We start from the raw sequence: 57,671 nt of genomic DNA, 5'->3' as shown, positions 1-57,671 counted from the left end.
TTTGCAACCGGCGATCCCGGACTCTTCAACGGCAAGTCCATGACCTATTACGGCCGCTGGACGTACAAGTTCGAGGAAGCAGCGCGTCAGGGCGCAACCGCTGCCATCGTCATCCATGAAACCGAGCCCGCTTCCTATGGCTGGGATGTTGTCGCCAATTCCTGGACCGGCGCTCAGTCCGACCTCGTGCGTCCCGATGGCGGCGCCGAACGGGCAATGATGGAAGGCTGGGTCCAGCGCGACATCGCCGTGGACATGTTCGCCAGGGCAGGTCTGGATTTCGAGGCTATGAAGACGGCCGCCAGGACGCCGGGCTTCAAGCCGGTGGCACTTGAAGGCGTGAAAGCCCGCGGCGAAATCCATCAGACGATTGACCCCCTGACCAGCCGCAACGTCATCGGCATCCTGCCGGGCACAAAGACCCCCGGCGAATACGTTCTGTATACCGCTCACTGGGACCATCTTGGCATGAAGAAGGGCGCGCCCGGCGAAGACTTCTACGAAGACCAGATCTTCAACGGCGCTGTGGACAATGCCACCGGATCTGCAGGCATCCTCGAGATCGCCGAAGCGATGAAGGCGCAGACGCTCGACCGGTCGATGATGTTCCTGTTCGTGACGCTGGAGGAGTCCGGGCTGCTCGGCTCTGAATACTACGCCAACAATCCGACGGTTCCCCACAACAAGGTAGTTGCCGGCATGAACATCGACGGCGCCCTGCCAATGGGCCGCACGAAGGACATGACGGTCGTGGGATATGGCGCCTCCGAGCTTGAGGACATCCTCAAAGACGTGCTGGTCGCCTATGACCGCGTCATCACCCCGGATGGCCGCCCGGAAGCTGGCTACTTCTACCGCTCCGACCATATCTCGCTCGCCAAGAAAGGCGTGCCGATGCTGTATGCCGGCGAAGGGGAGGACAAGCGCGAAGGCGGCGTCGCCGCCGGGCGGGCTGCGGCGGCAGCATACACGGCCGAGCGCTATCACAAGCCGATGGACGAATATTCCGACGACTGGGACCTGACAGGTTTCCAGGAGGACCTGCAGGCGCTGTATGAAGTGGGCCTTCGCATTGCCAATTCCGACAGCTGGCCGACCTGGTATCCGGGCAACGAGTTTGAAGCCACCCGAAAGGCAAGTCTCGCCGGGCAGTAGCCTGGCGGGGCCTGCCCCCTACTCAGACATACAGAGGCCGCATGCTCTCCTATCAGCATGGCTTTCATGCCGGAAACCGCGCCGATGTGCTCAAACATGGCGTGCTCGACACGCTGCTGAAAGCGGCGGCAGCCGGGCCGCGGCCTCTGTTCTATGTGGAAACCCATTCCGGACGCGGACGGTATGACCTTACCAATGCACAGGCCCGCAAACGGGGCGAGTCTGATGATGGCGTGATTGCCCTGATGAAGGGCAAGGCGCCGTCGCCGCTTTCCGGCTGGATGGACCTCGTCAATGCGCGCGGCATGAAGGATTATCCCGGGTCCCCGGCACTGGCGCAGGCGCTACTGCCGAAATCGGCGCGGATGGTCCTGTTCGAGCTGCACCCGCAGGAGAACGCCGCCCTTACCGAAGCAATGAGGGGCGACGACCGCATCCGCATCCAGAAAGCTGACGGTTATACCGGCGCGCTGAAGCTTGCGCCCCGTGGCGGCGAGCAACTGGTTGTGCTGGTTGACCCGAGCTATGAAACCCAACGGGACATCGAGGCGCTTGCGCTGTGGACACCCAAGGCACTGAAGCGCTGGCCGGGCGCCTTGCTGATCCTCTGGCTCCCCCTTTTCCGGGATGGTCGGGAGGCGGAGTTCGGCGAATACCTCGCCACGCTCGGCGACGCGATGATTTTCGGCGCGCGCTGGCCTGTGGCAACTGGAACGGAAAGCTCGATTGAGGGATCGGCCATGGTCGCCTTTGGCGCGCCCCCCGAAGCCCGCGCCCCGTGTGAGGCGATTGCGACCAGCCTTGAAAACTACTGGGCGCAGAAAGCCTAGGCCGACCCTTTTTTCCGTCCGTATTCCTCATAGCTCTTGCCGAGCGCAAAGGAAATCATGCCGAGCCCCCGGCTGACGGTGTAGGCGCGCGCCAGGATCGCGCGCCTGTTCTGACCCAGTGTAGCCAGGACCGTAAGGGTCGTCAGGAAACTGCCGGCGACGACGCGGGCCACCCCGTTGACGCCGCCTTTGACGCGCGCCATGCCCGGCTTCATGTGCCGCCCGGCAATCATCGCATCGGTGAGACCGGTGCGATACCAGCGGCGCAAGAGCCAGTTGGCCCGCGCCCGGTCTTCCGGAACATGCTCATACACCAGCGCATCCTTCGCCTGGGTGAGCCGGTGACCGCGATCCAGCAGCTGCGTGAAAAACAGGGTATCCTCTGCGCCTGTCAGCGACATGCGCGGGTCGAAAAGCAGGCCCTCCCGGCGCACGACGGTCATGTCGATCAGACAGTTGCAGGTAGCGCCAGGCTTGGTCTGGTCACGGTCCTGCATGATCTGTGTTCCGTGTACGCCCCAATCCTTCATCCATTGCGGCGCCGATTGCGGATAGACCGACTGGACGGGCCCGAAGACACTTGCTGCGCCGGTTTCGCGATATCGACGAACGAGTGCGGCAAGCCATTGAGGATGGGCAAACTCGTCGTCGTCAATGAAGGCGAGAAGGTCTGCCTCACCTGCGAGCTTCAGTGCGCGATTGCGAACATGCGTGACGCCGGGTTCTTCCTCAAGTTCATAACTAAGCGGCGCGGAGAAAGCAGGCTGCCATTTCTCGACCACGGGGCGGGCATTTCCCGCCCCGTCATTGTCGATGATCACGAAACGGACATCCGCATTCTCCGGCAAGGTCAGCGCCGACAGGCTTTTCAGGAGGCCGTCCAGCATATCGTTGCGCCGATAGGTCGACGCCGCGACGAGGATCTGCAAGTTCCGCGATGTATCGCCTGGAGGGATCAAGGCAGCGCTCCTTCAAATCTGGCCGGTAGTCGAATATAACGCCGCCAGGACGATGATCCGTTAACGCCCCGCAGACCTGCAAATTCCGGGCCGGGCAAGGCCCGATGCAAACGGGGCGGCCCTTCCGGAGCCGCCCCGCTATCGTCTGGTTAATGACCGGCAGGCCTTATTCAGCTGCGACGGCCATGTCCGTTGCCGACAGCTCGGTATAGCGCTTCAGGTGATGGTCGACATTGCCGAACTCGGAATCGATCATCGTCAGACGCTTGAAGTAATGGCCGATGGCAAGTTCGTCGGTCATGCCCATGCCGCCATGGATCTGGATCGACTGCTGGCCGACAAACCGGCCGGCCTGGCCAATGCGGACCTTCGCAGCAGACGCTGCCTTCTTGCGGGTCACGTCATCTTCGTCGAGTTTCAGCGTCGCCATGTAGGTCATGGAGATAGACTGTTCATGCTCGATGAACATGTCGGCCATGCGGTGCTGAAGGACCTGGAACTTGCCGATCGGCGTACCGAATTGTTTCCTTGTCTTGGAATAGTCGACCGTCTGGGCATTGGCCACTTTCATGGCGCCGCAGGCTTCCGCGCAGAGGGCTGCAATGGCCTGATCCGTGACGTTCTCAACCAGCCCGAGGCTGTCGGAGGGATCCCCGATAACGGCATCGGCGCCGACGGTGACGTTGTCAAAATAGACTTCCGAGGCGCGGCGGCCATCAACCGTGGGGTAGTCGCGCGTGGTGACGCCCTTGGCATCTTTCGGGACGATGAACACGCCCACGCCTTTTGCATCGCGGCGGCCACCGGAGGTCCGTGCCGTGACGATCAGGTGAGACGCCCAGGGCGCGCCGATCACGACGGCCTTGTGACCGGAAATCTTCCAGCCGCTGCCATCTTTCGATGCGGTCGTTTCCAGATCGGCGAGGTTGTAGCGGCCTTTGGGTTCAGCATAGGCGAAAGCGAACACGCGCTCGCCGGAAACCAGGGCGGCAATGTGCTCCTGCTTCTGCGCGTCGGTGCCAGCCTTCAGGAAACCACCCGCAATAACAACGGTTTGCAGGAACGGCTCGACCACGAGGCCCTTGCCGAATTCTTCCATGACGACCATCGCGTCGATCGGTCCGCCGCCAAGGCCGCCGTCTTCTTCCGAGAACGGCGCAGCCAGGAGGCCAAGCTCAGCGAACTGGGCCCACATTTCCGGACGCCAGCCATCTTTCGAGGCGACGACCTTGCGGCGGGTGTCGAAATCATACTGGTCCTTGATCAGCCTGGCGAGGCTGTCGCGGATCATCGTCTGTTCTTCGGTGAAATTGAAATCCATGGATGTAATCTCCTCCCTGCCCCGGTGCCTTAGAGGCCGAGGATCATCTTGCTGATAATGTTGCGCTGGATCTCGTTGGATCCGCCATAAATCGAGGTCTTGCGCATATTGAAGTAATTGTCAGCGCTGAAATTGGAGTAGTCCGGGCCGACGCCCACTTCGTTGACGCCGAAATTGTCCATGCCGCGGGCATAGGGCGCGCCGTAATTGCCGACAGCTTCCAGCGTGAGTTCGGTCAGACGCTGCTGGATCTCGGTGCCCTTGATCTTCAGGATCGAGCTTTCCGGGCCAGGGCCTTTGCCGGCCGCTTCGGATGCCAGCGTGCGCAGTTCGGTGAACTCCAGCGCGGTCAGGTCGATTTCGAGCTGGCTGATCTTGCGGGCGAACTCGTCTGTCCTGATCAGCGGCGTGCCATCCATGGTTTCCTGGGACGCGATCGACCGCAGGCGCTCGACGCCGCGCTTGGAGCGGGCAACGCCGGCGATGCCGGAACGCTCGTGCGCCAGCAGGAACTTTGCGTAGGTCCAGCCTTCGTTTTCCTTGCCGACGAGGTTCTCGACCGGCACCCGGACATCCGTCAGCCAGGTTTCGTTCACTTCATGCGTTCCGTCGATCAGCTTGATCGGGCGCACTTCGATGCCGGGCGTTTTCATGTCGACCAGAATGAAGGAGATGCCTTCCTGGGCCTTCGCCGAAGGATCGGTGCGGCAGAGGAAGAAGCCCCAGTCAGCGTGCTGGGCGAGGGTCGTCCAGGTTTTCTGGCCGTTGAGGATATAGTGGTCGCCATCACGCACAGCAGTGGTCTTGAGGCTGGCAAGGTCAGAGCCTGCTCCCGGCTCGGAATAGCCCTGCGCCCACCAGACGTCACCGGCGAGAATGCCGGGGAGGTGGCGGGCTTTCTGCTCTTCATCGCCGAAGGTGTAGATGACCGGGCCGACCATCGAGACGCCGAACGGAAGGGGCATCATCGCATCGACGCGGGCATTTTCTTCCGACCAGATGTAGCGCTGGGTGGAGGTCCAGCCCGTGCCGCCATACTTCTTTGGCCAGGCCGGCGCAGACCAGCCCTTTTTGCCGAGGATCTTGTGCCAGGCCAGGAACTGCTCGCGGGTAAGGTCCTCGCGATTGCCGAGCCCCATCAGCTCCTTGGGGTAGTTGTCACGGATAAAGGTGCGCACTTCATCACGGAAGGCGATCTCTTCGGGGGAAAATTCGAGGTTCATGGACGGTCGCTCCTGGATCTGCCTGTTTGGTCCCGGCACTTCGTTTCTGTATGTCAGCCATTCCTATTCGCTGACAAGGTGACGCGCACGTAAACGTAAAGAATGCCGCAGTTATCGTGGCGTCACCCTTCTGCCGGCCGGGCAATGAACGGCGCGCAGGCTGTCTTGAGGATGCCGATAGCGGTCGCCGATCCGAGGCCGCTTCCCGTCTGGAACTCCAGCTGCACCAAGGGCTTGAGGCCGATCCGCTCAAGCGCCGCCTCATGGGCCGGGCGCTGCGTGATGTGGGAAGCCAGGCAATGGCTGACCGCCTCGGGCGAAACGGCATGAACGATGCCAGCCGCAATGGTGGTTGCAAAGCCGTCAAGCAGCACCGGGATGCCCTGATGGCGCGCCGCGATAATAGCGCCGACGCAAGCGGCAATCTCGCGCCCGCCAAGGCAGCGCAGGGACTCCAGCGGATCCGACAGGTGGCCGCGATGAACCTTCAGAGCGGTGCTGACCAACTCGACGCGTTTGCGGGAAAGTCCGGGCGGCGTATGCGCGCTGGGGCGGACCCAGTATTCCGGGGACCCGCCATAGAGCGCGCAGGCCACGGCGGCAGCCACGGTTCCCACGCCCGCCCCCGATACGGCGATCGCCAAAAGGTCGGGACTGTCTTCAACGGCCTCGAAGCCGAAAGCGATCGTGGCGGCGCATTCGCGCTCAGTCATCGCGGCGGTTTCGGCAATGCTCGGGGTGGGTTTGTCGAGGGCGAGCTCGAACACCCGGACATTGGCGCCTACCTGCGCGGCGATGGCGGAAAGCGGCGCGCGGCCCGACTTCAGCGCGTCGATATGGGCGCGGGTATCTTCATCCGACGACAGCGACACCCCGGCTTCCACAAGGCCATGCGAGCCGGCGAAGATCGCCAGGGCGGGCTTTTCTATGCGCGGCGGAAACCGGCGCTGCCAGGTGGCCAGCCACTCGGCGGCCTCGCCCAGCCGGCCGAAATCGCCTTCGCGGCCCATGCCCAGCAGCGCCTGGTGCACCTTGCGCCCGGCTTCCGGATCGGTCTCGACCGGCTTCAGGATGAGGTCGCGGACATCATCCAGGGGGGACTTGCTCCGGGTGGGCTCGCTCAAGGCCGTTATCTCCTGTTACCGGAATGTCCGGCAATCTTAATCATGGCGGACAAGGTACACCCCTTCCGGCAAGGATTTATTTCATCCTTACCTGTAGAACTTGCACTGCAGCCCGCCACCAGTATGGGTAAATCGTATAATGACAGAGTTTGAGCCGATAAAGAGCCCCTGCATCAAGGTTTGTGCTGTAGATGGCCAGACCGGGCTTTGCCTCGGCTGCGGACGGACGCTGAAGGAGATCGGCACCTGGACGCGACTCGGGCATGATGAGCGCGACAGCGTGATTGCCATGCTGCCGGAACGGATTGAACGGTTGAAGGCCCTCGGGAAGCGGTGACGGGAATGAGTGCTGGCAAGATCTTGTCCCTGATAGCCACCGCGGTCGCGATCGCGATGGTGATCGGGCTTTACCTTGCGCCCAAGCTGCGCGAGGCGGAGTATCAGGCGGCAATTGAGCGTCAACGCGAGACGAAAACAGTTGTCGCGGCCGCCTCGGAGCCGGCGTCGTCCATCCATACGCGCGCCGCCTTCATCGAACGGGAAGCCGACGGGCATTACTGGACACGGGCAGATGTCACCGGCACCGAAGTGAAATTCATGATCGACACCGGGGCCAGCATTGTCGCCCTAACCTATCGAGACGCGCAGCGGCTGGGCCTCAAGCCGGACCTGCTGATCTATGATTCTGAAATCCGCACGGCCGGCGGGGTCACCTATGGCGCCCCCGTTACGCTCGCCAGCATCCGCATCGGCCGGGTCGAGGTGGAAGAGGTCAATGCTGTCGTGCTGCGCAGCGAACTGGAACAGTCGCTGCTGGGCATGACATTTCTCAGCGAACTGAATTCCTACGAATTCCGCAAAGGCCAGCTGATCATACGCCAGTGATCGGCTTGCCGTCCGCGCCCCGGCCGACACCGATCTCCCAGGCAAAGCGCTGCTCGTCTCCGGCCCAGCGGGCATAGGCAACGCGGCCATCAAGGCCCACGGCCTTCATCAGGTCCCGATACCAGTTCTCCGCTCCGGCGTTCAGCTTCTGAGGATGCACCCCCCACAGCAGGCACGCCTGGCGCAGGCGCTGATCGTCCAGCGACCCGTAGAGGATGGGCACGCCGCCGCGGACCCGGGCAAACCGGGCCAGCCGCTCGAACGCGCCGGTCCGCAGGGCGAGCGCCGTTGCGCCTTCAGCTTCGGCCATCGAAAGCGCGGTGTGCGCCACCACGTCGATGGCATTCGATGCCTGGTCCTCACCGCAAAATTCCTTGAGCGAACGGCGATAGTCTTCTGCCCCTTCCGTCGAGCGGATGATGCGGGACATGATCGCGACCGCTGTTGCCGGGTGTCGCCCAACTGCGGTCTCGGCCGACAGCATCACGGCATCTGCGCCCTGGTAGATGGCGGTTGCCACATCAGACGCCTCGGCGCGGGTCGGCGCGGAGTTCTCGATCATCGATTCCAGCATCTGGGTGGCGACGATGACCGGACGCCCGAGCGCGCGGGCAGCCCGCACGATGCGGCGCTGGATGACCGGAACTTCTTCGGGGGCAAACTCGACCCCCAGATCTCCGCGCGCCACCATCACGGCGTCGGCCGCCTCGACAATAGCGTCGAGGTTCGTGATCGCGGCAGGCTTTTCGAGCTTGGCCACCAGAGGGGCGCGGCCCGCAATGATCGCCTTGACCTCTTCGATGTCTTCCACGGTCTGCACAAAGGAGAGCGCCACGATATCCACGCCGATTTCGAGCGCAAACAGAAGGTCTGCCCGGTCCTTTTCCGTCAGTGCACGGACGGGTAAGGCCTTGCCGCGAACCGTGAAGCCTTTCTTATCACCGAGCTTGCCGGGCACTTCGGCGCGCACCCGCGGCTCGTCGCCGCCGGAAACCACGGTGAAGATCAGCTTGCCATCGTCGGCAAGGATCGTGTCGCCTTCTTCCAGGATCGCAACAATCTCGGCATGGGGCACCGGGATGGTTTCCGTGTCCGGCGCGGTTTCGCCAACAAGGATGCGGTACTCTTTGCGGAAACCGAGCTTGAGGAAACCGCCTTCAAACCTGCCGACGCGAACCTTGGGGCCCTGCAGGTCTGCCAGCGTGGCCAGCGGCCAGCCGACGGCGGCTTCCGCCGCGCGGACGGCATTCAGCGCTTCCAGATGGGCGGCATGTTCGCCATGGCTGAAATTCAGGCGGAAAACGTCGACGCCGGCGTCTGCCAGGGCGCGCACTTCACGCGGTGACCGGCTGCCCGGACCGAGCGTTGCAACAATCTTGGCGTTCTCGCCCTGCAGCTTTTTCCTGCTCATTCTTCCGGCTCCACCCTGCCCTTACGTGATCGCGAACACCCCTAGGCGACTCGCTGGCTCTTCACCAGCGCGCGCCTTGGGAAAAGTCAGGTCAGGCCACGGCATCGGCCGTCACGAACGGGTCATGTGGAAGGATCGGCGCCCGCCATCGTCGGTTCTCAATGAGCCACAGTCCTTGCAGGCCGCATCGTTGGCGGACAGCCGACGACTTACAGGCAGACACTATTTTTCCGGATGAAATGCGACAGGATTTCGAACAAAATCAGCGATATTTCAATGAGTTAGAAAACCTGGAAATTTACCTTTTCCCCCTATGGTCATCCAAAGACGCGCTGCCTTGCGCACCCTACTCGACAGGAACTGGCATGCACTTCGGTGAGCTTGATATTCAGGACGTTCCCGCGCTGCGGGCCGATGGGCTATGCCGGGACGCAATCGATTTCTTCGTGGGCAACCCGAAACTCAGACTGATCGCTGCTGTGGACGCAGCCGGGCGCCCCGCCGGCGCGCTGACACGTTCGAAAATCATCTCCAAGGCCGCCGGCCAGTTTGGCAGGGCGCTCTATGACGCCCGCCCGCTTGCCGAGTTCCTGGATCCGCCCCGCTTTGTCGTGGGTACGGACCAGAAAGTTGCTGACATCGCCAATGAACTTGCGGCGACAGACCTCACCAATGCGCCTGACGGCTACATTCTGGTGGATCATCTCGGGCGCTATGCTGGCATCGTGGACGGACTGTCCGTTCTCCGCGCGCTCCTCAAGCTGAATATGGCGCTGGTTAATGAACTCAATTCCGAAGTCGCAGTCCGCGGCGCAGCCGAAAAGGAAGCCAGGCGCCTGGCGGATACGGATGCGTTGACGGGGCTGAACAATCGCAGACTATTCATCGAGGAGGCAGACCGTCTCGTCCAGCACGGCTCGCACGCCTGGCTCATCTATGTGGATCTCGACCGGTTCAAATATCTCAACGACCGGTACGGCCATGCCGTCGGGGATGATGCGCTCAAAGTGGTCGCCGGACGGATCCATGAGTGGCGAAATGACGCTCTGATCGCCAGGCTTGGAGGGGATGAATTCGGGATACTCGTTGATGCGACCGGCATCGCAGTCGGTTTGGAAGAAGAGTTGCTGCGGCTGCATGCCTCGTTGTGTGCCCCCTTCCTGTCAAAGCCCGGCGCTGTCAGCGTCGGCGCCTCGATAGGCGCGGCCGAATTTCCCGGCGATGCCGCCACGCGGCCCGAATGGCTCCATGCGGCCGACAAAGCTATGCAGCGGGCAAAGTCAGATCATGGCGGCGTACGCCTGTTTGATCCGACCCTCGACATCGCCCAGGCAAGGCATGCGCGCCTGAAAGAGTCCCTGCCGGCGGCAGTTTCCCAAAATCAGATACGCCCGATGTTCCAGCCCTTCTATTCCGTGGCAAGCGGGCAGTTGGCCGGATACGAAGTCCTTGCTCGCTGGAATGGCCCCGATGTCGGGTTCATACCGGGGCCCGATGAATTCATTCCGCTCCTGGAGCGCCTTGGCCTCATCGACGAGATGTTCTGGGGTATTGCCGAGCAGGCCCTGCTTGCCTGCAGACACATGCCGCCCCACCAGAAGGTTGCGCTTAATGTTTCCCCTATCCAGTTTGCCAACCGCTTGTTTCCTGCACGACTTGCAGCCCTGGCTTCCCGCATAGGCGTTCAGTGCAGCCAGCTGGAAATCGAGATCACCGAAACCGCGATGTTCCGCGACATGACGCACACAGTATCTGTGCTCCGTGATCTGAGTGATATGGGTATGTCCATAGCACTGGACGATTTCGGTACCGGTTATTCCTCACTGACGCTTGTAAAGGAACTGCCCCTCACCAAACTGAAAATCGACAAATCTTTCATCCAGTCGGCTCAGCATTCGCCCAGTTCCGAAAAGATTGTATCAGCCGCAATCGGTCTCAGTCAGGCATTGAACATCCTGTGCTGCGCAGAAGGAGTTGAAGACGTCGCAACGCTTGAACGCCTGCGTGGCATGAACTGCGATCTGGTGCAGGGTTTTCTCCTCGGCAGGCCTGCACCAAACCTTGTCGAAAACCCAGGCGAGGCTTTCAGTCTGGCCGGCTAGGCTACTGCATCCGCCATCACGAACGGGTCATAGGAGAGGATCGGCGCAAGCCAGCGCTCGGCCATCCGCGTCTCCCAGCCCTTGCGGGCCGCATAATCGGCGACCTGGTCCCGGTCGATCCGGCCAACGGCGAAGTAAACGCTGCCCGGATGGGAGAGGTAGAGACCCGACACACTCGAGGCCGGCATCATTGCAAAGCTTGATGTCAGTTCCACGCCGATACGCTTTTCCGCTTCCAGCAGGCGGAAGAGGGTTGCCTTCTCCGTATGGTCGGGCTGGCAGGGATAGCCTGCCGCCGGGCGGATGCCCTGGTATTTTTCCGCGATCAGTTCTTCGGTCGAAAGCGCCTCATCGGGCGCATAGGCCCAGAGCTCCTTGCGGACCTTCTCGTGCATGTATTCGGCCATGGCTTCGGCAAACCGGTCTGCAATTGCCTTCACCATTATGGAGGAATAGTCGTCTCCCCTGGCGGCAAATTTCTGCGCGATTTCCTCCGCTTCGGGCCCCGCGGTAACACAGAATCCACCGATCCAGTCGTCTCCTTCCGGCGCGACGAAATCGGCGAGCGCGAAGTTGGGTTGTCCGTTATCCTTGATCATCTGCTGGCGGAGCGTCAGGAAGCTTTCCCCGCCCGCGAGTTTGATGTCATCGACTGAAGAATTTGCTTTCCAGAAGCCGACAACTGCCTTGGGTTTAAGCCACCCCTCCCCGACCAGCTGCTGCATCATGGCCTGGGTATCCCGCCACAGGCTGGAGGCGGCTTCGCCGACGATCTTGTCTTGCAGGATCGCCGGATAACGCCCGGCCAGATCCCAGGCGGAGAAGTAGGGCGTCCAGTCGATGTAGCGGGCCAGCGTCGCCAGATCGATATCCTCGAATGTGCGCACGCCCTCATAGACCGGCCTCGGCGGCGTGTAGCACTTCCAGTCGAATTTTAGCCTGGCGGCGCGCGCCTCGGCGATCGGCAGGCGCGGCCTGGGCGGACCATCCTTGCGCGCCTCCCGCATCCGCTCATAGCGCGCCCGCACTTCATTGAGGAATACCGGCCGGTCCTCATCGCTGAGCAGCGTGGAAACAACGCCTACCGCGCGGCTGGCGTCCACCACATGCACGACCGGCGCACACCGGATGGCCGGCTCGATCTTTACGGCCGTGTGCGCAGCGCTGGTGGTCGCCCCGCCGATAAGCAGCGGCTGGCGCATGCCGCGGCGCTGCATCTCGGAGGCCACATACACCATCTCGTCGAGGCTCGGCGTGATCAGGCCGGAGAGACCGATGATGTCGGCCTTTTCTCGGACCGCCGCATCCAGAATTTTCTCGGCAGGCACCATCACGCCCAGATCGACAATCTCATAGCCGTTACAGGCCAGCACCACGCCGACGATGTTCTTGCCGATGTCGTGAACATCACCCTTCACCGTGGCGAGGATAACCTTGCCGTTGGACTTGCGCTCCAGGCCAAGCTCCCGCTTTTCAGCTTCCATATAGGGCTCAAGCCAGGCCACCGCCTGTTTCATCACTCGGGCAGACTTGACAACCTGCGGCAGGAACATCTTGCCCGATCCGAAGAGGTCCCCAACCACATTCATGCCTGCCATCAACGGGCCCTCGATCACATGCAGCGGACGCTCCACGTTCAGGCGGGCTTCTTCTGTATCCATATCAATGTATTCGGTGATGCCATGCACCAGCGCATGTTGGAGCCGCTTGGCAACGGGCAGTTCCCGCCAGGCGAGGTCCTTGACCTGCACCTTGCCCTTTTGCCCCTTGAAGCGCTCGGCCAGATCCACGAGCCGGTCGGTCGCGTCGCTGCGGCGATTTAGGATCACGTCCTCCACCGCGTCCCGCAGTTCCGGGTCGATGTCGTCGTAAATGTCGAGCTGGCCGGCATTGACGATACCCATGTCCATGCCAGCCGGGATTGCGTAATACAGGAACACCGAATGCATCGCGCGGCGTACCGGCTCATTGCCCCGGAAGGAGAAGGACACGTTGGACAGGCCGCCGGAGATATGGCAGCCCGGACAGGTTTGACGGATGACCTTCGTCGCTTCGATAAAGTCCAGCGCGTAGGTGTTGTGCTCTTCAATTCCTGTGGCCACGGCAAAGACGTTGGGATCGAAGATGATGTCTTCCGGCGGGAAGCCCACTTCTTCGGTCAGGATGCGGAACGCCCGCTGGCAGATCTCGATCTTTCGCGCAGCGGTATCGGCTTGTCCCTGCTCGTCAAACGCCATCACGACAACGGCGGCGCCATAGGACAGACACGCCCGCGCCTGCTCGCGGAACTTGTCCTCGCCTTCCTTCATGGAGATGGAGTTGACGATCGGCTTGCCCTGAACGCATTTCAGGCCCGCTTCGATCACTTCCCATTTCGACGAGTCGATCATTACCGGAACACGCGCAATATCGGGCTCGGCTGCGATGAGGTTGAGATAGGTGGTCATCGCCTGGACGCCGTCGAGCATTCCTTCGTCCATGTTGACGTCAATGATCTGCGCGCCGCTCTCCACCTGCTGGCGGGCAACATCCACGGCGTCGCCATACCGGCCTTCCGTGATCATTTTCCGGAACACGGCAGAACCGGTGATGTTGGTGCGTTCACCGATATTGATGAATGTGGCTCTTGCTTCTGTCATTTTCGCGACCTTCCGCGGTCCAGCGGCCAGTTGCCATCCGGGAGAATGGCAAAGCCGTCCGTCTTCTGATTGTAGATGTAAATCCAGGCCTGCTCGCCCGTTTCTGCGCCGGCCTCATTGAGGACCGGCACCTTTCGGCGCAGGTAGAGCGATGTGGCCGGGTCATCCGTCACGTCTTCAAACTCATCCATTGCCGGGATCACACGGGCATCCTTCACGCGCCAGCGCACGCCCTGGCAAAGCGCCGACCCCGCAACAATGCCCGGAAAGCCACCCAGGTCGAGCATGGTTGCCCGGAACCGGCACGGCCCGAGAAACTCCCCGGCCACTTCTAGGCCAAGCGCGCCAGCCTCGTCTGCTGCGCCCTGCTTGAGAAGGCCGTAGAAGATGAAGATATCTCCGGCCTGCACGTTCGTTTGCGTCACGATGCCACCGTAAAGGGCTCAAGGCCAGAGAGGCGCATTGCCCGCGAAACCTCCGGCAGCTTGCGCGGCGCGGCAGATCTGATCGCTTGCGCAATCGCCGCAATATGCCCTGGCGAGGTGCCGCAGCATCCGCCCAGAACATTTACAAGGCCGCTATTGGCCCATTCCTTCAGATGCGCCGATGTCTGGTCCGGCGTCTCGTCATATTCGCCAAAGGCGTTGGGCAGGCCGGCATTGGGATAGGCAATCACGCGTGTATCCGCCACGCGCGAAATTGCGGCAATATGCTGGCGCATAAGGTCGGCGCCCAGCGCGCAGTTGAGCCCGATCGCCCAGGGCTTTGCATGCCGCACCGAGTTCCAGAAAGCCTCAGCCGTCTGCCCACTGAGGGTACGGCCCGACGCATCCGTGATCGTCCCGGAAATAATGATCGGCAGGTCAATCCCCTTCTGTGCACGCAGGTCGAGCAGCGCCTTGATCGCCGCCTTGGCATTGAGCGTATCGAACACCGTCTCGATCAGGAACACATCGATGAACGGCGCCATCGCCTCGGCCTGCTCGAAATACGCTTCGCGCACCTGGTCAAACGTCACGTCCCGGTAGCCCGGATCGTTCACATTGGGGCTCAGCGAGAGCGTCTTGTTCGTCGGCCCGATGGCGCCCATCACGCCTACAGGCCGGCCAAGCCTGGCCTCGGCCTCGTCGGCCACCTCCCGTGCAATCCGCGCGCCCTGTCGGGCGATCTCGGCAGCGAGCGCTTCCATCTTGTAGTCGGCCATCGCGATGGTGGTTGCAGAGAATGTATTGGTCTCCACAAAGTCCGCCCCCGCCTCAATATATTTTCGGTGGATTTCGCCGATCACGTCCGGGCGCGTCAGGTTCAGCAGGTCGTTGTTGCCCTTCAGCGGAATTTCCCAATCGGCAAACCGGCTCCCCTGGAAGTCCGCTTCGGTCAGTCTGTAGTTCTGGATCTGGGTGCCCATTGCGCCGTCGAGCACGAGGATGCGCTGATCGGCGAGCGCTTCGAGCGCCTTGAAACGGTCCTGGCTGTTCATGGCTCAGGCTGCCTTTGCGGACTGGGGATTAAGACCAAGCAGACGGCAGGTCGACAGCGCCAGCCCTGCCCGGTTCAGTGTGTAGAAATGGAAGTCCTCAACGCCTTCAGCCTGCAGCTTCCTGCAGAGGTCAGCCGCCACGTTCGCAGTCACCAGATCGCGCGTTTCCTCGTCTTCATCCAGCCCGTCATAAAGGGCGTGCAGCCAGCCCGGGATCGACGCGCCGCAAAGACCGGCAATGCGCTTCAGGCCATTGAAATTCGGCTGCAGCATGATGCCCGGCACGATCGGCATGGTGACCCCGCCCGCCCGCGCCTTCTCGAGAAAGGCAAGATACACCTCCGGCTCGAAGAAGAACTGCGTGATGGCCCGGTCGGCGCCGGCGTCCTGCTTCGCTTTCAGGAAGGCAATCTCCGCGTCCCATCCCTTGTTCTCGGGGTGAAGCTCCGGGTAGCAGGAAACCGAAATCTCGAAACACTTGCCCAGCTCCGGCCGGTGCTCCCTCAGCCCGCGGATGAGATCAACCGAGTCGGCAAAGCCGCCAGGATGGGCCTCGAATTTGGCGCCCATGCCCGCGGGCGGGTCGCCGCGCAGGGCAACGATGTGTTTCACGCCCGCCTGCCAGTATTCCTCGGCCACGGCGAGCACTTCCTCCTTTGTCGCCGAAACGCAGGTGAGGTGGGCGGCGGGGCGCAGCGTCGTCTCGGTTGCCATCCGGCGAACGGTGTCGTGCGTGCGCTCGCGCGTCGATCCACCCGCTCCGTAAGTCACCGACACAAAGGCCGGCGCCATGGGCTCAAGCCGCTGCACCGTTTCCCAGAGGCGGGTGTTCATCGCCTCGGACTTGGGCGGAAAGAATTCGAACGAGACCCGCACGGGCTCTCTGGCGGTCTGAGACTGGATGGCCGGACGGTTCACGCGGCTTTCTCCTGAGCTGAGGCGGCTTTTGACGCGCGCCAGATATTGACGGTAAGGCCCGGCGCGCCGTTTTCCGGCGGCGCAAAGCTGATGGGTTCCTCAAGGCTGAGGCCGGCGTCAGTGGCCCAGGCAGAGAGCGCATCATGACGCAGTCCAAGCCGGTGATGGCCATGCTCGGTGCGCAGGAATTCGAGGTCATGCGGCGCAAAATCAGTCACCAGCAGACAGCCGCCTGGCGCGAGCACGCGGCCCGCCTCGGCGATCGCATCGGCCGGCGTGTCGAGGAAATGAAGCACCTGATGAATGATGATGAGATCGGCGCTTTCATCGGCAAAAGGCGCGGACGTGACATTGCCAAACCGCACCCGCGCATTGCGGGCACCGGCGCTTTCCAGGTTTGCCCGCGCCACGGTCAGCATGCGGTGGCTGAAATCGATGCCTTCGGCCTCGGCAACGAGCGGGGCAAACAGTGACAACATCCGCCCGGTGCCGGTGCCGAAATCTATCAGCCGGCGAAACGGTCCCTTCCCGGCAAGGCCGAGCAAGGCGGTCTCGATTGCGTCATTGGGATAATGCAGCGCGCGAACGGTGTCCCAGGTCTCGGCAATACTTGAGAAGTAAGCTTCGGCCGAGGCGGCCCGGCCGGCCATCACCCTGTGCAGGCGCTCAAGATCTGCGTCAATCTCGGGCACATCCGGGCCGAGCGCGCTGAACAATGCGTCGAGCAGTTCTTTGCCGGGCCCGCTGCGTGCCGCGCGATAGAAGACGAACGCCCCCTCCGGCAGCCTTTCGGCAAGCCCCGCTTCGGAAAGCGCTTTGAGATGGTGAGAGAGGCGTGGCTGGCTCTGCTCCAGAACCTGGACCAGTTCACCCACCGACAGGTCCTGAGAGCGCAGAAGCGCGAGCAGGCGCAGCCGGGTCGGCTCGCCTGCGGCCCGCAGCCGCTCAAGAAGTCTGTCGAATGCTTCGCTCATGCAAATCATATAAACGATTATTTATATGATTTGCAATCCATCTTCGGAACCTGATCTGAACGGGTTCGTTATGATTACCCATCAGTATGGCAGGAAAGACACGCAACTTCGCATTTTTGGGAGTGTCAGGTTGAAGCAGCAAAACTGCATGCCATCTGGTACCGGTTCTCATCAACCAGGCTTGTCATCACCCGTTGACTTATTTCGCGTCTCCAATCACAGGCACGTCAACAGCCGATGACTTGTTCCGTCCACCCGCAGAATCTGTCAGTTGCCGCCTCCTGAGGAATTTTGACTTATGAAATCCGCCTTCCCCGGTGCCGCCTTGCTCGCGGTTGCACTTGCAGCCTGCGCGTCAACGCCTGCTGCCGGTTCCGCTGACATTGCAGACCCGTATGAAGGCTTTAACCGCAAGATGTTTGCCTTCAACAACGGGCTCGACACATACGCCCTCGACCCGGCTGCGACGGCGTACAAGACCGTAACACCTGAGTTTGCGAGGGACCGCGTCGGAGATTTCCTGTCAAATCTGACGGGCCCTGTCATTTTCGCAAATGACGTGCTTCAGGGCGAGCCCAAACGGGCCGGGACGACCTTCGCCCGGTTTGGAATCAACACGACCCTAGGCCTCCTGGGCCTCTGGGACGCAGCCTCCGAGATGGGTCTTGAGCGCCACCGGGAAGATTTCGGTCAGACACTCGCCGTCTGGGGCGTCGAAAGCGGCCCCTATCTTGTTCTGCCAGTGCTTGGTCCGACCACCCCGCGCGATCTGGCCGGTTTGGGCGTTGACCGCGCCATGGACCCGCTGACCTGGGTTCAACTCGACAATGACGAGGGCTCCGATCTCGCCATCCGCGCCGGTCTGGGCGTGATTGGCGCGCTCAATGCCCGCGTCCGGCTGGACGACCAGATCAACACCCTCAATGCTCAACCCGAACCCTATATTGCCCTTAGACGGATTTATTCATCTTCGCGTCAGGCAGAGATCCTTAATGGAAGGGTCGATGAAGAGACGGCCTATGATGATCTCCCTGATTTTGACGAATTTGAAGAGTAAGTCCCAGGCCGCCCCTGAAGAAGGAGTACAACTGTGAAGCGTTTCATTCTCCCGGCCATCCTGGCCGCGACCCTTGCGGTCAGCGCCCTGCCCGCTTTTGCAGACGCCAAGACCGAAGCCTATGTCCAGAAGAACGCCAATGAAGTTCTGGCGACGCTCAACAATCCCGACCTTTCCGCAATAGAGCGGACGGAGAAGTTCAGCGACTATATGGACGAGTTCGCCGATTTCGGCGCGATCTCGAACTTTGTCATCGGCAAGTACAGCCGCCGGTTCAGCCAGGCAGACCTGACGCGCTATCGCACGGCCTTCCGCAACTATGCCATGGCCGTCTACGAGAACGAGCTCGACGCCTATCGCGGCGAAGCGGTCACGGTGAAGAATTCTGTCGACCGGTCAGCGACGGATTCGATCGTCAACACAGTCATCAAGCGCCGGGATGGCAGGGACATGGACGTACGCTGGCGCGTCCACGGCGAGGAAGGCAACTACCAGGTTGTCGACGTGGCTCTAAACCTTGACGGCAACCTCATCTGGCTCGCCATTGAACAGCGCGCCCAGTTCATCGCCCTGCTCGACCAGAACAATGGTTCGGCCGATGTGCTGATCAGCAAGATCAACGCCATGACTGCCGATCTGAAGAGCCGCAAGCGCAGCTGATCGTTTTCCGGTTGCGGATACAAAAAAACGCCCTGACCTCTGGTCAGGGCGTTTTTCATTGCAGCAGGCTGGCTGGCTTCACGGACCGGTCGGCGCAGCCGGCATCTCGAAGGCAATCGGTGCGCCAGGGCCGAGGTCGATGCCGAGATAGAACCAGCCGACCGTGAGAATCACGCCGGTCAGCAGCAGCCAGACCGAATAGGGCAGCATCAGCGCGGTGAGGCTTCCCAGGCCGAAATCCTTTACCCAGCGCTGGGCAAAAATCAGGATCAGCGGGAAATAGACCATCAGCGGCGTGATGATGTTGGTGGCCCCGTCGCCAACGCGGTAGGCGGCGGTGGCGCCTTCCGGCGAGACGCCGAGCAGCATCAGCATCGGCACGAGCACCGGAGCCATCAGCGCCCATTTGGCCGAGGCCGAACCGACGAAGATGTTCAAGAAGCCGGTGAAGATCACCATCAGGCCGAGCACCACAGGCAGCGGCAGGCCGCTGGCTTCGATGGCGTTGGCGCCGTGAACGGCCGAGATGAAGCCGAGGTTTGACCAGCCGAACATCGCTACGAAATGGGCCGCGGCGAATGCAAGGACGAGGTAATAGCCCATGTCCTTCATGGCTTCGGCCATCATGGCGACGAGGTCGCGGTGGGTTTTCACCGTTCCGGCGGCGGCGCCATAGGCCCAGCCGGCGAACAGGAAGAGAAGGAAGAACGCCGCGACAAGGGACTGGTAGAGCGGGGCAAGGGTGGCGTGGACCGAGCAGGCGCCGGTTTCGATCGTGCCCGGCGCGCAGGCCTCTTCATTGATGAGCGGCGTGCCGGGGCCGAAGGTCATGAAGGCCCAAAGGGCAATCACCGCGAGGCTGGCGAGGCCGGCATTGCGGATGCCTTTCTTCTGGGCCGGTTCCAGCGGCTTGTTGTCTTCGCCGAAGTCCTTTGCCTGCTGCTCGGAGGGCACCCATTTGCCGAGGCGCGGCTCGACGATCTTGTCGGTCACGAACCAGATGAGCGGCAGGTAGATCACCATCAAGACCGCGATGAAGAACCAGTTGCCGGCGATGTTGACGCTGAGGCCGTCCACCAGACCGGAGTTATCCACAGCTTGCTGCGTAATGCCAAACAGCAGCGCGTCGAGTTGGCCGGGGGTGATGTTGGCGGAGAAACCACCTGAAACACCGGCGAAGGCGGCGGCAATACCGGCGATCGGATGGCGCCCGGCGGCCGCATAGAGGATGCCCGCGAGGGGGATCAGGACGACATAGCCCGCGTCGGAGGCATGGTTCGACAGCATGGCGATCAGGGCGACGACGGGCGTGAGCAGCGCGGTCGGGGCGCCGCGAACGGCGGCGCGCATGCCGCTGGCGAAGAGGCCCGAACGCTCGGCCACGCCAGCCCCCAGCATCACGATCAGCACATAGCCGAGGGGGTGGAAGTGGGTGAAGGTCTTGGGCATGTCGACCCAGAGACGCTGGATATTGGCGGCTGACAGGAGGCTGTCAGCGCGCACGATCACGGTGGAGCCGTCCGGATTGAGCTGGGTGGGATGGGGCGCGGACACACCCATGGCGGCACAGACGATCGAGATCAGGACCAGGCCGCCGATCAGATAGAAGAAGAGAAAAACCGGATCAGGCAGTTTGTTGCCGGTTCTCTCGACAAATCCGAGAAATCCTTTCTGCGGTGTGGCTGTATCCGTTCCGGTCATTGCAAGTCTCCCAGTTTCCCGGGGCGGACTGTGCGGATCAGCGCCGCGAAGGCAAGGCCTTTTGTGTCAGAAATGCAGTCGCGCGGGCCGGAGCGGGGGAGGCGCGGCATGCACAGGCGACAAGCGCCCTGGCGACAACAGAAACGCATCCATTATAACGCGCCCCACACCTTTTTCCTCACAATCAGGACAGAAAGGTAGAGGCGCGCCTCAAGGCCATCACCTCATAACCGCATTTGACGCCGGAAAAGCACAAGTCAACAGGTGATGACTTATTAGTTTTTCTGGGATAGGAAACAGCATGAAATCCAGCCAGCCAGTCCGGCGCCGGGACGCCGCATCGACCCGAAACGCCATCCTCTGCGCGGCGCGAAACCTGTTTGCGCGAGACAGTTACGAAAATGTCGGCATACGGGAGATTGCCTCCCTGTCGGGGGCCGATGCGGCGCTTGTCTCGCGTTATTTCGGATCGAAGGAAGAGCTTTTCTCCGAAATGCTCGGCCATGGCGATCGCGGAGCGGACATTATCGGCACCGCGCCGGAGGGACTGCCCGGGCGCGTCGCAGACATCATGACCGACCCCGAAGATGAGGGAAAATCGATAGAGGATATCCTCATTATCCTTCACTCGGCGAACTCTCCGGTGGCAGGCCCGCTGGTGCAGAATTCCATCGTCGAGCGCTTTCACGGGCCGTTTGCCGAAGCGATTGGCGGCGAGCATGCCATGGTGCGCTCCCAGATGTTCGGCGCGATGCTCCTGGGTCTTTCGATCAGCCAGCAGATCAGCGGGGACCTCGCCGATACGCCGGAAATGCGCGAGAAAGTGAAAGCCAGGATTGCCGAAATCATCGCGAAGGTGATTTCGCCGCTCTGACCTCATCCAGCGCGCCTCCCCCGGTTCGGGGGCTGGCGGGGAGGCTGGCAAACCGCATATCCCGAGATCCGACTTTACAGCCTGCTGGATTCCTGCCCCGCCATGCACACCGCACTGCCCTGGATCCTCTTTGCCATCGGCGTGTTCTATGCCGCCGGCGGCATTGTGCTCGCGCGCAGCATCGCGATGGACAGGCTTCTGGACAAGGCCATCGCCGCGATCACGCTCAAACGCGACCACGCCGAAGAAACCTCCACGCGCATCCTGACCCTGGGCGCCGGATTGACGCTCGCCTCCGGCCTTTCCTTACTGGCGCAGAGCCGGGCGGCATTGCCCGTCTTTGTCCTCAATATCCTGGTGCAGGCAGGCTATCTGATCTGGGCTGGCCGGGCGCAGCCACCCGAAAACGAGCTGGAACGCCGGGGCCGGCAGGCCACGACCAATGCCCTGTTCATCTATATCGGCGTGTTCGGACTGGTTCTCATGGTGGAGCAGCAGGGCCTGTGGCGGACCTGGCTTGGCGCCGGGATGGCCGGCCTCGCGGCCGAGCTTCTGGTGACTGCGCTGCTGACCGTGGCTTGCATGTGGCTGATCGCAAACCCGCCCGGAGGACAGCGCAAGGATGGCAAGAGCGATCCGGAGTTCCTTTGGGATGACGCGGATGAATGCGCCGGGCGCGACCCTTCCCGGCCGACGGAGTTCCTGAGGCTTTCCCCCGAATACCATTGCTGGCCGACCTGGGATGACGAGACCTGCGCGAATGTTGATCCCGCCGGTCTGGGTTTCAGCAAGGCGCTGATCGGCAAGCTGACGGCGTGGGATGAACGGTTCCAGAAATGCTATAATCCGGATGACCCGTTCAACTCCCGCTTTTCCAGCGTTGAGGAAGAACGCCTCTGGGCCGATGAAGGCGGCGCTGTCTGGGAGGGCATCTGCAAGGAGTGGACCGGCGAGGCCGTCAACAAGATATCGCATGTACCCTATCTGATGGGAGACGCCTTCGACGGCGTGAACGCATATGCCCTGCCCCCCGAAGAGCGGGTGGGGAAAATGGCCGCCCGTTGCAGCGTGATCGAGATACGCGACATCCTTGGCCGCCTCGACACGCTGGCTGCAGATCGCGCAGCCCTGGAGGACTGGGACGGGGACACGCAGGACGACATCGCGCGGATGCAGAAATTCTACGCCATGGTGCTGTCGCGTGTGGACGCCCGCTACCGCGCGGATGTGGAGGCCGGTCTGGAGAGCGGGGAAGACGAAACGCGTGCCTGGGTGCGCCTGGCGCTGGACGGACAGGCAGGCTGAGCCCCTCTTGGCCAAGAAAAAAGGGCGGCCCTTGCGAGCCGCCCTTTTCTGTTTTGATCCTGCTGGCCGATTATTGCAGATCGAAGCGGTCTGCGTTCATTACCTTGGTCCAGGCGGCGACGAAGTCCTTGACGAACTTCTCTTTCGCATCGTCCTGAGCGTAGACTTCGGCATAGGCCCGCAGGATGGAGTTCGAGCCGAACACCAGGTCTGCGCGGGTGGCCGTGAACTTCACGGCGCCGGACTTGCGCTCCACGATGTCGTAGGCATTGTTGCCGCGAGGCACCCATTTATAGCCCATGTCGGTCAGGTTGACGAAGAAGTCGTTCGTCAGCGCGCCAACATTATCCGTGAACACACCATTCTTGGTGCCGCCATGGTTGGTGCCCATGACGCGCATCCCGCCCAGCAGCGCCGTCATCTCCGGCCCGGTCAGGCCCAGCAGCTGCGCGCGGTCGAGCAGGAGCTCTTCCGGTTTCACGACATAATCATCCTTCATCCAGTTGCGGAAACCGTCCGCATAAGGTTCCAGATAATCGAAAGAGGCCGCATCGGTCATCTCCGCCGTCGCGTCGCCCCGGCCCGGGGAGAATGGAACGGCGACACTGAAGCCAGCTGCCTTGGCCGCCTTCTCGATGCCGACATTGCCGGCGAGCACGATGACGTCAGCCACGCTGGCGCCGGTTGCGGCGGCGATGGGTTCGAGCACCGCGAGCACCTTCTGCAGGCGGGCAGGCTCGTTGCCGGCCCAATCCTTCTGCGGAGCAAGGCGGATGCGCGCGCCGTTGGCGCCGCCGCGCAGGTCAGAGCCGCGGAAGGTGCGGGCGCTGTCCCAGGCGGTGGAGACCATCTCGGAGATCGAGAGGCCTGAGGCTTCGATCTTCGCTTTCACGGCGGCGACGTCATAGGACGTGTTGCCGGCCGGGACCGGGTCCTGCCAGATCAGGTCTTCCTTCGGGGCGTCGGGGCCGATGTAGCGGACGCGGGGGCCGAGATCGCGGTGGGTCAGCTTGAACCAGGCGCGGGCGAAACAGTCGGAGAAATAAGCCTCGTCGGCCATGAACTTCTGGCAGATGGCATTGTAGATGGGGTCCATCTTCATTGCCATGTCGGCATCGGTCATCATCGGCATGACGCGCTTGGCCGGATCCGTCGGATCGACCGGCATGTCTTCTTCCCTGATATTGATGGGACGCCACTGCGAAGCGCCGGCTGGGCTCTTGGTAAGCTCCCACTCATAACCGAAGAGGAGCTTGAAATAACCCATGTCCCATTTTGTGGGGTGGGTGGTCCAGGCGCCCTCAATGCCGGAAGTGACTGCATTGGTGGCTTTGCCGTCCATGTGCGGGTTCATCCAGCCAAAGCCCTGGGTTTCCAGATCGTTGCCTTCGGGCGGCGGGCTGAGCTTGGAGGCGTCGCCGTTGCCGTGGGCCTTGCCGACGGTGTGGCCGCCGCAGGTGAGGGCTGCGGTTTCCTCGTCATCCATGGCCATGCGGGCGAAGGTTTCGCGGACATGGAGGGCCGATTTCAGCGGGTCGGACTGGCCGTTGACGCCTTCCGGGTTGACGTAGATGAGGCCCATCTGCACGGCGGCGAGCGGGTTCTCCATCGTTTCGGGCTTGTCGAGGTCGCCATACCGGCTGTCGGACGGAGCCAACCACTCCTTCTCGGCGCCCCAGTAGACGTCTTTTTCCGGGCCCCAGATGTCTTCGCGGCCGAAGGAGAAGCCGTAGGTTTTCAGGCCCATGCTTTCATAGGCGATGGTGCCCGACAGGAGGATGAGGTCGGCCCAGGAGATCTTGTTGCCGTACTTCTTCTTGATCGGCCACAGCAGGCGGCGGGCCTTGTCGAGGTTGCCATTGTCCGGCCAGGAGTTGAGCGGGGCAAAGCGGATGTTGCCGGTGGCGCCGCCGCCGCGGCCATCTGCCAGACGGTAGGAGCCTGCCGAGTGCCAGGCGAGGCGGATCATCAGGCCGCCATAATGGCCATAGTCTGCCGGCCACCAGTCCTGACTGTTGGTCATCAGGTCGTGCATGTCCTTCCTGAGGGCTTCAAAATCGAGCGTCTTGACCGCTTCGCGATAGTTGAAGTCCTTCCCGAGCGGGCTGGCCTTGGTGTCGTGCTGGTGCAGGATTTCAAGGTTCAGGGTTTCTGGCCACCAGGCCGTGTTGGAGTTGCCAGCGACTGTAATGGCCCCGTGCATCACCGGGCACTTGCCGCCCTCAAGCATGTCATTGCCGTCCATTGTTTCTCTCCTTGCGTGTGGAATCGGTTATTCCCCACGATGGCGGAGTCCGACCTATTGATCCAATCAATTTTAGGCTGGCGACCTATAGACTGAGCCTGTGGGAGCTAGACTGAGCCTGTGGGAGCGCGGCTGTGATGCCGGCACTCAGATGTCGCGATATCCCGACACTGCCGGCGATTCCCGCGGGAAGACGAACCTCAGGCGTTCAGGGAATGAGGACTGCCTTGACGCAATCGCCATGATGCTGGGCGGCAATGGCCTCGTTGATCTGGCTGAGGGGGTAGGTCCTGACCAGTTTGTCGAATGGCAGGCGGCCCGCCCTGAAGTGTTCGATGAGCTCCGGGATGAATTCATCGGGATCGGAATCACCCTCGATGATGCCCTTGACCGACTGGCCGAAGGTCATCACCGCATTGACCTCGCCCGGCATGGGCGTGCCCGGCGCACTGACGCCGACGAGGCCAAGGGTCGCCTTTGAGCCAAGACTGGCCAGGGCAGCTGCCTGGACAGCGGGGATGCCGGTTGTATCGAGGGCGTTGTCCACGCCCATCGGCAAGATGGCGCGCACGGCGGCGGCGACATCGGGCTGTGATTCTGGATCAATGCAATGGGTGGCGCCAAGCTCCGTGGCGAGCTGGCGGCGCGGAGCCATCGGCTCGACGAGGATGATGGTGGCGCAGCCCTGGATCTTCGCGCCCATGACGGCGCTGAGGCCGACCGAGCCTCCGCCGGTGACGAGAAGGCTGGAGCCCTTCTTGGCGCCAAGCGAGCGCATGACCGCCCCGGCCCCGGTCTGGATCCCGCAGCCGAGCGGGCCCATGATCTCGACCGGCAGAGCAGCGTCGACCTTCACGACATTGCGCTCATAGGTAATGGCATGACCGGCGAAGGAGGACTGGCCGAAGAAGTTTGACGAAACGGGGCCCGCTTCATTGGAGAGGGCGCAAGTGCCATCTGTGCGGCGGCCGGTATAGTTGAGCATCGGCATGGTGCGGCAGTAGGCGGCGTCCCCTGCCCCGCACCGGTCACACGCGCCGCAGGAACGGAAGGTGATAAGGACGCTGTCGCCAGGCTTCACCTTCTGCACGCCCGCGCCGACCGCCTCGACGATGCCGGAGCCTTCATGGCCGAGCACAGCCGGAAACGGATAAGTCGCAGCGCCGGAACTGAAGACCAGATCCGTGTGGCAGAGGCCGACCCCCAGAACACGGACGAGAATTTCGTCAGCGCGGGGCGCTTCGATCTCGACCGTTTCATACCTGAAGCCGGGTTGACCGGAATAGATGACCGCTGCCTGGGTTTGCATTGAACCGTTCCTGAAGTATAACCCGCCGACGCTAGTATCCGGCTGGATGTGCGTCAATCATTTGATCGGACATTTTACCGCAAACGGATTATATGTCCCCGGGCAGATCCGGCCCCTAGTGCCCGGCAACGGCGACGGCCGATTTCCGTGACGCAGCCGCTTCCTGTCCTGATCCGTAAGCGGAGCGGATCATCAGGTGGAGCTCCTTGCGCGCCCGCTTCAGGCTAAAGGCTGGCTCGATCAGGTATTGAGCAGAAATGCCGATCAGCTGGGTGCCGATCAGCTGGGCCGCCATGTCGACCGTCACGCCCTTGCGGATGGAACCATCTTCGCGGCCAAGGCGAATCAGACGCATGAGCTCTGTCGCGGAACGCTTGTGCGACGCGACGAACTGTTCGCTCATCTCCGACATATCGGCGATGGCCTCGCTCATAAGGATGAAATAGGCTTTCATGTCTGCAGATTTGTCGAGTGCCGCGATGTGGACATCGCAATAGAGCAGCAGCCCTTCCAGACCCGTCAGCGAGTCGAGATCCTGCTTCTTCCGGCGTTCCGACATCAACTCATGAAGATGGTTGATCACGGCCGTCAGAAGACCGCCTTTCGAACCGAATTTCTGAAACGCAAGGTTGCGACTGTAGCCGGCTCGCAGACCGATGTTATCAAAGGTCAGGGCCGAGACACCCTGCTCGGCTGCCAGTTCCAGATAGGCATTTATAAGCTTGTCCGTCGACTGTTTGCGACGCTCGTGCTGTTTCATGATCTCCCCCGAGATTCAGGGTCAACGCTGAACGCTGCCCCGCTTTTTTGTATGCATCAGGATGAATGATGCTTGTTTGCCGCAGTCTGTCAATTGACCGATCAGGCGGGCGCAGAATGCGGCGCTGCACAAAACGTTCAGCGCGCGAGAGTTCGGGGAGGATAGGGGGCGCCTCTTTGTGCGCCTGCGTAATGAAAGAGCCGTGGCGGAAAGCGTGTTTCCGCCACGGCCGGAGGGAGGAGACCTAGAACGTCTTGCGGACGGAGACACCGAAGGTTCTGGGCGCAGCGACATAGCCGTTGCGATCATCACCCTGAAGCGGCGTGTTGAAATGCTGCGAAACGTAACGCGCGTCCGTTGCATTGCGGATGAAGGCAGAGACCGACAGGCCGGAGTCAAACTTGACACCGAGATTGGCATTCACAAGCGTAACCGCATCCTCCTGCAGATTGGAAGCGGTGTTGGTGAAACGCTCGCCCGAATACTGAACCTGGAGGAGGCCTGTGAGGGCCTTGCCGCCGGAGAGCTCATAGTCGAGGTTCAATGCCGTGTTGGCTGAGATTTCCGGCGCGTTCGGGAAGCGGCGGCCGGAGAGGACGCCGATCGCGGCATCTTCACCATAGCCCGCTTCGGGAAGCCAGGTGGCCGAGGCGTTCCAGACAAGATAGTCCGTCAGGGCCTGGGTATGCTCGAACTCGGCGCCGTAGGATTCAGCTTCCGGCGAGTTCAGGATGGTGAAGATCAGGCCGAGGAACTGCGCGACCTGAAGATCCTTGATGTCGTTGTAGAAGACCGCGACGTTGGTACGCGCTGCCCCATCCTGCCAGTCAATCTTGGCACCGAGTTCGAAGGCATCAATGGTTTCCGGCGCGAACACCGGGTCGGCCATCGAGCCTGTGTCGAGCGGATTGAGCGAACTGCCGGGAACGCCGGCGCCGCTGGCATCCACGTTGACACCGCCTGCCTTGTAGCCTCGATTGTAGCTTGCATAGTACATTACATCCGTATTCGGACGATATTGCAGGCTGAGTGTTCCGGAAACGGCTTCATCAGAGAAGGTGCGGGCATATTGCGGCCCCGGCCCGGACCCGGCAATCGCCAACGGATCAAAGATGGGATCGCGGAAGAAGTCGTAGGTGAACGCGCCGGTCTTGTCGTCTTCGGAATAGCGAAGGCCGGTGATCAGGTTGAACTGATCGTTGAGGGCAAAGTCCCAGTGCGTGAAGAGCGCAAGGGATTCGGCGGTTCCAACCAGAACCTCCCGGGCCCAGTTACCCGGCGCCGCATTGGAGAGACCAGCCGGAACGCCCTGCGCGCCAAGGACGACATCCCAGAAGGGCTGCGCCTGCGCGCCCCAGTCAAGGTTTCGGCCCATGTCGAGTTCTTCATCGGAGTAAAATGCGCCGAAGAGATAGTTGGCGTTCACCGGGCCGGTCAGCTCGCCGCCATACGTGAATTCCTGTGAGAAGAAGCTGGAGTTGAAGAGCTCTTCGATGACCAGGATATCAGCGCCGGTGAAATCGGCATCGGCATTCTGGACCGTGTCATATTCGCGCTGGGCGGTCACAGACTTCAGCGTGCCCGGGCCAATGTCCCAGTCAACGAGGAGGGCAATGCCCTTGTCTTCGACCTTGTTGGAGGTCGGCGTGCTGAGGCTGGTTTCGTAGTCTTCAATATTGCGCGAGGGGACACCGCGGCCGTTGGCCAGGGTGAGCCCGTCGATGAGGGGCTGGAGCGGGCCATCCACGGCGTCGACGGTGGCGTAGCCGACTTCATCGTCTTCGTTGGAATAGTCCGCGATCAGCCTGAAGGACAGGGTGTCGGTGGGCTCCCACAGGGCGCTGACCTTGAACGAACCCATGCTCTGGTCGTTTTCGCTGCCGCCTTCGGGATTTTCAAGGTAACCGTCCCGCTCCGAATGGCTGCCCGCGATGCGCAAGGCGAAGGTGTCGGAGACCGGAATGTTGACCGCGCCGGAGATGTCGAAGGCGTTGTAGTTGCCGTAGCTGGCAGTGACATAGCCGTTGACCTCGTCAAGGTTGGGTGCGGTCGAATTCAGGAGGAGCGCGCCGGCAGAGGTGTTCTTGCCGAAGAGGGTGCCCTGCGGACCGCGAAGGACCTGAAGACCGTCAATGTCCAGGAAGCTGGAGAGCGCCTGACCCGAACGGGTGCGGTAGACGCCGTCGATGAACACGCCGACAGCGCCTTCAAAGACGCGAGACTGACCGGTCGTGCCGATGCCGCGAATCTGAATGTTGGACGAGGCGGCCGGGGCATTGGTCTTGTTGAAGGTGATGCTCGGCGAGACAAGGCTGATATTCTCGATATTCTCGACGCGCAGCTCTGCCAGCTGGTCGCCGGTAACAGCCGTTACGGCGAGGGGGACATCCTGGACGCTCTCTTCGCGGCGCTGAGCGGTGACCGTTACCGTGGACAGGCGGCGATCGCCTTCCTCTGCGGCAGGGGCGGAAACTTCAGTTTCTGCGGGGACGGCTGCGTCCTGCGCGAGAGCGATCTCGGCGGCTGCGCACCAGACGATAGCCGTGCCGGCCATCAGCCGCACGTTTCTTTTGAATGACATATATCCTCCCAGGATGTGTTCTTGTATCGCCTCTTGGGCCATATGTTTGTTGTTGGACATCTATCTTTTTTTCGTGTCAAGAGCGACCCAGCGTCAGGCGTGCGGCCGGGCGGCGACTGCCTTGCCACTGGGAATGGGGCGGAAACTGGCTGTAGTGCAGGCTGGGGCGACCGCGAAACCCCGAACCTGGACACTTCCTTCCCTGCCCTCCATTCCGGCCGCAACTGAATGGCGGAAAGCCGGGAGCGACTTGCCCGTCATGATGGACCCAAGGCTCAGACCGCTCGTTCAATGAACTCCGGTTTGTGAACATGTTCCGTATTTTGATGTTTTTAATGTTCTTTCGCTGGTTACCGGAACGGTAACGACGTATACGGATTGACTTATCAGACTTGTCCGCAAGCGAGGGGAACAAGCTGGGGATAAAGAGGCTAAACGCGAAGCCGCGCGATAGTCCCGCCCCTGCCACCTGCCTGAACCTTTTCTGGCGGAGGGGCCTTTCTGGAGGTTTGGTGATGATGTGGATTATCAGTCTTGTGATGTTCCGGGCAGGCGGAAGTATCGGCTTCATACTTGGTGCGTGACGGGTCGCGGCGCCCGCGCGGGAACATCAGTTGGATGCCTGCTGCGATACGGGTAGCCGGACGGAAACGGGCACCTGATCTCTGGCTAGAACGCGAACCCCGGCAGCCAGTCCGACAGGTATTTCGACTTCCGTTTCAGATCCTGATACGCTTCGTCTGCCGAGCGCCGCAGAAAGGTGATGCGGTCCCCCGGGGCGATCTGGCCGAGGATATGGCGATCTGCGCGGATGACCTGAAGGACATGAGGATAGCCCCCTGTTGTCTGGGCATCCGGCAGGAGAACAAACATGTTGCCCGAGGGCGTTAGCTGGACAGCGCCGGGAAACAGAGCTGCGCTGGGACGGTGCGCGCCGCCTTCGGGGACGGGCCAACTGCCGGCAAGTTCAATCCCCGTGCGGTCCATACGGTTGGTGGCCTGAGAGGGCTGAGCCCAGATCGTATCCGGGAGGAACGCCGCATCAGGGCCCGGGGCGGCGCGCAGCGCGTGAGCGCGCTTCATGGCCGGGCGCAAGGCGGGAGGTGTGACGAGGCGCTCAGGAGCGGGCGCAACAGAGGCCGGGCTCAGCGTGTCGGTCCCAAGCAGCGCCCTGCCGGCATGGCCGCCGAAAGCCGCCGGCACGAAGGTGGACGTGCTGGCGAATGCCAAATCAGCGGCAAAGCCGCCGGGAATGGCGAGATATGTGCGCACGCCTGCGAGGGGGTGGGCGAAGGCCAGCCTGTCTCCGGCCATTGCCTGGAGGGTTTCATGTGAGGGCACGGGCCGGGCGGAGAGCGTCGCCGTGGCGCAGGCGCCAGCGAATGAAAATGCCGTATCCTGATTAAATGCGAATTCTGCGCCGCCGAAGGTGATTTCGATGGCTGAGGCGTCTGGCGCATTCCCACAAAGGCGGTTTGCCAGCGCCATCGACAGGGAATCGGCAGGTCCGCTGGCAGGTATCCCCTGATGGCGCAGACCTTGCCGCGCGCAGCCCTGGATCGTGGCGAGCAGGCCGGGCCTGACAACAGCAAGCACCATGCCCCTAGCCCTCGATCCGGAGGGATATACGCATGCCCGCCTCAAGCGTAAAAGGCGCCGTGCTTTGGGCATCGAACAGAGGCTGAGCAATGCGCCCGATGATTGGCCAGCCCGCGGGACCGGCGAGCGCGTAGAGACCGAGCTGGCCGCTGATCAGGCCGACCGATCCGGCCGGAACACGTTGGCGGGGCACGTCCAGACGGGCCGCCGACAGCGCGGGATCAACGCCGGCGACATAGGCGAATCCGGCGGTGAAACCCATCATGTCGACGGTGAGCGGCGAAGCCAGGATACGCTGCAGGAATGCGCTCTGCGACAGGCCGTTCTCCCCGGCGAGGCGGGCGAGGTCCGGGGCGGAGGCTTCATCTGCCCGCATAGACAAGGACACATGGCGGGCCGACATGTCTGCGTCACCGGGAATGAACTGGCACTGCTCTGTCAGGCGCTCGAACGCAACTGCGGGCGGCAGCGTCAGCGGATTGAACTGGACGGTGACTTCCTGCTTCCCGGGCACGACATCCCGCCATGTGCCCGAGGCACGCAAGGACGCGGCAAGCGCGTTCCGAACGCCACCATCGCCGGTCTTTGCAGCCAGGGCATCATCTCCGACGAAGACGATCTCAGGGGCGGTCATGGACCGATGCCGACGCCCTGCTGTTCCAGCGCCGCGCGAAGCCGGGCCGCATTTTCAGCCGCGCCGGGCGTGTCGCCGTGCAGGCAGATGGTCTGGACACGGATGGGAATGATTTCCCCGGTTCGCGCCGTCACAAGATGCCGGAGCGTCATGGAGAGCGCCTGCGCGCATTGGGTTTCGTGGTCCTCCAGAACGGCGCCGGAAAAGCTGCGCGGCGTCAGGCTGAGATCCGCCTCATAGGCGCGGTCTGCAAAGCCTTCGGCAATATAGGAGAGGCCAGCGGCGTGAGCCGCGCGCTCCATCTCGCTGGCGGGCGGGCCAAGCAGGACGTGAATACCTTCATCCACGCAAAGCCCCGCAACAAGGCTCGCCAGTTCGCCGTCGCGGGCGGCATCATTATAAAGCGTGCCATGGGGTTTGATGTGGCTGACCGGCACGCCGGTGACGGCGGCAAGGCGCTGAAGGGCCGACACCTGACCCTTTAGGGAGACCGCGAGCTCGGAAAGTGAAACATTGTTCCGCGACCGGCCAAATCCTTCGCGGTCGGGATAGGAGGGGTGCGCGCCTGCAAGAACGCCCAGTTCCTTCGCCATGTGCAGGGAGAGGGACATGGACTGTTCGTCTCCGGCATGGCCGCCGCAGGCGATGCTGCAGCGGGAGACGACCTTGAGGATTGCCCGGTCCAGCGCCGTGCCCGCCTCGCCGGGAAGCTCGCCGATGTCCGCATTGAGGCAGATTCTGCGGGTCATGGCCAGATGCCCAGAGCGCGAAGGATGAGGCGAAGGCCGAGGAACGCGGCGATCAGCACCACGAGAAGACCGAGACCGTTGCGCAGCGGGCCATTGGTGTGCGCGCCGAGGACCGATTTCCGGTTCATCGTGATCAGCAGGAAGGTGGCCACCACCGGAAGGAGCAGGCCATTGGCAACCTGCGCCACGAGGATAAGCTCCACAGGCCGGATACCGAGCAAGGCGACACCGAGACCGATGGCGACGATCGTGAGGGCGACGCCTTTGAAGACCCAGCCGGTTTTCGGGCGCCCGGTAACTTCACATATGGCGTAAGCGGTTGCCAGCGGCGCGGTGATCGCCGAGGAGAGCCCCGCCGCGCAGAGGCCGGCACCTACAAGAATGCGCGCGGCAGGGCCGTATGCGGGCTCAAGCGCGATGGCCATGTCTGCGCCGCTGCTGATGACGATGCCCGCTCCGAAGAGGCTGGCGGCTGCCGTACTGAGCACAAGGATGGAGATGAGGCCGCCGAGGCCGACTGACACACGCGTATCCGCAATGGCGGCCGCAAGACCTGCTTCGGTATTTTCCTTCCAGCGCTCGCGCACGGCCGCCGCATGCAGGAACAGATTGTAGGGCACGATCGTGGTGCCTATGAGTGCCATGGCTGTCAGAAGGCTGCCGTCCGGCAGGGTTGGGCGCAAGCCACCGATCATGGCGCCGATGTCGGGCCGGACCAGAAGAAGGCTGGCGGCGAATGCGAGGCTCATCAGGATGACAAGGCCGATGAGGAAGCGTTCGAGCGTCTTGTAGCGGCCGACCGCCAGGACAATTGCCGCGAGCAGCCCTGTGGCCAGGGCTGCGGCGCGCTGGACGCCTTCCCCTTCACCAAGGATCGCGCGCAGGCCAAGCGCGCCGCCGGTGATGTTGCCCGCTTCATACGCGGCATTGCCAAGCGCAAGCGCAGCCAGAACCAGAAGGATGGCGCCCCATTTCAGGATCACCGGCGTTCCGGGCGCGACGAGTGCTTCACCGAGGCCGGACCCGCCGAGGATGCCAAGACGCACGGTCATTTCCTGCAGGATGATCGTTGCCACCGTCGCAAAGACAAGCGCCCAGACCAGCGCAAAGCCGAAATTTGCCCCGGCAAGCGTGCAGGCCGTGACCGTGCCGGGACCGATAAAGGCTGCGGCGACGAGCGCCCCGGGACCGAAAGAAAGCTTTCGCTTCATGGAGCAGGAAGGCCCCGGCCGGTTTCCAGATAGGTGGCAAAGCTCGCGAGCCAGTGGCTGCCGGCATAATGTTCTTCACTGACCGAGGCGACGCCGCTTTCCTTGTGGATGAGCGCCGATGCCAGCAGCGCCGGGCGCCGGGGGTCTGCTTCCGGCAAGGCCGAGGCGATGCCCTCCAGCGCCCAGGCGCGGGAAAGGTTCAGGCCATCGAGATGGACAAGCTTGCCATCGGAGGGGTCCAGCACGACGCCCGGCGCGAGCCAGGCGGCCTGCCCGTCCTGCGGGATGAGCGGCAGGAACGCGGTGAGCCAGGCGGCAAAGTCCTGCTGGTTCATGACGCGGCGCATCAGGTCTGCCTCCATCAGGCAGGGCGAGAGAAAGTCTTCCCCCGAAGGCTCATAGCTGAGCGGGCAGGACACATCCCTGGCATAGAACTCCAGTGACTTGGCGGCGATCTGCTGCCGGAAGGATGTGTTGCCGGTGGCGTCTGCCCAGTCGATCATCAGGCCGAAGGCAAAGGCGGTCTGGTTATGCGTGCCGGCGCGGATCGGGTAGACGAGTTTGGGAAGCCAGGCGCTGGTATAGTCGACAATGAGGGACTCCAGCGGGGAGAGGGTTTCCGCCCATTCGGCAGCTTCCGGGAAATCCGCCTGGCGCAGTTCTGTCATCAGCTGGAGGAACCAGGCCGTGCCATAGGGACGCTCGAAGGAGGCACGCTCCGGCGCCTGGAAATAGGTAACCTCACCGGCGATGTTTTCCGGCGTGAAGCTTTTTGCCAGCGCCGACCTGATGACATCTGCGTAGGGCGTTTCCGGGTCCGTATTCAGGATACGAACGAGAAGCCAGTGGCCATGTACCGAGGAGTGCCAGTCAAAGCATCCATAGAAGGCAGGGTAGAGCTGGCGCGGTGTGGCTGCGTCGGCGTCAGAGTTCAGCACATGGCTGATCTTGTTGGGGTAGTCCTTGTGGACACAGGAGAGGGCGAGGCGCGCGAAACGGTCGGTCACGACGCCGTCCCTCGGCGGTGGCAGGCTGGTCTCTTCCGTTTCCATGGCGATCTCCTCTGCCGGCGCTGGCTGAGCAGGGTCTGGCGCGCAGGCTGCCATGGCCATCGCGCCCAGGCCAGCGGCCACTATCCATCGCTTCATGTCCTGCTCTCCCGCATTACCCGGCCCGAGGGGTAACAGGTGCCGGCCAGCCGAGGCAAGCGGCGGGCGTTGAGACACCTGACGTCAGGGAGCCTCGAGATAACACTATGCAAATAGATTAATCGATTTTATCCTGCCGGAAATCATCGCGGCCAAGGCCGGCCCGGAATAAAGTTCGAAAGGAAGTCAGAGATGAAACAACCCTCCTTCCGGGCGGCTTCCGGCGCGCTGCCTCACGCAACAAGGAAGCCTTCTCTTAGGCATCAGGCCAGCTACTCGGCTCAACTTTCTGAACTCTGCGACCAGACAGGGCCGGGCTGTGTGGCCATTGGCGCATAGCGGTCTTTCATCCCGGCCGGAGACGTTTCATGGCGAAAACAGCAAATCCGGATAAGGCACAACCGGCTGAGCCAACACAGGCTGACGCATCGGGGGACGCCAAATATCCACGCCGAACCGAGCGTCGGCGTCGCACGCGGATAAGAATCCAGGAAGTTGCCGCCGAGCAGATCAGCCGGGCCGGATTTGCCGCAACCACAATGCAGGCCATCGCGGATGAGGCGGACATTCATGTCACCACGCTGTTTTCGCACTTCAGTTCCAAGAATGAACTTGCAACGAGCCTTGTCACCTCTGCGATAAAGGCGCTGCGCGAAAGGGCGCTTGCGGCGCGCGAGACGACACTGTTCCTTGATTTCTTCAAAGATGAAGCGCTGTCCTTTGCCCGTCCAGGCAGAGACCTTGCCCAGCCTGCAGCATCCGTGTGGAGCGTGCTGCGCACTGACCGGGAACTCGCCTTTGCCTGGTCAGACTACGAACAGGGCCAGAAAGATGTTTATGCAGACTATATTTCCGCCGAATACTGCCTGAACCGGGAGATCGATTTCCTGCCGGACCTTGTCGCTTCGCTGCTCGTGGCGAGCACGATCCTTCCTCACCGAAAATGGCGGGAAACCGAAGGAAAACGGTCTCTGGAGGAAGAAATTTCACAATCAGTCAACCTTGGTCTGAACGCCGCCAGGCACATGCTCAAGACAACCAGCAAAAAAAACTGAGCGGACCCGGAAAGGCGTGACGCAGACAGATGGGCCAATTGTAAACGTGCCCGCATAACGAACAGACAAGGCCCCCTGCAGGCCTCTGCCGGGGGGACGGCGCCGTACCTGTTGCGCTCAATCGGGAACCATTCTCCTCCATGGGGCGTTGCTGAGCCAGTTCACCCCCTGAAAAGCCAGCGCAGGCCGGCCTGGTTCCGGAGCCGATCATGAAAGTCCTGAAGTCTCTCTCACCCCTCAAGACCCGCACCACCCTTGCAGGCATTCTGATGGCGGCCGCCTTCCTCTCTCCGGCAGCTGCGGCATCGACGGGCGGCTCGCCCGAGGCGGTGGTGAACACCGCCGTGGAGCGCACGCTGGCGGCGCTTGAGGATGCGAAGATCAGCAATCAGGAGGCCGACAGCATCCTGGAACTGATCGATGTGGACCAGGTGGCCCCCTTCACAATGGGCCGTCACTGGCGCACCATGGATGAGGCCACAAAGGGGGAATTTCTCGACGCTTTCCGGAAGTTTGCGCGTGGGCAGCTGCGGGATCACCTTTCCGGATTTTCGCAGGCGGATGTGGAAATCCTCCGCACCCTCGAGCGCAGGCCAGGCGATACCATCGTGACCATGAAGGTCAGCAATGGCGATGGCGATGAGCATCTGGTCAGCTGGCGCGTGACCGACAATGACGGCTGGAAAGTCACCGACATTGAAACGATGGGCCTGTGGTTTGCAATCGAGCAGCGAGCGCAGTTCCAGGCGATGCTGGACAAGAATGGCGGCAATATCCGTGAGCTGATTTCAGAAATCGGTGCAGCGCGCTGATTTCAGAACCCTCCCGCCAGGAGCGGTTTTCAACCGCGCAGGCGGCCGGGTTTGCCGCGGCCATTGCCCCGGCTAATCAGCCTCCCTTGGCTCAGGCCGCAGCCCTCGTTATCAGGTTTCTGACCTGACCTCACGCCTCTCTCCCTCAAACTGAACTGTTCTGAGAGGGCAGACGAAACCCGGGGCTGATCCTCCCACGACCAGGGTCCCTGAACCCGGTCCGGATGCATCCGGTCCCGGCAAAGCCCGCTCATTTTCCTGCGGGACTTGACTCAGGACAAAAAGAACAAAATAAGAACATATGAACTTCGAGACCCTCCTTTCCAGGGGCCTGATCCGGCCGGCGAAGGCGTCGCCTGTAGCAGGCGCCGGGTTTCCCTTCGGGCTGGGCGCGTCCGGCCTGCATGAACTGGCAGAAGCCGCTTATGGTGACAGGGCTGCCATGACGGGGTTCCTGCTGGCGGCAATGCAGCCCGCCGCGCGCGGGGCATGGCTCTGGGTGCAGCAGGGCGCAATTGGCCGCGACAGCGGGTATGTACCCGAAGCCGCGCTGTCCGCCAGCCCTGCGCGGCTGCGGCTGACGGTGCGGGCCCGCAACACGCGTGAGGCTCTGTGGGCAACCGAAGAAGCCATTGTCTCAGGCGCCGCAAGCATGGTGGTTGCCGAGGTCGAGGACGCGGACTTTACCGCCACCCGCCGCCTTGCCCTTGCATCCGGGCGATATGGTGTGCCCGTCGCCCTGCTGCTGCCTTACAGCTGCTCAGGTCCAACGGCCGCGTCGGCGCGCTGGCGTATCAGCCCCCGTCCATCTGCCCCCAACCGGTACGACCCGCACGCCCCGGGCTATCCCCGCTGGCGGGCTGTGCTTGAACGCTGTCGCACGGCCCCGTCTGTGGCCGGGCAGGCTTTTGATCTTGAGTGGAACGATGAAACGCTATCTCTCGGTGTGGCTCGCGGACTGGCCGCTGGACCGCCTGCGCCGCACGCGGCGCCCGGCGCGCCCGGCCCCCGCCGCAAGGCCGGCTAGGCTCAAGCCCTTTGTTCTTTATGATAAGTCCGCCAACGGACTGACCGTGGTTGCAGCGAATGCCCCGGCGCGGGCGGCCGGGATCGAGACCGGCCTGCGCCTTGCCGATGCCAAAGCCACACTGCCGTATATCCTTTCGGAAGAAATCGACCGCGCTGCAGACCTGAAGGCACTGACGGCGCTCGCAATGTGGATGGTGCGGTTTTCACCCCTGGCCGCGTTCGATGGCGAAGATGGGCTGATGCTGGAAACGACGGGCTGCGATCACCTGTTTGGCAGCGAGGCCGCCATGGCGGCCGAACTCTCCCGGCGCCTTGCGCAAGCAGGATACACCCATCAGATTGCCGTGGCGGGAACGCCCGGCGCAGCGCATGCCCTGGCCCGCGGCGCCGGCCTGGGCGAACATCCCATTCTTCCCTCCGGCGAGGAACGCGGCGGCCTTGCCCATTTACCGATGGCGGCCTTGCGCCTTTCGCCGGAAACACTGACACTGCTCCGCCGCTTCGGGCTGACGCGCATCGGGCAGCTTTATGACATTGACCGCCAGGCGCTGACGCGGCGCTTCCGCTCGCGCGAGGCGGCCCATGCCGTCTGCCTGCGTCTCGACCAGGCGCTCGGACGCCGCGCCGAACCCTTTGCGCCCCTTCGTCCGGCGCCGGAATATGCCGAACGCCTGCCCTGCCCCGAACCGCTGACCAGCCCGGAAGGCGTGCGCGACGGCCTCAGGCAGCTGACGGAAAAGCTGTGCGCTTGCCTTTCTTCCTCGGGCCTTGGCGCGCAGGGTTTCGCCTTCCGTGCCTTCCACTCCGATGGCGGCATGGCCTCAGTCAGCGTCAATGCCGCCCGCCCGGTGCATGCCCCGGAGCACCTGCTCCGTCTCTTCCGGGAAAAGCTTGACGGGATCGACCCCGGCTTCGGAATAGACCTGCTGCTGCTGGAGGCTGCGCGCACCGCGCCGATGGAAACGGGCAGCCACCCCCTCTCCGGCGACCTTGCCGGAAGCGACTTCGACAGCGTCGCGATTGCCGCCCTTTCTGACAGGATCAGTGCGCGTCTGGGCGAAGGCGCCGTTACCCTCACCGCAAGGCAAGCCCGCCACCCGCCCTACAAGGCGGAGCGGCAGATGGCCTATATGGCGCAGGTACCGGATAAGGCCCCTCAGCCGCTGACGGGGCCCCGGCCTGTACGGATGCTCGCGCGGCCTGAGCAGGTTTCGGTGATGGCGCAGGTTCCAGACGGCCCGCCCCTGCAATTTGTCTGGCGCCGGCGTCTGCGCCGCGTCGTGCGCGCCGATGGGCCGGAGCGGATCGCGCCGGAATGGTGGACCCACCTGCCACAGGCAGCGGAAGAAGCCGGCAACCTGCCTCGCACGCGCGACTATTACCGGATCGAGGATAATGAGGGCCGGCGTTACTGGGTGTTCCGCGAAGGGCTCTATGATGACGGCCGCGGCGCCCTGCCAGACTGGTTCATGCAGGGACTGTTTGCATGACAGGTTATGCCGAACTTGCCGTAACAACCAATTTCTCTTTCCTGCATGGCGCAAGCCATGCCGGGGAACTTGTGCAGCGCGCTGCCGCCCTCGGACTTGGCGCTATCGGCGTGGCAGACCGGAACACGCTGGCCGGTGTGGTCCGGGCGCATGTGGCCGCCAGGGCGGCCGGGCTGAAACTGCTCATCGGCGCCCGCCTCGTGCCGCAGGATGGCCCGGAAATCATTGCCTATCCGATCAACCGCGCAGCCTATGGCCGGCTCTCGCGGCTCCTTTCGGAAGGCAAGATGAAACCGGGTGTCCCGAAGGGCGAATGCCATATCCGGCTCGCCGATATCCTGGCTGCCAGCGAAGATCAGGTGATGATCGTGCTGCCCCCGAATGTGCCGGAACCCGCCTTCGCCCAACAGCTGGAGCAGATCGCACAAGCCGCACCGGAGCGGATTTATCTTGGCGCACGCTACACCTATTCCGGCCGGAACCGGGAACGCCTCGGGCGGCTCGCGCAGCTCTCCGCGCAGGCCGGCGCCCCGATGGTGGCGCTCAACGACGTCCTCTATCACGTGCCTGACCGGCGTCCCCTGCAGGATGTGATGATCTGCATCCGTGAACACTGCACAATCGACACAGCCGGCTACCTTCTGGAGGCAAATGCCGAACGGCATCTCAAACCGCCCGAAGAAATGGCGCGGCTGTTCCGGGGCTTCGAGCCGGCGATCGCGCGCACGCTGGAGATTGCTGCGCGCTGCACCTTCAGCCTCGACGAACTTTCCTATGAGTATCCCGACGAGCCCGTGCCGCCGGGCTCAACGCCTCAGGCGCATCTGGCGCATCTCACCTGGAACGGCGCGGCCTGGCGGTATCCGCGCGGCATTCCGGAAAAGGTAACAGCCCAGCTCCACAAGGAACTCGGGGTGATCGAGCAGCTGAACTACGCGCCCTACTTCCTGACTGTGCATGATATCGTCGCCTGGGCACGCAGCAAAGGCATCCTTTGCCAGGGCCGGGGTTCGGCGGCCAATTCGGCGGTCTGCTATTGCCTGGGCGTGACAAGTGTTGATCCGGCCCTGAGCAACCTCCTGTTCGAGCGCTTCCTTTCCCCCGAACGCAGGGAGCCGCCCGACATCGATGTTGATTTCGAGCATGAACGGCGCGAGGAAGTCATCCAGTACGTATACGCGCGATATGGCCGGCATCGCGCCGCGCTGACGGCCACCGTCATCTGCTATCGCTCGCGTTCGGCGATCCGCGAGGTTTGCAAGGCGCTGGGGCTGAGCGAAGAGATTTCGGCCGCGCTGGCGAGCGGGGTCTGGGGCAGCTGGAGCGATGGCCTGCCGGACAAGCGCATCATCGAGGCGGGTCTTGATCCGGCCAATCCGCTGATCCGGCGCGCCATACGGCTTGCCCGTCAGCTGCTCGGTTTTCCGCGCCACCTGTCCCAGCATGTCGGCGGCTTCGTGCTGACACGCAGAGCCCTGATCGAGACGGTTCCGGTCGGCAACGCGGCGATGGAGGATCGCACCTTCATCGAATGGGACAAGGACGACATCGACGCCCTCGGCATCATGAAAGTCGACGTGCTCGCCCTCGGTATGCTGACCTGTATCCGCAAGGCGTTCGAGCTGCTCGATAGCCACAAGGGCATGCGCTATGATCTCGCCGCCATCCCGCAGGAGGATAAGGCGACCTATGACATGCTGTGCGCGGCCGACAGCCTCGGTGTCTTCCAGGTCGAGAGCCGGGCGCAGATGGCGATGCTGCCGCGCCTGCGGCCGCGCACCTTCTATGATCTCGTGATCGAAGTCGCCATCGTCCGCCCCGGCCCGATCCAGGGCAATATGGTCCACCCCTATCTTCGCAGACGCAAGAAGATCGAGGCGGTCAGCTTCCCGAGCCCGAAGGCAGATAAAGGCCCGGCCGATGAGCTGGAATCCATCCTCCGCCGGACCCTTGGCGTCCCCCTGTTCCAGGAGCAGGCAATGCAGATTGCCATCGACGCGGCAAAGTTCACGCCGGAAGAAGCCAATGGTCTGCGCCGCGCCATGGCAACGTTCCGCAATATCGGCACCATCCACAATTATGAAGATAAGTTCGTTACACGGATGATCGACCGGGGATATCAGCCAGCTTTTGCAAAAGCCTGCTTCGACCAGATCAAGGGGTTTGGCGAGTACGGGTTTCCGGAAAGCCATGCCGCCTCTTTTGCCCTTCTGGTCTACGTCTCTTCCTGGATCAAATGCCACCACCCGGACATATTCTGCGCGGCGCTTCTCAACAGCCAGCCGATGGGTTTCTATGCGCCTGCCCAGATCGTGCGGGACGCGCAGGAGCACGGGGTCGAGATACTGCCTGTGGACGTGAATTATTCAGACTGGGACACGACGCTGGAACCCTCTGAGAAAGAGGAAGGCGCCTTTGCGGTCCGGCTCGGTTTGCGTCAGGTCGACGGCCTTCGGGAAGCGGACATGGCCCGGCTGACAGAGATGCGGGAAACCGGGTATGGCAGCCCGGAAGCGCTGATCCGGCGGGCGAAACTTCCCAGGTCAGCGGTGGAGCGGCTCGCCGCCGCTGACGCTTTTGGTTCAGTCGGCTTGTCTCGCCGCACGGCTCTGTGGAAGGTGCGGGGTGAAGCGGCCGGCCAGGCCTTACCTCTGTTCGCCACCTCGGATGTGGCCGAACAGGGCAAGGAGCGGGAAGTCTTTCTGCCGGTTATTCCGCCCTCAGAGGAGGTGATCCAGGACTACCAGACCGCGCGCCTGTCTCTGAAAGACCATCCGATGCGTTTCCTGCGGGACGTGCATGCCCGGCGCGGCATCGTGACAACGGCCGAGGCGGTCGCTGCGCGAAACGGGCAGCGCATCCAGACGTCCGGCCTTGTCCTCGTACGTCAGCAGCCGGGCACGGCGAGCGGGGTCGTTTTCATTACCATTGAGGACGAATCGGGCGTCGCGAACCTCGTTGTCTGGCCGCGCGTGAAGGAACGCTTCCGTCCGGTCCTGATGCGCGCGCGCATCCTGCATGTACGCGGCCAGGTCCAGACTGCCGACAATGTCACCCACATCGTCGCCGATCAGCTGATTGACTGCTCGGCCGACCTGTCCCTCCTCTCGGAAGACACCCTGCGCGATCCCATCAAAGGCGTCCTAGCCCGACCAGATGAGGTTGCGCGCCCTCCCTCCGGGAACCGCGGCACCGGCAACCGCCGAAGCTCCGCCCGCCACCCCCGCGACGTGCGCATCATCCCGCCCAGCCGGGACTTCCATTAAGAACCCTTTCGCTGCGAGGCCACGCCCTCCGCTGAATTTTGCATGTTGTCCGGGAAGGTCGGCGCCTGTCGTCTGCTGAAAAAAGGCCCGTTACTGGCGCACAAGGCCGGTATAGGCGTGCCAGCTTGCAAGACCGACGAGAGGGAAGACGATGATCAGCCCCAGAAATGCGGTAAAGATCCCAAGTCCTGTCAGCGCAGTGATGATCATGGCCCAGACGACCATGGGGAAAAAATTCCGGTTTACCGAGCGCACGCTCGTCGCCAGAGCCATGAAGACATCATATCGGCGGTCAAGCAGCATGGGCGCAGCAATCACCGCGAGCGAATAGTTGCAGAACGCGACAACCCCGCCGGTGATCAGTCCGGCCAGAACCATCACATGCCCGTTGGGATCAGACAGGACAAAGGTCAGAAAGTCTTCCGGCTCGCGAAAGATGCGCGGGGTGGAGAGCGCATAGATGACCTGGGCGATCCGGGTCCACAGGAAGTACAGGAAAACCATCAGCAACCCGAGGAGCAACTGGTCACGGCGCATGGCTGACCTTACCCAGATCATTCCTGAAAATGTCGGTTTCTGTCCGGCAGCCCGCAGCCGGGCCGCCTCGTAGAGCCCCATACCCAGCATGGGACCAATGATCAGAAAGCCACCCAAAAGAACGAAAAACCAGCTGACAGACCCCGTGCGGTAAAGGACAAGGAATATCCCCGCGCTGATCCCTGCAAGGATTACCCCATAGGCAAGGCAGATGAGCGGGGCGGCCCGAAAATCGCGCCAGCCTGCAGCCAGCCAGCCCAGAGGCGCTGCCAGGGATACAGTATGGATGTCAGGCAGGCGCGCGGGCGTCTCGTTCACTCTGTTTCTCCCTTTCCGGCCTCCTCTTCTGCAAGGTTCCGGACACGATGCTGACGCCCTCCCTCACTGCGGGAGAGGCGTATGTCTACCCCCAGACTGAACCGGGGCGCGCTGCGCCTGTATACGGAATGTACCGGAGGGGCGGATAGGGCGGAGGGATCGGGAAACTGCAAACGACCGGAACTTCCCCGAAGCAAAAGCCTTCCGCTGAGGATCGCGCCTGGGCGGGCTCAGGGCGGAAGGACCTGACCGAGGCCGTCAAGCGCTCCCTACGGACCTTAAGGCCGGCCGGAAAGGGGGCACTCAGCCCCTCAGCCGGGGCTGCCGGGACCAGGCGTGTCCGCCTGCTTCCTCGGTCGCTCTGCCTTCCAGGCCGCAACCCCGGCAGGCGGAAGGCAGGGCCCGCCCAGGAGCCATTTCTGATCGGAAGGCCCGATTGCACGCGCCCCAAGGTCCTCTGTGTCCGGTCCGTAATTGAACGCGAATACCAGCTCTCCGGAATGCACAAGACGAAGGTCAGGTCCTGTGTGCCAGTGAGGCACCCCACGCTCGTCAAGCAATTGCTGCAGGATGATCTGCCATGATGTTTCATCCGGCCAGTAAGCAAGATAGCGGAAGTTCCCCGACTTTACCTGCGCGGGCGAGCCGTCTTCAAACCAGCCCCAGGGCTCGGCTGAAGTTTCGATTCTCTCTCTCCAGACGTGCCCGGCAAGGGAGAGATCCGGCGTCTTGACCACCACGGGCACGTCCTTCGGAAGGCTTTCGAAAGAAAGGACACGTGTGCCCAGAAGCGCAGCCAGAGGCCCGGGCGGCAAAGGTGCTGATGTGCGACCGGTCTCCTCGCGCGCGCCTGAGAGCGCCGTGGCGAGAATGACTGCACCGCTGCGCGCAAGTTTGCCGACTAGCGCGTCCGTGAGAATGGTTACAGCAGGCACAAGGATAAGGTCATATCCGTCAAAATCATCATCGGGGAAAACCATGTCTACCGACTGGCCGAGCATACGGCAGGCCCTGTAGCAGATACGCGCCGGCCCCAGCGGCCCGTCCTTGTTGCCATGCGGCTGAATTTCCAGCTGCCAGAGAGACGGGTAATCCATCAGGAGGCCGATCCGGGATCGGACTTTCTCAAAATCGGGAAAGGCAGCGACTTCCTCTGCCACCCTGCGGATTTCGTCGCATACCGGCTGCGGCGTGCGATCCGTCGCCAGGAGGGCTGCATGCATCTGCTCCTGAGCAAAAGGAACCTGGCGCCATCTGAAGTAACTGACAAACCCTGCGCCATGGGCAAAGGCTTCCCAGGTCCACAGGCGGACCACACCGGCCGCAGGCGCTGCGTTGCAGTTTGCCCAGTTCACAGGACCTGGCTGCTGCTCCATGACACCCCATTTTGGGGCACAGGCCCTGAACACATCATGATTGAATGCCGCAAAGTCAGGATCCCCATACCTCAGCCTACGGATCTTCTCGCCTTCTGACGCGATCCCTTCGCTGAGAAGTCCGATCGGGTAGCTGTCCCAGCTCGCATAGTCCAGATCCCGTCCCATCTTGCGGTGATCGAGCCGGATGAAATCACCGATGAAGTTGTGGGTTACCGGACGCCCGGGGCTGAACTTACGGAGAATATCAACCTGGTCTCGGTTGAATGCGCACATCTGGTCAGAACAGAAGCGCCGCCAGTCGAGCCTGTGTGACGGATTGGCTTCTGTAACGGTGGCCTGAGGCGGATCAACCTCGGCAAAGCTTGCATACTCCTGAGACCAGAAGACCGTTCCCCAGGCATCATTGAGGGCCGCAACCGATCGGTACCGGGCCGCCAGCCAGTCCCGAAAGGCAGACACAGCATCGGGAGAGAAACTTTCATCACTGCCATGATGGCCGTATTCATTATCGGTCTGCCAGAGGATCACCGCGGGGTGCTCGCCGTAACGGCGGGCGACAGCCTCGGTCACGCGCCGGCTTTCGGCGCGGTAAGCGCGGGAAGAGAAGCAGTAATGCCGCCGCGAACCAAACCGCCGGGGATGGCCGTGTTGGTCAAAAGGAAGGATGTCAGGCCTGAGGTCAACAAGCCATTTCGGAGGCGTGGCTGTCGGGGTGGAAAGCACAATGCCCAGCCCCGCCTCGGCCAGCACTGCGACAGCCCGGTCAAGCCAGCCCCAGTCAAACCGCCCCGGCGCAGGCTCGATCCGCGACCAGGCGAACTCGCCGATGCGGACCATTGAAACCCCGAGCGCACGCATCATGGCGGCATCCTCACGCCAGTGTTCCTCGGGCCAGTGTTCGGGATAGTAGCAGACGCCAAGCTTCATGAAGGCCTCACCGGATTGGAAGGAAATGGAAGAGCCGTCCGTGATCGGGCCTGCGCGGATCACCCTGGAAACCGGCCCAGGCAAGCGTCTCGGCCGTCAGTATCCCGAGCTCGCGTCCGCTCTCCTCGCCAAGCACCAGTTCCCGTACCCGGTAGCGCGCACCGCCCGGAAGGCCCGGCACAGTAATCCGCGCCTGCAGGGGGTAGACGGACATGGCCGTCCTGAGAACCCTGAGCAGAAATTCGCCGGAACCGGCGCGGAACAGTCCGGAGACGTGCAGCGAGGCATCCCCGGTTTCGAGCACCTTATAGGTCCCCGCCTGCAGGCTCGGGCGAAGCTTTTTGTGAAGCGCAATTGCCTGGGTAAGCGTCGCATGGTCTCCGGCATCGAGTTTTGCCGGATCTAGTTCGACCCCCATATGCCCGAACATTGACACAAGGCCTCTGAAGGCCATCGGAAATGCCCTTGCCGTGATCGGATTTGGGGAGGGTCCGACATGGCTTCCGATCATTTCCGCAGGAATGTATCGTGAAAGACTGTCCTGGATCCGGATCCGGTCTGCTGCGTCCGTCGCATCGCTCGCCCAGAACCGCATGACGCGCGGAAGGATACCGAAATCGATCCGCCCCCCACCGCTGGCGCAACTTTCGATCTCCAGTTCCGGAAACGCTGCCTGCAGACGGTCGAGAAGATCATACAGCCCTCTGACCTGCGCCGTCGCGCGCAATCTGCCGTTCCGGCTTGCCGGATAGAGCTCCCGGTTGCAATCCCATTTCAGATAATCAATGCCGCCAGGGCGCAGCAAGCCTGACAGCGTCCCGAAGAGATGATCCACAACCTCGGGATTGGAGAGATCCAGTACCAGCTGGTTGCGTCCCGTCGGCGCAGCCTCTTCCGGGAACGCCAGAACCCAGTCCGGACGGGCCCGGTAAAGGTGGCTCTGGCGGCTCACCATTTCCGGCTCAACCCAGAGCCCGAAGGACATGCCAAGGTCGTTTACCGCGCGGATGAGGGGCGCAAGGCCGTTCGGGAAACGGTCGGGGTCAGGGGTCCAGTCGCCCAGCGATGTCCGGTCATCCCGGCGGCCGGCAAACCACCCGTCGTCAAGGACGAAGCGCTCGACACCAAGCCGGGCCGCCTGGCCTGCGAGTTCGATGAGACCTGGCTCGTCGAAACCGAAATAGCGCGCCTCCCATGTGTTGAAATGGACCGGTCGGGTAACGGGCCGGACCTGGCGGCGTGCGTGGGCGTGCCAGACGTCTCTGAGACCATCCAGGCCCTGTTCCGACAGGACAACAAGGGCTTCAGGCGTTTCGAAGGTTTCATCTGGCCCGATAAGGATCTCGCCTGGCTCATAGATCGCTTCGGCGCAAAGTTCGACAGCCCCGTCCCGGAGCCGCTCGGCATGGATGCGATGACTGCCACTCCAGGCGAGCTGGGCGCCCAGGGCGCGGCCGACGGTCTCTGTCGTGCCGGCCGCACAGATCACAATTCCGGGCGGGCCGTCAAATCCGGTACGCCCGAGCCGGCTCGCCTTGCCGGAAAAACCCGCATCCAGCCTGCGCCGCGCGGTGTGCCCTTCGCGGGCCCAGGCCCCGTAGCCGGATATGACCTCATCAGCCCAGTCCGGCAGCGGCAGAAGCAGCGCAGCGCAGCGGATCAGCAGCACCGGCGCCGGTCCGCCATTGCGCACCCGGGTGCGCATATGCAGTAGCCCATGCCCGAGCCGTATCTCCAGGGTGACACCAAGCCCCTGCGCCTCGTCGGCAGAATGAAGGTGCAGGGCGGTGCCCGAGACCTGCTCGATCGACACCGGGATCAGGTGTGCCGCACGGCCGTCCTCAAGGCGCACGGCTTCGATATGGGAGATCCCGTCATAACCATCGCCCCGCATCGCCAGGAGGCGCGGGCCGGGTGGACGGTCCGGCCCCGCCGGAAGAACCGGCAGTGGCTCGGTGCCGTGCGCCGCGCAGGACGGGCCGAAATAGGTCAAGCTGAAGCCGGCGCCCGCTCCCCCGGTGACATGCAGGGCAAAACCGGCGTCAGAAATGATGGCCGTGTCGGTCATGTCCCGTTCCCCCCTGTCCACTCGCCAGCTTATTGCTTCTATGATCAATTGGGCTGACGCGGTAGGTCTGACGGACCGACCTGAATTCACCTTTTCGCGCAGCCTGTCAGCTCACATGTCAGATTACTCCGCCATAATCCGCCTCGAAGGAAAAACCGGACCGGTCTTTCGCCGGGATCACCGGAAACCGGACGGCCGGCATCTCTCCCTTTATGGCTATGCGCCGCATGAGGGGCCCGTTCTTGATGAGCTGTTGCGGCCGGAAACCGCGCCAGGCGAGCTCAGAAGAGATCCCCTGAGGAACAGCTGGGCGATCTATGCCCCCCACAGGCAATCGCGCACCTTTCTGCCGTCGGCGGCGGCCGATCCGCTGGCGCCGCACAGGCCCGGCGCGCCGGCGACCGAAATCCCGTTTGAAGATTTCGAACTTGCTGTCTTCGAAAACAGGTTTCCGAGCCTTGCGCCGGCCACGGTGCCCGCCAGTGTGACAGACTGGGCCTGCGGGCCCGCAAACGGCCATTGCGACGTCGTCGTTTTCTCAAAAGAGCAAGCCGGGAGTCTCGCCACCCTGAGCCAGGAGCGGCGCGTCCTCCTCATCGAAGCACTGATTGACCGCTACAGATACCTGCATGCGGCAGGTTTTGCATTTGTATTGCCCTTCGAGAACCGCGGAGAACGGGTCGGTGTCACACTGGCCCACCCGCACGGCCAGATCTACGCTTTCCCCGGCATTCCTGGACCTCAGGCCTCGGCGGTCCGCGCTTTCGGGGAAGGTTTTGACCTCATCGCCAACCACGCGTCCTGGAACGGGAAGTTCGATGTCACCTCAGACGGCGACCTGTCGGCGTTCTGTCCTCCGTTCGCCCGGTTTCCCTACGAAACCTGGATCATGGCCCGGCGGCCCTGCGCCGGGCCATGGGAACTCGATACCGGCGGCGTACATGCCCTGGCCCGGCTCCTGGGCGAAGTTCCCCGCAGGCTGGATGCGCTCTTCGCGGAGCCTATGCCCTACATGATGAGTTTTCAGGCTGCCCCTCCTCAGGCAGGTTCCAACTTCCAGTTCACGGTTCAGTTCTGTCCCATGCTCAGATCGCCAGGGCGGCTGAAATATCTCGCCAGTGTCGAACAGTTTACGGGCGTGTTTACGGTTGATGTCCTGCCCGAAATCGCCGCTGAAAGGCTCAGAACCCTATGACCTGTGCAACGGTACCCGGGCGTGTGAACCTGATCGGGGAATGGATCGATTTCAACGGCGGCACCGTGTTGCCCATGGCTCTGTCACAGTCGGTCGAACTGGAGATGTGCGCGAACGGACAAACCCATGACCGCGTGCAGTCTCAGCAGTTCTCCGACATCACTGATTTTGGCATCGATGTGCCTGCGGCAGGACACTGGTCTGACTACGTGCGCGGCGGCCTCCAGTATGGCCGCCGCATGGGCTGGATCACCGGCGGACAGGATGTCATCCTGAAAAGCACAATTCCTGTCGGCGCGGGCCTTTCCTCTTCAGCGGCCACGATCGTGGCGACACTCAGGGCTGCGGGCGCCGAACTGGCCGGTATTGATCCGGCCGGGATCGCCCGTGCAGCGCAGGACGTGGAAAACATTTTCATGGGCGTTCCCTGCGGGATCATGGATCAGATGGCTGTATCCGTGGGACGGCCAGGAAACGTCCTGGCGCTCGACACGCGCGACTGCAGCTATCAGATAATGCCCGTCCCGGCGGGCTGGACTTTTGCTGTCATCCATTCCGGCATCGCCCGCGCCCTGTCTGACGGACGCTACCGGGCGCGGCGGCAGGAATGCCTTGAGGCCGCCGGTAGCCTCGGCGTCCCCTATCTGTGTGACGGAAAGCTGGAGGACACGCCATCGCTCCCCCCCGTCCTGGCCAGACGGGCGCGTCATGTCATCTCCGAAGGGGCCCGGTCCCTGCAGGCCGTCACAGCGCTTGCGGCCGCAAGCCGGCCATCATTCGGAATGCTGATGAATGCCAGCCATGCCTCCCTGCGGGACGACATGGACGTGTCGGTCCCTGCCCTGGACGCGATGGTCGATGATGCGGTCGAACTGGGCGCCGACGGCGCCCGCATTACAGGCGCCGGCTTTGGCGGCTGTTTCGTCTGCCTTGTCGAAACCGGCCAGGCTTCCGCCTGGTGGTCCCGGCTAAAGGCACGTCATCCAGGCGCCGTGCGCGTCGTCTGAACGGTCCGGGCCGATCCCGGCTCGCTGACAACCGGCAAATGGCGCTCAGGTCGACGCGGTCCCGGACCCGGCAATGTTCGGGCATCCCCTTGAGCCTGCCAAAGGCCGCACGCCTTCAGGCAGCAAAGCGGGACGCGCCCGGCCCCATAGCCCTGTCCTATTACCGTCTATCGATTTTTGTATTATCCTTTTTCCAAAGGCCCCGGAACATCGGCCTGAAAAGACGTCATCGGACCGGGCGCTGTCATGGAACGCGGTCACGATGCCTGAAACCGGGGCCTTCGTGACAACAGATTCGTGTTCTGCATCCTTTCTGATCAGCCCCTGCCTGGGCAGCGCCGCTGACCCTATTTCTGACAACGACCTCCGGAGCGACACGCATGAGTAACACAGCCGCGGGCGCATCGGACTTCGCCGGTGCGGGGAACAACCCGGCAGGGGTAAGCTATGGCAGTTTCGGCTACCGGACCTATGTGCTGATATCGCTGACCATCGTTTACACATTCAATTTTGTTGACCGGATCCTGATCAGTGTTGTCAGCGTTCCGATCATCAATGAATTCGAGCTTTCGCAATTCGAGTTCGGCCTGCTCTCGGGCATCGGATTTGCCCTCTTCTATACGCTTCTGGGTATTCCCATCGCAAACCTTTCCGAAAAGGTCAGCCGTAAGCTGATCATCGGGATCTGCGTCATTCTCTGGTCTGCTGCAACGGTCCTGTGCGGCTTCACGGTCGGGTTCGTGACCCTCCTGCTGGCCCGGATGCTGGTGGGAATCGGCGAGGCGGGATGTACCCCGCCGGCCAACTCCATGATCAGCGACTATTATGCCCCGCTGGCGCGTCCCACCGCGCTTGGCATCTACGCCATGGGCGTAACCGCCGGCGGCGTCCTGGCACAGGTCTTTGGCGGGTTCATTCTGGATGTCTTCACCTGGCGCGAAGCCTTCATCTTCGTCGGCGCGCCCGGGATCCTTCTGGGTATTGTTTTCCTGCTGACCGTCAAAGAGCCGCCCCGCGGTTATTCCGACCCTCCCGGAACCCCGAAAGTGGAACGCGTCAGCTTCAGCGTCGCCCTGGCGGAAATCTTTTCAAAGCGCACCTTCTGGGTCATGACCGCAGGGGCAACGGTCGCCGCGTTTGCCGGCTATGCCCTTGTCGGACTGCAGCCACAGCATGTGGTGTTCACGCATGGCTTTACGCCGGGCGAAACCGCGCTGATGTTCATGGCGCCCGTTGGCCTTGCAGGCACCCTCGGCGCCTTCCTTGGCGGATACCTCACCCAGCAGGCATCAAGGACCTCGGCAACCGCCGCAACCTGGGTGCCGGGTCTGGCCTTCCTTGTGTGCGCGCCCCTCTATGCGTCGGCGTTCATGGTCGCAGACAGCACCTGGATGCTCGTCCTGCTGATGGTGGCCAGCGTGCTGCAATACTTTTACCTGGGCGCGCAGTACAATATCGCCCAGGCCGTCGTCAGCCTGCGCGTGCGCGCCACATCCATTGCGATCCTGCTCTTTGTGGTCAACCTGATCGGGTATGGCGTCGGTCCGCCCGCACTGGGCATCGTGGCAGACACCATGACCTCGGGCTGGATTGCCGCGAGCAGCTATGCCGGGCAGATCACCGCAACCTGCAGCCTGACCGATCCTGCCCTCTCCGCCGAACTTGTCGAGGCATGCCGCAATGCACGCGCCCATGGCGTGCAATGGGCCTGCGTGACCGCAACGTGCCTGTTTGCGTTCGCGGGTCTGTTCTTTCTCCTGTCCGGGCGCACTTTCGGACGCGATCTATTCGTGAACCAGACCTCGCCTGAAGCGTCCCGCGCCTGAGGAACAGGGCCGTTTCACGCCGCGTCGGCCCTCGGACAAGGTTCGGGCACGCCCGGCGCATCCGGGCAGGACAGACATGTCTGCCCCCGCCTCTCGCGCCGGGATGGCAATCTGGTTGAAGAAAATTATTCCCAATGCATACTGATGGATAAAAGCGGTGTAGAGGTCACAGCTGGTCCATGGGGGGGCGTCTGGGGTGAAGCGCGCATCGGAAACCTTCCGGTTCAACGACGAACTCCTGCTTGCGCAGGAAGACCGCGACCTTGCTGCGCGCAGTTTTCCGGATGTTTTCTTCGCGCTCGACCATCCCGCCCTGCGCGCAGATTTTGTCAGGCTCGACCGCGAGGCGCGACAGGCCAAAGCGCGCTCCCGGGCCTTCGGACTGGCAGCGATCGGGCTCGCCCTGGCGTCGCTGCTGACATTTCCCCTGGAACCGGTCGTCAGGATCTTCCTGGGGGACGCCATGCCCGATCCCGGCGTGCTCCGGGCGCTCGCTTTTGCCGGCGCGGCAAGCGGGGTCCTTGCGATCGTTTTCGGAAATCTGGGGCTGGGCTTCGGGGCCAGCAAACGCGACTGGCTCTATCGCCGGCTTTCCTGCGAACGTCTGCGCCAGTGGCATGCCCAGTACCAGCTGGCCACGGCGATCGACATCGCCGCAGCCAGCGCAGATCCCGAGCGGCGCAAGGCCTATGAACAGGAACGCGGCGTCGCGTATGAACGCTTCCGGCGCAGCTTCCTGGGCCAGGTTTCAAGCGAGTTCAGCAAATACACCCAACGCAATGCGGCCGGCCGGATAAGCGGCCGGGCCCTGTCGGCCAGTGACATGCGCGCCTTCTGGATTGATCCTTCATGGGCTGACCTGGCCAGACGCAAGCCGCAGGAGGGCGAGGGACAGGCCCTGGAAAAGGTTCGCAGCGCCTACACATCGATCAGACTCCAGGGCCAGGTTCAGTACACAAATTATGTGCTCTCAGATTCAGGAAGGTTCTGGTCTCATCCGGCGCGCCAGATTCGCCTCCTGACGGGGGCCTCCTACACGCTTGTGGTCCTGGCCTTCCTTGTAAATTTCGGCGCCACCATCCTTGCGATCACCCGTCCTCCGACCCCGGTCGACATGGCCCTTGTTTCGGTGGCCATGGCGCTTGCCCTGCTCGCTGTCGGCGCCCGCGCCCTGCAGGAGGGCCTGCACCCGCAGCAGGAACTCAACCGGATGGAAAACTACGCCATCGCCGTCGCCCATGCGCAGCAGGAAATCCAGTCCGCAAAAGGTCCGCGCGAGGCGCTACTGGCAGCCCAGCTTCTGGAACGCGCATCCACCGAGGAAATGCTGGACTTTCTCATCACAAACGACCGCGCCAGGTTTGTATTATGACCCCCGATGAGGCCCTGGCCCCGGCTTACGGTGACGATGCGCCGCCCGCGCCCCCTTCCGGACGCTACCGCGGCTTCATAAGCTACTCACAGCAGGACATGATCTGGGCTCGCAGACTTCAGCGCTGGCTGGAGACTTACCGCGTGCCGGCAGGCGTTGCGGGCCGCACGACCCCTGACCGGCGGCTCGGGCTGTTCTTCAGGGATCAGGACGATATGGCGGCGGCCGCCGATATCCGCGAGATTGTCGGTCAGGCGCTCGATCAGGCTGAATGTCTCATCGTTGTCTGCTCTCCGAGATCTGCCAGATCGAAATGGGTTGCCGCCGAAATCTCCCGGTTCCGGGCAACCCAGCATGACCGGCCGGTGTTCGCGGTGATTGTGGACGGGGTCCCCAATTCCGGTGACCCCGGCTCGGAATGCTTTCCGGCCGCCCTGCGCGCAAGGCAGGACGAGAGCGATCCTTCAGCCCTTCCGATCGAACCGCTTGGGCTCGACTTGCGCACCGACGGGCGCTCGCGGGCCTGCGCCCGCCTGGCCGCGGGTATTCTCGGTGTCGGGTTTGATGAACTTTGGCAACGCGACCGCCGGCGGGCGGAGAGACGCACGCGCGCAGCCCTGGGCGCGCTCGGGGTCCTCAGCCTCGTGCTCGCCGGGCTCACCACGGCTGCCGTGACGCTCGGTCTGCGGGCAAACACCAATCTCAACCGCTTCTTTGCAGAACGCGCCTGGCAGGCCCTGGATGATGGCAATACGCCCGCCGCCGCTCGCTATGCCCTCGCCGGACGTCAGCTCTCAGCCGCCAATGAACGCGTCTACCTCGCTGCGCTGGCCGGCATCATGCAGTCGACGAGTGAAAGCCTGCCCCCGCTTGTTCATGGCGACGGGGTCAAGATGGCGGTGTTTTCCCCTGACGGGCGCCGGCTTGTGACGGCCAGCCGGGACAGAACGGCGAGCCTCTGGGACGCAGAGACCGGCCTGCTGATCGAAGCGCTTGAAGGCCATGCGGACGAAGTCAATTCTGCCGCCTTCTCGCAGGACGGCACGCGCATCGTCACAACAAGCAATGATGGCACCGCAAGGATCTGGTTCCCCGGCAGCGCCCGTCCGCCCGTCGTCCTGACCGGGCATGACGGGCGCGTTTCATTCGCGCAGTTTGAACCCGGTGCGTCCGGCGCGCGGGTCGTCACTGCCGGGCGCGACGGGACGGCGCGCCTCTGGGATACCGCAACCGGGGCTGAACTGATCGTGTTTCGCGGCCACACCGATGCGCTCGCCCGCGCCCTGTTTACACCGGACGGGCAACGGGTTGTCACGGCCAGCCATGACGGCACCGTCCTGCTCTGGGATGCGGCCCGGGAGGGACCGGCTACAGAGGTTCTTGCACGCCATTCAGACGCGGTCTTCGAGATCGCCCTGTCTCCGGACGGCAGGCAGATCGTGACCGCCAGCAATGACAACACCGCGCAGGTTGTGAACCTGCTGGCGCCCGGCACAGACCCGATGCGCCTTGAAGGGCCAGACGGGCTCTGGACCGTCGCCTATTCCCCGGACGGGCTCCTCATCGCAACGGCCGGACGCGACACCTCCGTTCAGATCTGGGAGGCGGCCACAGGCCGGCTTCTGTTTTCGCTGAGAGGTCATCGCCGGCATGTTCAGGGACTGGCCTTTTCACCCGACGGTGAACGCCTGGTGACGGCCAGCCATGACGGCACGTCTCGGCTCTGGAATGTCCGCACCGGAAGACCCGTGGCGATACTGGCAGGCCATGGAGACCAGATCTGGACGGCGGCCTTTTCGCCCGACGGACAGCGGGTGGCCACCGCAAGCCTCGATCATACCGCGCGCATCTGGGAAGGCGGTGACGGCAGGCTGCTCCTGACCCTCGATATCCATGAGGGTCCGGTATACCGGGCCGGTTTTTCAGCAGACGGCGCAACTGTTTTCACCGCCTCCGAAGACGGGACAACCCGGCTCTGGAACGCCTCAAACGGCGCGCCTATGGACGCGGCCGTCTTCACCCAGGGCTGCCCCGCCTACAACGCCGCGCTCTCAGCCGATGGCAGCCTCGTCCTGTCGGGCAGCGGCGACGGCACTGCATGGATTTTCGATCGCACCGGTCTTGAGCCGCCCCGCCAGCTGGTGGGACACACAGGAGAAGTCAATGCCGTTGCCCTCTCCGGAGACGGCGCGCGCGTGCTGACCGCAAGCAGTGACGGAGAAGCCCGGATATGGCAGCGCGACGGTTCGGCGCCCCCGATCGTGATGACCGGCCACGAAACGATTATCTGGGATGCAGAGTTTTCACCCGATCAAACCCGCGTCGTGACCGCCGGACACGACGGAACCGCCCGCATATGGGACGCGGCAACCGGACAGCAAATTCGCGTGCTCGAGGGCCACGCAGAACCGATCAACGGCGCTGCATTCTCAGCTGACAGCAGACAGGTCGTTACCGCCAGTGATGATGCTTCGGCCCGGATCTGGGATGCCGCCACCGGTGAGCTGGTCGCCATGCTCCGTGGTCGGACTTACTGGGTGAACAGCGCGCATTTCTCACCCGACGGGCGGCGCATCGTGACAGGCAGCAATGGCGGCACAGTGGATATCTGGGACGCCCGTGACGGACGGATGATTGCCTCGCTGGCGGGACATACGGACAAGGTTTACAGCACCGAATTCGCACCCGATGGCCGATCGGTCGTTTCCGCCAGCGCCGACGGGACAGCCAGGATCTGGGATGTGTCGCGGCTGACCCAGGACTGGGACACGCTTGCCGGGGACGTATGCACGCTCCTGCTGAGCGGGGCGATGCGACAGTTCTCCGAGGCCGACATCACCGCAGACCAGCTGCTCAGGGCCCAGTGGGGCGACGTCCGGGGCGACGTGTGCCAGGGGTTCGGGGCCCCGCCATCGCAGCGGCGCCTGAAAGAGATCCTTCAGTCCCGGACCCTGCCATATCATCTGTCTGCGCCCGACCCGCCCACGGCGCGCCCGGATCAGGCCGTTTGCCTGTCAACCCTTCCGCCCTGAAACCGGCAGGGCGCGCTTTGTCCCCGCAAGCGCGGCGCCGGGCTTACTGACCCGGCCCGGTTTTGGCGCGCGATCCCCCGTCATCGTCGCTCAGGGGAATCTCGCCTTCTTCAGCGCCTGCAGAGGATGTTTCACCAGCTGCCTCGGTCTGCCCGGCGTCCGGAGCCTCCTCCTCATCGGAGACGCTCTCCCACTCACCGGAGCTGTCGTCAGCACTCGGACCGGCGTCGTCATCGGCGAAGGAAGGCCCTTCCCCGGCATCCCCGTCTTCATCGCTGAGCGATCCGTCCTCGTCCTCCTCTCCATCCGGCGGTCAGGCCGGCGTCGTCATCTGCGGCAAACTCAGCCTCTTCAAAGCCCTCTTCGGCGGGGGGCTCTGCTGTCATCACATTGTCCTGCGCCGCCATGGCAAGGCCGGTGCCCACAGGCGACAGGGCAAGGCAGGCCGCCAGGCCAGCCATCAGGGAAAGTCTCGTTGTTCGTGTACGCATCTGGAGTTCACTTTCTTCAGTTGACCGGGCCGCAATCAGCTCATGCCCCGGTACGCGGTTTCCTGCCTGTTGGCTCAGTCTTCGAAAAATTCTTCCTCGTCAAAGCCGGTTTCGTCCTCGTCAAACGCGGCGTCCTCTTCGCCGTCAGATGTCTCCTCATCGGGCGCATCGACCATCGCAATCAGATGACCGGGCCGGTTCATGCATCGCTGAACGGCGCTGTAACAGGCGACCACGGCAGACTGGTCCCAGGAATACCGGAACCCGTCATAACCCGGGCATTCCTGAGCAACGATCTGGAATTTCTTTTCGGAGACCTGCAGCCCCGGCAACCATTCTTCCACGTCGATCGCAAGGTCGAGAAGAATGTCGGACGTCTCCAGATAGTCATACGCCTGCTGATGCCGCGGCTCGGCCGCCATCAGCCGGGGATCAATGAACTGGGGCTCGTCTATCGACGTGACGTCCCGGGCAAAGCCCAGAAGCTCGACTGTCTCTTCTCGAAAGGCCGCATACTCGTCGATGCACGCCTGATCGCTGCGGTTTTTAAGTTCCTGGGCGTCGCCCGTCCAGGGGCTGTCGGGAAAAGCGCCGTACAGCATGCAGAGCATCCGCTCTGCCCGCACGCGGCTGGGCGCGTAGACATGGTTGGGATCGGGCGGGTCGGTATCCATGTAAAGATCGATGGCCGCATCATAATAGAACTGAAATTCCTCAACCTTGCCGCGCTTGGGCAGCATCAGGAAGGCCGCAATCTTGTCGGCGTGGTCTTCCCGCTCCTGCGCCGTCATCACGAACCGGTCGGCCGTGAAATCCTGAATGGCATGCCCGGTCTCATGGTAAAGCGCCCAGGAGATGTGCGCGCGCACATAGGCATCATGGCGATCATCCTTCACCTGAGGGGATCCGGCAGGGGCAAGGAACAGAAACGCCATCGACGCGCCAACACCGCAGATCCGAGCTGTTTTTGTCACCACCCGCATAGTCGTCATCCCACCGGTTCAAAGCAGACC

Annotated in this window: 44 protein-coding genes (1 of these 44 running past the window's edge); 19 read left to right on the top strand and 25 right to left on the bottom strand. The window is 62.7% G+C overall.

Annotated elements, in window-relative coordinates; all coding sequences use genetic code 11:
- Together KG722_RS10040 and rlmJ are read left to right on the top strand one after the other, a co-directional pair.
- Positions 1–1,155 carry the 3' portion of a M28 family metallopeptidase gene (locus tag KG722_RS10040; RefSeq protein ID WP_213271657.1) on the top strand. The gene continues 582 nt to the left of window position 1, outside the view, so the window shows 1,155 of its 1,737 coding nt (coding positions 583–1,737); its start codon lies off the left edge, out of view; the stop codon is at positions 1,153–1,155.
- Positions 1,156–1,196: 41 nt separating this feature from the next.
- Positions 1,197–1,985 carry a 23S rRNA (adenine(2030)-N(6))-methyltransferase RlmJ gene (gene rlmJ, locus KG722_RS10035; RefSeq protein ID WP_213271656.1) on the top strand — a complete coding sequence of 263 codons (789 nt, stop codon included), beginning with the start codon at positions 1,197–1,199 and terminating at the stop codon, positions 1,983–1,985.
- Here the strand turns inward: rlmJ and KG722_RS10030 are convergent.
- The 4 genes from KG722_RS10030 to KG722_RS10015 form a co-directional block, all read right to left on the bottom strand.
- Complete coding sequence (locus tag KG722_RS10030) at positions 1,982–2,914, bottom strand: glycosyltransferase family A protein (RefSeq protein WP_213271655.1); 933 nt, start codon at positions 2,912–2,914, stop codon at positions 1,982–1,984. The genes rlmJ and KG722_RS10030 overlap by 4 nt on opposite strands.
- A 196-nt stretch (positions 2,915–3,110) precedes the next feature.
- Positions 3,111–4,265 (bottom strand): acyl-CoA dehydrogenase family protein, encoded by a 1,155-nt coding sequence (locus KG722_RS10025; protein ID WP_213271654.1) that lies wholly within the window; start codon positions 4,263–4,265, stop codon positions 3,111–3,113.
- Positions 4,266–4,294: 29 nt separating this feature from the next.
- Positions 4,295–5,488 carry an acyl-CoA dehydrogenase family protein gene (locus tag KG722_RS10020; RefSeq protein ID WP_213271653.1) on the bottom strand — a complete coding sequence of 398 codons (1,194 nt, stop codon included), beginning with the start codon at positions 5,486–5,488 and terminating at the stop codon, positions 4,295–4,297.
- 122 nt (positions 5,489–5,610) lie between these two features.
- Positions 5,611–6,612, bottom strand: a complete 1,002-nt coding sequence (locus KG722_RS10015) for a nicotinate-nucleotide--dimethylbenzimidazole phosphoribosyltransferase (protein ID WP_213271652.1) — start codon at positions 6,610–6,612, stop codon at positions 5,611–5,613.
- 139 nt (positions 6,613–6,751) lie between these two features.
- On the opposite strand from KG722_RS10015, the gene KG722_RS10010 reads away from it, so the two are divergent.
- Positions 6,752–6,949 (top strand): DUF1289 domain-containing protein, encoded by a 198-nt coding sequence (locus tag KG722_RS10010; protein WP_213271651.1) that lies wholly within the window; start codon positions 6,752–6,754, stop codon positions 6,947–6,949.
- A 5-nt stretch (positions 6,950–6,954) separates the two neighbouring features.
- Positions 6,955–7,497, top strand: a complete 543-nt coding sequence (locus KG722_RS10005; protein ID WP_213271650.1) for a TIGR02281 family clan AA aspartic protease — start codon at positions 6,955–6,957, stop codon at positions 7,495–7,497.
- On the opposite strand, the gene pyk is transcribed toward KG722_RS10005, so the two are convergent.
- Complete coding sequence (gene pyk / locus KG722_RS10000) at positions 7,484–8,908, bottom strand: pyruvate kinase (protein WP_213271649.1); 1,425 nt, start codon at positions 8,906–8,908, stop codon at positions 7,484–7,486. The two genes, KG722_RS10005 and pyk, sit on opposite strands and share 14 nt — an antisense overlap.
- A gap of 365 nt (positions 8,909–9,273) precedes the next feature.
- Between pyk and KG722_RS09995 the strand changes: the two genes are divergently transcribed.
- Positions 9,274–11,010, top strand: coding sequence for an EAL domain-containing protein (locus KG722_RS09995; protein ID WP_213271648.1), 1,737 nt, complete (start codon positions 9,274–9,276; stop codon positions 11,008–11,010).
- On the opposite strand, the gene metH is transcribed toward KG722_RS09995, so the two are convergent.
- From metH to KG722_RS09970, 5 genes are read right to left on the bottom strand one after another with little or no spacing between them, the layout of a single operon-like run.
- Positions 11,007–13,649, bottom strand: coding sequence for a methionine synthase (gene metH, locus KG722_RS09990; protein WP_213271647.1), 2,643 nt, complete (start codon positions 13,647–13,649; stop codon positions 11,007–11,009). The two genes, KG722_RS09995 and metH, sit on opposite strands and share 4 nt — an antisense overlap.
- On the bottom strand, positions 13,646–14,074 hold the full coding sequence (locus KG722_RS09985; protein WP_213271646.1) for a gamma-glutamylcyclotransferase: 429 nt from the start codon (positions 14,072–14,074) through the stop codon (positions 13,646–13,648). Before KG722_RS09985 ends, metH begins: the two co-directional genes overlap by 4 nt.
- The gene (locus KG722_RS09980; RefSeq protein WP_213271645.1) at positions 14,071–15,129 is read right to left on the bottom strand and encodes a homocysteine S-methyltransferase family protein; all 1,059 of its coding nucleotides are present in this window, start codon (positions 15,127–15,129) and stop codon (positions 14,071–14,073) included. Before KG722_RS09980 ends, KG722_RS09985 begins: the two co-directional genes overlap by 4 nt.
- Positions 15,130–15,132: 3 nt before the next feature.
- Positions 15,133–16,047, bottom strand: a complete 915-nt coding sequence (metF, locus tag KG722_RS09975; RefSeq protein ID WP_213271644.1) for a methylenetetrahydrofolate reductase [NAD(P)H] — start codon at positions 16,045–16,047, stop codon at positions 15,133–15,135.
- Positions 16,044–17,021, bottom strand: a complete 978-nt coding sequence (locus KG722_RS09970; RefSeq protein WP_213271643.1) for a metalloregulator ArsR/SmtB family transcription factor — start codon at positions 17,019–17,021, stop codon at positions 16,044–16,046. The genes metF and KG722_RS09970 overlap by 4 nt, the downstream gene beginning before the upstream one ends.
- A gap of 298 nt (positions 17,022–17,319) precedes the next feature.
- On the opposite strand from KG722_RS09970, the gene KG722_RS09965 reads away from it, so the two are divergent.
- Both KG722_RS09965 and KG722_RS09960 read left to right on the top strand, forming a co-directional pair.
- Positions 17,320–18,078 (top strand): VacJ family lipoprotein, encoded by a 759-nt coding sequence (locus KG722_RS09965; protein ID WP_213271642.1) that lies wholly within the window; start codon positions 17,320–17,322, stop codon positions 18,076–18,078.
- A gap of 33 nt (positions 18,079–18,111) precedes the next feature.
- Positions 18,112–18,738: an ABC transporter substrate-binding protein gene (locus KG722_RS09960; protein ID WP_213271641.1), complete on the top strand. Its 627-nt coding sequence runs from the start codon at positions 18,112–18,114 to the stop codon at positions 18,736–18,738.
- Positions 18,739–18,816: 78 nt separating this feature from the next.
- Here KG722_RS09960 and KG722_RS09955 read toward each other — a convergent pair whose 3' ends face one another.
- On the bottom strand, positions 18,817–20,439 hold the full coding sequence (locus tag KG722_RS09955) for an AbgT family transporter (RefSeq protein ID WP_213271640.1): 1,623 nt from the start codon (positions 20,437–20,439) through the stop codon (positions 18,817–18,819).
- Between the two features lie 301 nt (positions 20,440–20,740).
- Here KG722_RS09955 and KG722_RS09950 point away from each other — a divergent pair, with 301 nt between their 5' ends.
- On the top strand, positions 20,741–21,313 hold the full coding sequence (locus KG722_RS09950) for a TetR/AcrR family transcriptional regulator (protein WP_213271639.1): 573 nt from the start codon (positions 20,741–20,743) through the stop codon (positions 21,311–21,313).
- A 102-nt stretch (positions 21,314–21,415) separates the two neighbouring features.
- Entirely contained in the window at positions 21,416–22,618 is a 1,203-nt protein-coding gene (locus KG722_RS09945) for a hypothetical protein (RefSeq protein WP_213271638.1), read from the top strand.
- Positions 22,619–22,688: 70 nt separating this feature from the next.
- Here KG722_RS09945 and katG read toward each other — a convergent pair whose 3' ends face one another.
- From katG to KG722_RS09900, 9 genes are all read right to left on the bottom strand, one after another.
- Positions 22,689–24,863 (bottom strand): catalase/peroxidase HPI, encoded by a 2,175-nt coding sequence (gene katG, locus KG722_RS09940; RefSeq protein ID WP_213271637.1) that lies wholly within the window; start codon positions 24,861–24,863, stop codon positions 22,689–22,691.
- Between the two features lie 208 nt (positions 24,864–25,071).
- Positions 25,072–26,172 (bottom strand): NAD(P)-dependent alcohol dehydrogenase, encoded by a 1,101-nt coding sequence (locus KG722_RS09935; RefSeq protein WP_213271636.1) that lies wholly within the window; start codon positions 26,170–26,172, stop codon positions 25,072–25,074.
- A gap of 115 nt (positions 26,173–26,287) precedes the next feature.
- Positions 26,288–26,932 carry a TetR/AcrR family transcriptional regulator gene (locus KG722_RS09930; protein WP_213271635.1) on the bottom strand — a complete coding sequence of 215 codons (645 nt, stop codon included), beginning with the start codon at positions 26,930–26,932 and terminating at the stop codon, positions 26,288–26,290.
- Between the two features lie 244 nt (positions 26,933–27,176).
- Entirely contained in the window at positions 27,177–29,513 is a 2,337-nt protein-coding gene (locus KG722_RS09925; RefSeq protein ID WP_213271634.1) for a TonB-dependent receptor, read from the bottom strand.
- Positions 29,514–30,182: 669 nt separating this feature from the next.
- Positions 30,183–31,112 (bottom strand): allophanate hydrolase subunit 2 family protein, encoded by a 930-nt coding sequence (locus tag KG722_RS09920; protein WP_213271633.1) that lies wholly within the window; start codon positions 31,110–31,112, stop codon positions 30,183–30,185.
- Positions 31,113–31,116: 4 nt separating this feature from the next.
- Positions 31,117–31,746 (bottom strand): carboxyltransferase domain-containing protein, encoded by a 630-nt coding sequence (locus KG722_RS09915; RefSeq protein WP_213271632.1) that lies wholly within the window; start codon positions 31,744–31,746, stop codon positions 31,117–31,119.
- Positions 31,743–32,495 carry a 5-oxoprolinase subunit PxpA gene (gene pxpA / locus KG722_RS09910; protein WP_213271631.1) on the bottom strand — a complete coding sequence of 251 codons (753 nt, stop codon included), beginning with the start codon at positions 32,493–32,495 and terminating at the stop codon, positions 31,743–31,745. The genes KG722_RS09915 and pxpA overlap by 4 nt, the downstream gene beginning before the upstream one ends.
- Positions 32,492–33,706 carry an Nramp family divalent metal transporter gene (locus tag KG722_RS09905; RefSeq protein ID WP_213271630.1) on the bottom strand — a complete coding sequence of 405 codons (1,215 nt, stop codon included), beginning with the start codon at positions 33,704–33,706 and terminating at the stop codon, positions 32,492–32,494. The genes pxpA and KG722_RS09905 overlap by 4 nt, the downstream gene beginning before the upstream one ends.
- Positions 33,703–34,854: a DUF2891 domain-containing protein gene (locus KG722_RS09900; protein WP_300998412.1), complete on the bottom strand. Its 1,152-nt coding sequence runs from the start codon at positions 34,852–34,854 to the stop codon at positions 33,703–33,705. Before KG722_RS09900 ends, KG722_RS09905 begins: the two co-directional genes overlap by 4 nt.
- A gap of 368 nt (positions 34,855–35,222) precedes the next feature.
- Here KG722_RS09900 and KG722_RS09895 point away from each other — a divergent pair, with 368 nt between their 5' ends.
- The 5 genes from KG722_RS09895 (at position 35,223) to KG722_RS09875 (ending at position 42,506) form a co-directional block, all read left to right on the top strand.
- Positions 35,223–35,909, top strand: a complete 687-nt coding sequence (locus KG722_RS09895) for a TetR/AcrR family transcriptional regulator (RefSeq protein ID WP_213271629.1) — start codon at positions 35,223–35,225, stop codon at positions 35,907–35,909.
- 209 nt (positions 35,910–36,118) lie between these two features.
- Positions 36,119–36,721: a phospholipid-binding protein MlaC gene (locus KG722_RS09890; RefSeq protein ID WP_213271628.1), complete on the top strand. Its 603-nt coding sequence runs from the start codon at positions 36,119–36,121 to the stop codon at positions 36,719–36,721.
- Between the two features lie 301 nt (positions 36,722–37,022).
- Complete coding sequence (locus KG722_RS09885; RefSeq protein WP_213271627.1) at positions 37,023–37,748, top strand: hypothetical protein; 726 nt, start codon at positions 37,023–37,025, stop codon at positions 37,746–37,748.
- Positions 37,648–39,240 carry a DNA polymerase Y family protein gene (locus KG722_RS09880; RefSeq protein ID WP_300998411.1) on the top strand — a complete coding sequence of 531 codons (1,593 nt, stop codon included), beginning with the start codon at positions 37,648–37,650 and terminating at the stop codon, positions 39,238–39,240. The genes KG722_RS09885 and KG722_RS09880 overlap by 101 nt, the downstream gene beginning before the upstream one ends.
- Complete coding sequence (locus KG722_RS09875) at positions 39,237–42,506, top strand: error-prone DNA polymerase (protein WP_213271626.1); 3,270 nt, start codon at positions 39,237–39,239, stop codon at positions 42,504–42,506. Before KG722_RS09880 ends, KG722_RS09875 begins: the two co-directional genes overlap by 4 nt.
- A 90-nt stretch (positions 42,507–42,596) precedes the next feature.
- Here the strand turns inward: KG722_RS09875 and KG722_RS09870 are convergent, their stop codons facing one another.
- The 3 genes from KG722_RS09870 to KG722_RS09860 all read right to left on the bottom strand — a co-directional run bounded on the left by KG722_RS09870 (position 42,597) and on the right by KG722_RS09860 (position 47,735).
- Complete coding sequence (locus KG722_RS09870) at positions 42,597–43,361, bottom strand: DUF2189 domain-containing protein (protein WP_213271625.1); 765 nt, start codon at positions 43,359–43,361, stop codon at positions 42,597–42,599.
- A gap of 311 nt (positions 43,362–43,672) precedes the next feature.
- Entirely contained in the window at positions 43,673–45,667 is a 1,995-nt protein-coding gene (locus tag KG722_RS09865; RefSeq protein ID WP_213271624.1) for a beta-galactosidase, read from the bottom strand.
- A 7-nt stretch (positions 45,668–45,674) separates the two neighbouring features.
- Positions 45,675–47,735 carry an alpha-galactosidase gene (locus KG722_RS09860; protein ID WP_213271623.1) on the bottom strand — a complete coding sequence of 687 codons (2,061 nt, stop codon included), beginning with the start codon at positions 47,733–47,735 and terminating at the stop codon, positions 45,675–45,677.
- Positions 47,736–47,850: 115 nt separating this feature from the next.
- Here KG722_RS09860 and KG722_RS09855 point away from each other — a divergent pair, with 115 nt between their 5' ends.
- From KG722_RS09855 to KG722_RS09835, 5 genes are all read left to right on the top strand, one after another.
- Positions 47,851–48,930, top strand: a complete 1,080-nt coding sequence (locus KG722_RS09855; protein WP_213271622.1) for a hypothetical protein — start codon at positions 47,851–47,853, stop codon at positions 48,928–48,930.
- Entirely contained in the window at positions 48,927–49,937 is a 1,011-nt protein-coding gene (locus KG722_RS09850; protein WP_213271621.1) for a galactokinase family protein, read from the top strand. Before KG722_RS09855 ends, KG722_RS09850 begins: the two co-directional genes overlap by 4 nt.
- Before the next feature lie 380 nt (positions 49,938–50,317).
- The gene (locus KG722_RS09845) at positions 50,318–51,763 is read left to right on the top strand and encodes an MFS transporter (RefSeq protein WP_213271620.1); all 1,446 of its coding nucleotides are present in this window, start codon (positions 50,318–50,320) and stop codon (positions 51,761–51,763) included.
- Positions 51,764–51,959: 196 nt separating this feature from the next.
- Positions 51,960–53,135, top strand: a complete 1,176-nt coding sequence (locus KG722_RS09840; RefSeq protein WP_213271619.1) for a hypothetical protein — start codon at positions 51,960–51,962, stop codon at positions 53,133–53,135.
- A complete protein-coding gene (locus tag KG722_RS09835; protein ID WP_213271618.1) occupies positions 53,132–56,167 on the top strand; it encodes a TIR domain-containing protein in 3,036 nt (1,011 codons plus the stop codon). The genes KG722_RS09840 and KG722_RS09835 overlap by 4 nt, the downstream gene beginning before the upstream one ends.
- 269 nt (positions 56,168–56,436) lie before the next feature.
- On the opposite strand, the gene KG722_RS09830 is transcribed toward KG722_RS09835, so the two are convergent.
- Positions 56,437–56,658, bottom strand: coding sequence for a hypothetical protein (locus KG722_RS09830; protein WP_213271617.1), 222 nt, complete (start codon positions 56,656–56,658; stop codon positions 56,437–56,439).
- 74 nt (positions 56,659–56,732) lie between these two features.
- A complete protein-coding gene (locus tag KG722_RS09825) occupies positions 56,733–57,593 on the bottom strand; it encodes a DUF4344 domain-containing metallopeptidase (protein ID WP_213271616.1) in 861 nt (286 codons plus the stop codon).
- Positions 57,594–57,671: the final 78 nt, after the last annotated feature.

Source organism: Hyphomonas sp. (assembly GCF_018402285.1).
Lineage (GTDB): Bacteria > Pseudomonadota > Alphaproteobacteria > Caulobacterales > Hyphomonadaceae > Hyphomonas.
This window is presented reverse-complemented; position numbering and strand designations above follow the sequence as displayed.

Bases quoted from the DNA above. Each gene is read 5' to 3' on its own strand.
- KG722_RS09935 (WP_213271636.1), bottom strand. From the start codon at position 26,172: ATGCAAACCCAGGCAGCGGTCATCTATTCCGGTCAACCCGGCTTCAGG.
- KG722_RS09915 (WP_213271632.1), bottom strand. From the start codon at position 31,746: ATGACCGCCCCTGAGATCGTCTTCGTCGGAGATGATGCCCTGGCTGCA.
- KG722_RS09965 (WP_213271642.1), top strand. From the start codon at position 17,320: ATGAAATCCGCCTTCCCCGGTGCCGCCTTGCTCGCGGTTGCACTTGCA.
- metH (WP_213271647.1), bottom strand. From the start codon at position 13,649: ATGACAGAAGCAAGAGCCACATTCATCAATATCGGTGAACGCACCAAC.
- KG722_RS09860 (WP_213271623.1), bottom strand. From the start codon at position 47,735: ATGACCGACACGGCCATCATTTCTGACGCCGGTTTTGCCCTGCATGTC.
- pyk (WP_213271649.1), bottom strand. From the start codon at position 8,908: ATGAGCAGGAAAAAGCTGCAGGGCGAGAACGCCAAGATTGTTGCAACG.
- KG722_RS09845 (WP_213271620.1), top strand. From the start codon at position 50,318: ATGAGTAACACAGCCGCGGGCGCATCGGACTTCGCCGGTGCGGGGAAC.
- KG722_RS09900 (WP_300998412.1), bottom strand. From the start codon at position 34,854: ATGAAGCGATGGATAGTGGCCGCTGGCCTGGGCGCGATGGCCATGGCA.
- rlmJ (WP_213271656.1), top strand. From the start codon at position 1,197: ATGCTCTCCTATCAGCATGGCTTTCATGCCGGAAACCGCGCCGATGTG.
- KG722_RS09885 (WP_213271627.1), top strand. From the start codon at position 37,023: ATGAACTTCGAGACCCTCCTTTCCAGGGGCCTGATCCGGCCGGCGAAG.
- KG722_RS10025 (WP_213271654.1), bottom strand. From the start codon at position 4,265: ATGGATTTCAATTTCACCGAAGAACAGACGATGATCCGCGACAGCCTC.
- KG722_RS09955 (WP_213271640.1), bottom strand. From the start codon at position 20,439: ATGACCGGAACGGATACAGCCACACCGCAGAAAGGATTTCTCGGATTT.
- KG722_RS09995 (WP_213271648.1), top strand. From the start codon at position 9,274: ATGCACTTCGGTGAGCTTGATATTCAGGACGTTCCCGCGCTGCGGGCC.
- KG722_RS09980 (WP_213271645.1), bottom strand. From the start codon at position 15,129: ATGAACAGCCAGGACCGTTTCAAGGCGCTCGAAGCGCTCGCCGATCAG.
- KG722_RS09850 (WP_213271621.1), top strand. From the start codon at position 48,927: ATGACCTGTGCAACGGTACCCGGGCGTGTGAACCTGATCGGGGAATGG.
- KG722_RS09905 (WP_213271630.1), bottom strand. From the start codon at position 33,706: ATGAAGCGAAAGCTTTCTTTCGGTCCCGGGGCGCTCGTCGCCGCAGCC.
- KG722_RS09855 (WP_213271622.1), top strand. From the start codon at position 47,851: ATGTCAGATTACTCCGCCATAATCCGCCTCGAAGGAAAAACCGGACCG.
- KG722_RS09945 (WP_213271638.1), top strand. From the start codon at position 21,416: ATGCACACCGCACTGCCCTGGATCCTCTTTGCCATCGGCGTGTTCTAT.
- KG722_RS09875 (WP_213271626.1), top strand. From the start codon at position 39,237: ATGACAGGTTATGCCGAACTTGCCGTAACAACCAATTTCTCTTTCCTG.
- pxpA (WP_213271631.1), bottom strand. From the start codon at position 32,495: ATGACCCGCAGAATCTGCCTCAATGCGGACATCGGCGAGCTTCCCGGC.
- KG722_RS09920 (WP_213271633.1), bottom strand. From the start codon at position 31,112: ATGGTGCTTGCTGTTGTCAGGCCCGGCCTGCTCGCCACGATCCAGGGC.
- KG722_RS09970 (WP_213271643.1), bottom strand. From the start codon at position 17,021: ATGAGCGAAGCATTCGACAGACTTCTTGAGCGGCTGCGGGCCGCAGGC.
- katG (WP_213271637.1), bottom strand. From the start codon at position 24,863: ATGGACGGCAATGACATGCTTGAGGGCGGCAAGTGCCCGGTGATGCAC.
- KG722_RS09830 (WP_213271617.1), bottom strand. From the start codon at position 56,658: ATGCGTACACGAACAACGAGACTTTCCCTGATGGCTGGCCTGGCGGCC.
- KG722_RS09890 (WP_213271628.1), top strand. From the start codon at position 36,119: ATGAAAGTCCTGAAGTCTCTCTCACCCCTCAAGACCCGCACCACCCTT.
- KG722_RS09865 (WP_213271624.1), bottom strand. From the start codon at position 45,667: ATGAAGCTTGGCGTCTGCTACTATCCCGAACACTGGCCCGAGGAACAC.
- KG722_RS10005 (WP_213271650.1), top strand. From the start codon at position 6,955: ATGAGTGCTGGCAAGATCTTGTCCCTGATAGCCACCGCGGTCGCGATC.
- KG722_RS09950 (WP_213271639.1), top strand. From the start codon at position 20,741: ATGAAATCCAGCCAGCCAGTCCGGCGCCGGGACGCCGCATCGACCCGA.
- KG722_RS10010 (WP_213271651.1), top strand. From the start codon at position 6,752: ATGACAGAGTTTGAGCCGATAAAGAGCCCCTGCATCAAGGTTTGTGCT.
- KG722_RS09835 (WP_213271618.1), top strand. From the start codon at position 53,132: ATGACCCCCGATGAGGCCCTGGCCCCGGCTTACGGTGACGATGCGCCG.
- KG722_RS09930 (WP_213271635.1), bottom strand. From the start codon at position 26,932: ATGAAACAGCACGAGCGTCGCAAACAGTCGACGGACAAGCTTATAAAT.
- KG722_RS09825 (WP_213271616.1), bottom strand. From the start codon at position 57,593: ATGGCGTTTCTGTTCCTTGCCCCTGCCGGATCCCCTCAGGTGAAGGAT.
- KG722_RS09925 (WP_213271634.1), bottom strand. From the start codon at position 29,513: ATGTCATTCAAAAGAAACGTGCGGCTGATGGCCGGCACGGCTATCGTC.
- KG722_RS09895 (WP_213271629.1), top strand. From the start codon at position 35,223: ATGGCGAAAACAGCAAATCCGGATAAGGCACAACCGGCTGAGCCAACA.
- KG722_RS09880 (WP_300998411.1), top strand. From the start codon at position 37,648: ATGAAACGCTATCTCTCGGTGTGGCTCGCGGACTGGCCGCTGGACCGC.
- KG722_RS10020 (WP_213271653.1), bottom strand. From the start codon at position 5,488: ATGAACCTCGAATTTTCCCCCGAAGAGATCGCCTTCCGTGATGAAGTG.